The 57,149-nt window shown below is 64.6% G+C and carries 49 protein-coding genes (1 of these 49 running past the window's edge); 24 read left to right on the forward strand and 25 right to left on the reverse strand.

The genetic code is table 11. The features are described from left to right. Positions 1-911, forward strand: the 3' portion of a protein-coding gene (locus EAH73_RS18460; RefSeq protein ID WP_140468904.1) for a proline iminopeptidase-family hydrolase. 166 nt of this gene lie to the left of the window's left edge; the window shows 911 of its 1,077 coding nt (coding positions 167-1,077); its start codon lies beyond the left edge, outside the window; the stop codon is at positions 909-911. A gap of 115 nt (positions 912-1,026) precedes the next feature. Here the strand turns inward: EAH73_RS18460 and EAH73_RS18465 are convergent, their stop codons facing one another. Then, complete coding sequence (locus tag EAH73_RS18465; RefSeq protein ID WP_140468905.1) at positions 1,027-2,196, reverse strand: energy transducer TonB; 1,170 nt, start codon at positions 2,194-2,196, stop codon at positions 1,027-1,029. Then, positions 2,180-2,836 (reverse strand): RNA polymerase sigma factor, encoded by a 657-nt coding sequence (locus tag EAH73_RS18470; RefSeq protein WP_161599601.1) that lies wholly within the window; start codon positions 2,834-2,836, stop codon positions 2,180-2,182. The genes EAH73_RS18465 and EAH73_RS18470 overlap by 17 nt, the downstream gene beginning before the upstream one ends. A gap of 112 nt (positions 2,837-2,948) precedes the next feature. On the opposite strand from EAH73_RS18470, the gene EAH73_RS18475 reads away from it, so the two are divergent. Further along, positions 2,949-4,919 carry a YfbK domain-containing protein gene (locus EAH73_RS18475; protein ID WP_240047331.1) on the forward strand — a complete coding sequence of 657 codons (1,971 nt, stop codon included), beginning with the start codon at positions 2,949-2,951 and terminating at the stop codon, positions 4,917-4,919. Between the two features lie 292 nt (positions 4,920-5,211). Further along, positions 5,212-6,228, forward strand: a complete 1,017-nt coding sequence (locus tag EAH73_RS18480) for a hypothetical protein (protein WP_240047332.1) — start codon at positions 5,212-5,214, stop codon at positions 6,226-6,228. A 130-nt stretch (positions 6,229-6,358) separates the two neighbouring features. Here EAH73_RS18480 and EAH73_RS18485 read toward each other — a convergent pair whose 3' ends face one another. The 4 genes from EAH73_RS18485 to EAH73_RS18500 all read right to left on the reverse strand — a co-directional run bounded on the left by EAH73_RS18485 (position 6,359) and on the right by EAH73_RS18500 (position 11,111). Then, the gene (locus EAH73_RS18485; protein ID WP_140468907.1) at positions 6,359-7,933 is read right to left on the reverse strand and encodes a DHA2 family efflux MFS transporter permease subunit; all 1,575 of its coding nucleotides are present in this window, start codon (positions 7,931-7,933) and stop codon (positions 6,359-6,361) included. A 126-nt stretch (positions 7,934-8,059) separates the two neighbouring features. Beyond that, positions 8,060-9,160 (reverse strand): HlyD family secretion protein, encoded by a 1,101-nt coding sequence (locus tag EAH73_RS18490; RefSeq protein WP_140468908.1) that lies wholly within the window; start codon positions 9,158-9,160, stop codon positions 8,060-8,062. Positions 9,161-9,235: 75 nt separating this feature from the next. Beyond that, on the reverse strand, positions 9,236-9,634 hold the full coding sequence (locus tag EAH73_RS18495; RefSeq protein ID WP_140468909.1) for a universal stress protein: 399 nt from the start codon (positions 9,632-9,634) through the stop codon (positions 9,236-9,238). Positions 9,635-9,734: 100 nt separating this feature from the next. Beyond that, positions 9,735-11,111 (reverse strand): TolC family protein, encoded by a 1,377-nt coding sequence (locus EAH73_RS18500; RefSeq protein ID WP_140468910.1) that lies wholly within the window; start codon positions 11,109-11,111, stop codon positions 9,735-9,737. 218 nt (positions 11,112-11,329) lie between these two features. Here EAH73_RS18500 and EAH73_RS18505 point away from each other — a divergent pair, with 218 nt between their 5' ends. After that, positions 11,330-13,450 carry a sigma 54-interacting transcriptional regulator gene (locus tag EAH73_RS18505; protein ID WP_140468911.1) on the forward strand — a complete coding sequence of 707 codons (2,121 nt, stop codon included), beginning with the start codon at positions 11,330-11,332 and terminating at the stop codon, positions 13,448-13,450. Positions 13,451-13,455: 5 nt separating this feature from the next. Here the strand turns inward: EAH73_RS18505 and EAH73_RS18510 are convergent, their stop codons facing one another. Beyond that, the gene (locus tag EAH73_RS18510) at positions 13,456-14,862 is read right to left on the reverse strand and encodes a chloride channel protein (protein ID WP_140468912.1); all 1,407 of its coding nucleotides are present in this window, start codon (positions 14,860-14,862) and stop codon (positions 13,456-13,458) included. 124 nt (positions 14,863-14,986) lie between these two features. Here EAH73_RS18510 and EAH73_RS18515 point away from each other — a divergent pair, with 124 nt between their 5' ends. The 4 genes from EAH73_RS18515 to EAH73_RS18530 all read left to right on the forward strand — a co-directional run bounded on the left by EAH73_RS18515 (position 14,987) and on the right by EAH73_RS18530 (position 20,565). Then, positions 14,987-16,180, forward strand: a complete 1,194-nt coding sequence (locus tag EAH73_RS18515) for a PQQ-dependent sugar dehydrogenase (protein ID WP_205013022.1) — start codon at positions 14,987-14,989, stop codon at positions 16,178-16,180. Positions 16,181-16,239: 59 nt separating this feature from the next. Beyond that, a complete protein-coding gene (radA, locus tag EAH73_RS18520; protein WP_140468914.1) occupies positions 16,240-17,637 on the forward strand; it encodes a DNA repair protein RadA in 1,398 nt (465 codons plus the stop codon). Positions 17,638-17,859: 222 nt separating this feature from the next. Next, positions 17,860-19,425, forward strand: a complete 1,566-nt coding sequence (locus tag EAH73_RS18525) for a TlpA family protein disulfide reductase (protein ID WP_161599602.1) — start codon at positions 17,860-17,862, stop codon at positions 19,423-19,425. 117 nt (positions 19,426-19,542) lie between these two features. After that, positions 19,543-20,565 carry an SPASM domain-containing protein gene (locus EAH73_RS18530; RefSeq protein ID WP_140468916.1) on the forward strand — a complete coding sequence of 341 codons (1,023 nt, stop codon included), beginning with the start codon at positions 19,543-19,545 and terminating at the stop codon, positions 20,563-20,565. A 102-nt stretch (positions 20,566-20,667) separates the two neighbouring features. Here the strand turns inward: EAH73_RS18530 and floA are convergent, their stop codons facing one another. From floA to proS, 4 genes are all read right to left on the reverse strand, one after another. Further along, complete coding sequence (gene floA / locus EAH73_RS18535; protein ID WP_140468917.1) at positions 20,668-21,669, reverse strand: flotillin-like protein FloA; 1,002 nt, start codon at positions 21,667-21,669, stop codon at positions 20,668-20,670. A gap of 42 nt (positions 21,670-21,711) precedes the next feature. Continuing rightward, positions 21,712-22,170, reverse strand: coding sequence for an NfeD family protein (locus EAH73_RS18540; RefSeq protein WP_140468918.1), 459 nt, complete (start codon positions 22,168-22,170; stop codon positions 21,712-21,714). An 86-nt stretch (positions 22,171-22,256) separates the two neighbouring features. Continuing rightward, on the reverse strand, positions 22,257-22,739 hold the full coding sequence (locus EAH73_RS18545) for a DUF4844 domain-containing protein (RefSeq protein WP_140468919.1): 483 nt from the start codon (positions 22,737-22,739) through the stop codon (positions 22,257-22,259). A 170-nt stretch (positions 22,740-22,909) separates the two neighbouring features. Beyond that, on the reverse strand, positions 22,910-24,385 hold the full coding sequence (gene proS / locus EAH73_RS18550) for a proline--tRNA ligase (RefSeq protein ID WP_140468920.1): 1,476 nt from the start codon (positions 24,383-24,385) through the stop codon (positions 22,910-22,912). A 271-nt stretch (positions 24,386-24,656) separates the two neighbouring features. Here proS and EAH73_RS18555 point away from each other — a divergent pair, with 271 nt between their 5' ends. Together EAH73_RS18555 and EAH73_RS18560 are read left to right on the forward strand one after the other, a co-directional pair. Continuing rightward, positions 24,657-26,057, forward strand: coding sequence for a hypothetical protein (locus EAH73_RS18555; RefSeq protein WP_140468921.1), 1,401 nt, complete (start codon positions 24,657-24,659; stop codon positions 26,055-26,057). 85 nt (positions 26,058-26,142) lie between these two features. Continuing rightward, complete coding sequence (locus EAH73_RS18560) at positions 26,143-27,699, forward strand: OmpP1/FadL family transporter (protein ID WP_140468922.1); 1,557 nt, start codon at positions 26,143-26,145, stop codon at positions 27,697-27,699. An 83-nt stretch (positions 27,700-27,782) separates the two neighbouring features. On the opposite strand, the gene EAH73_RS18565 is transcribed toward EAH73_RS18560, so the two are convergent. Beyond that, entirely contained in the window at positions 27,783-28,811 is a 1,029-nt protein-coding gene (locus tag EAH73_RS18565; protein WP_140468923.1) for a hypothetical protein, read from the reverse strand. An 84-nt stretch (positions 28,812-28,895) separates the two neighbouring features. On the opposite strand from EAH73_RS18565, the gene EAH73_RS18570 reads away from it, so the two are divergent. Then, positions 28,896-29,609 carry a DUF3365 domain-containing protein gene (locus EAH73_RS18570; protein WP_140468924.1) on the forward strand — a complete coding sequence of 238 codons (714 nt, stop codon included), beginning with the start codon at positions 28,896-28,898 and terminating at the stop codon, positions 29,607-29,609. Between the two features lie 20 nt (positions 29,610-29,629). After that, on the forward strand, positions 29,630-30,190 hold the full coding sequence (locus EAH73_RS18575; RefSeq protein WP_140468925.1) for a hypothetical protein: 561 nt from the start codon (positions 29,630-29,632) through the stop codon (positions 30,188-30,190). 68 nt (positions 30,191-30,258) lie between these two features. Here the strand turns inward: EAH73_RS18575 and EAH73_RS18580 are convergent, their stop codons facing one another. Beyond that, positions 30,259-31,131: a DUF535 family protein gene (locus EAH73_RS18580; RefSeq protein WP_161599603.1), complete on the reverse strand. Its 873-nt coding sequence runs from the start codon at positions 31,129-31,131 to the stop codon at positions 30,259-30,261. Between the two features lie 286 nt (positions 31,132-31,417). On the opposite strand from EAH73_RS18580, the gene EAH73_RS18585 reads away from it, so the two are divergent. Continuing rightward, positions 31,418-32,680: a protoporphyrinogen/coproporphyrinogen oxidase gene (locus tag EAH73_RS18585; protein ID WP_140468927.1), complete on the forward strand. Its 1,263-nt coding sequence runs from the start codon at positions 31,418-31,420 to the stop codon at positions 32,678-32,680. Positions 32,681-32,743: 63 nt separating this feature from the next. Here EAH73_RS18585 and EAH73_RS18590 read toward each other — a convergent pair whose 3' ends face one another. The 3 genes from EAH73_RS18590 to EAH73_RS23920 form a co-directional block, all read right to left on the reverse strand. After that, on the reverse strand, positions 32,744-34,585 hold the full coding sequence (locus EAH73_RS18590) for an alpha-amylase family protein (protein WP_140468928.1): 1,842 nt from the start codon (positions 34,583-34,585) through the stop codon (positions 32,744-32,746). Positions 34,586-34,723: 138 nt separating this feature from the next. After that, positions 34,724-34,963: a hypothetical protein gene (locus tag EAH73_RS18595; RefSeq protein ID WP_140468929.1), complete on the reverse strand. Its 240-nt coding sequence runs from the start codon at positions 34,961-34,963 to the stop codon at positions 34,724-34,726. A gap of 99 nt (positions 34,964-35,062) precedes the next feature. Then, positions 35,063-35,191, reverse strand: a complete 129-nt coding sequence (locus tag EAH73_RS23920; RefSeq protein ID WP_262711094.1) for a hypothetical protein — start codon at positions 35,189-35,191, stop codon at positions 35,063-35,065. Positions 35,192-35,425: 234 nt separating this feature from the next. On the opposite strand from EAH73_RS23920, the gene EAH73_RS18600 reads away from it, so the two are divergent. Beyond that, entirely contained in the window at positions 35,426-36,109 is a 684-nt protein-coding gene (locus tag EAH73_RS18600; protein ID WP_140468930.1) for a hypothetical protein, read from the forward strand. A gap of 170 nt (positions 36,110-36,279) precedes the next feature. Beyond that, positions 36,280-37,479 carry a glutathionylspermidine synthase family protein gene (locus EAH73_RS18605; protein WP_140468931.1) on the forward strand — a complete coding sequence of 400 codons (1,200 nt, stop codon included), beginning with the start codon at positions 36,280-36,282 and terminating at the stop codon, positions 37,477-37,479. Between the two features lie 90 nt (positions 37,480-37,569). Here EAH73_RS18605 and EAH73_RS18610 read toward each other — a convergent pair whose 3' ends face one another. The 4 genes from EAH73_RS18610 to EAH73_RS18625 form a co-directional block, all read right to left on the reverse strand. Next, on the reverse strand, positions 37,570-38,232 hold the full coding sequence (locus EAH73_RS18610; RefSeq protein WP_140468932.1) for a phosphatidylserine decarboxylase family protein: 663 nt from the start codon (positions 38,230-38,232) through the stop codon (positions 37,570-37,572). A gap of 246 nt (positions 38,233-38,478) precedes the next feature. Then, positions 38,479-39,762, reverse strand: a complete 1,284-nt coding sequence (locus EAH73_RS18615) for a Glu/Leu/Phe/Val family dehydrogenase (RefSeq protein WP_140468933.1) — start codon at positions 39,760-39,762, stop codon at positions 38,479-38,481. Positions 39,763-39,888: 126 nt separating this feature from the next. Beyond that, positions 39,889-40,854 (reverse strand): phosphatidate cytidylyltransferase, encoded by a 966-nt coding sequence (locus EAH73_RS18620; RefSeq protein ID WP_140468934.1) that lies wholly within the window; start codon positions 40,852-40,854, stop codon positions 39,889-39,891. Between the two features lie 39 nt (positions 40,855-40,893). Further along, a complete protein-coding gene (locus tag EAH73_RS18625) occupies positions 40,894-41,886 on the reverse strand; it encodes a CPBP family intramembrane glutamic endopeptidase (protein ID WP_140468935.1) in 993 nt (330 codons plus the stop codon). 122 nt (positions 41,887-42,008) lie between these two features. Here EAH73_RS18625 and dusB point away from each other — a divergent pair, with 122 nt between their 5' ends. The 4 genes from dusB to EAH73_RS18645 all read left to right on the forward strand — a co-directional run bounded on the left by dusB (position 42,009) and on the right by EAH73_RS18645 (position 46,425). Further along, complete coding sequence (dusB, locus tag EAH73_RS18630; protein ID WP_140468936.1) at positions 42,009-43,004, forward strand: tRNA dihydrouridine synthase DusB; 996 nt, start codon at positions 42,009-42,011, stop codon at positions 43,002-43,004. 119 nt (positions 43,005-43,123) lie between these two features. Then, positions 43,124-44,332: an ATP-binding protein gene (locus tag EAH73_RS18635; RefSeq protein WP_140468937.1), complete on the forward strand. Its 1,209-nt coding sequence runs from the start codon at positions 43,124-43,126 to the stop codon at positions 44,330-44,332. A 306-nt stretch (positions 44,333-44,638) separates the two neighbouring features. Then, positions 44,639-45,634, forward strand: a complete 996-nt coding sequence (locus EAH73_RS18640; protein WP_140468938.1) for a hypothetical protein — start codon at positions 44,639-44,641, stop codon at positions 45,632-45,634. A 113-nt stretch (positions 45,635-45,747) separates the two neighbouring features. Continuing rightward, on the forward strand, positions 45,748-46,425 hold the full coding sequence (locus EAH73_RS18645) for an LEA type 2 family protein (RefSeq protein WP_140468939.1): 678 nt from the start codon (positions 45,748-45,750) through the stop codon (positions 46,423-46,425). 98 nt (positions 46,426-46,523) lie between these two features. Here EAH73_RS18645 and EAH73_RS18650 read toward each other — a convergent pair whose 3' ends face one another. The 3 genes from EAH73_RS18650 to EAH73_RS23190 all read right to left on the reverse strand — a co-directional run bounded on the left by EAH73_RS18650 (position 46,524) and on the right by EAH73_RS23190 (position 48,402). After that, positions 46,524-47,597, reverse strand: a complete 1,074-nt coding sequence (locus tag EAH73_RS18650) for a lipocalin family protein (protein ID WP_140468940.1) — start codon at positions 47,595-47,597, stop codon at positions 46,524-46,526. 155 nt (positions 47,598-47,752) lie between these two features. Then, entirely contained in the window at positions 47,753-48,016 is a 264-nt protein-coding gene (locus EAH73_RS23185; protein WP_161599604.1) for a carboxypeptidase-like regulatory domain-containing protein, read from the reverse strand. A 125-nt stretch (positions 48,017-48,141) separates the two neighbouring features. Further along, a complete protein-coding gene (locus tag EAH73_RS23190) occupies positions 48,142-48,402 on the reverse strand; it encodes a hypothetical protein (protein ID WP_161599605.1) in 261 nt (86 codons plus the stop codon). A gap of 160 nt (positions 48,403-48,562) precedes the next feature. Here EAH73_RS23190 and EAH73_RS23195 point away from each other — a divergent pair, with 160 nt between their 5' ends. The 4 genes from EAH73_RS23195 to EAH73_RS18670 all read left to right on the forward strand — a co-directional run bounded on the left by EAH73_RS23195 (position 48,563) and on the right by EAH73_RS18670 (position 54,051). Next, positions 48,563-49,084: a hypothetical protein gene (locus EAH73_RS23195; RefSeq protein ID WP_161599606.1), complete on the forward strand. Its 522-nt coding sequence runs from the start codon at positions 48,563-48,565 to the stop codon at positions 49,082-49,084. A gap of 81 nt (positions 49,085-49,165) precedes the next feature. Continuing rightward, positions 49,166-50,902 carry an amino acid permease gene (locus tag EAH73_RS18660; RefSeq protein WP_140468941.1) on the forward strand — a complete coding sequence of 579 codons (1,737 nt, stop codon included), beginning with the start codon at positions 49,166-49,168 and terminating at the stop codon, positions 50,900-50,902. An 82-nt stretch (positions 50,903-50,984) separates the two neighbouring features. Beyond that, entirely contained in the window at positions 50,985-53,402 is a 2,418-nt protein-coding gene (locus EAH73_RS18665) for a glycosyl hydrolase family 95 catalytic domain-containing protein (protein ID WP_140468942.1), read from the forward strand. Positions 53,403-53,502: 100 nt separating this feature from the next. Further along, on the forward strand, positions 53,503-54,051 hold the full coding sequence (locus EAH73_RS18670) for a hypothetical protein (RefSeq protein ID WP_140468943.1): 549 nt from the start codon (positions 53,503-53,505) through the stop codon (positions 54,049-54,051). Between the two features lie 59 nt (positions 54,052-54,110). Here EAH73_RS18670 and EAH73_RS18675 read toward each other — a convergent pair whose 3' ends face one another. Beyond that, a complete protein-coding gene (locus EAH73_RS18675) occupies positions 54,111-55,100 on the reverse strand; it encodes a DMT family transporter (protein ID WP_140468944.1) in 990 nt (329 codons plus the stop codon). A 155-nt stretch (positions 55,101-55,255) separates the two neighbouring features. On the opposite strand from EAH73_RS18675, the gene hemA reads away from it, so the two are divergent. Next, positions 55,256-56,533, forward strand: coding sequence for a glutamyl-tRNA reductase (gene hemA / locus EAH73_RS18680; RefSeq protein WP_140468945.1), 1,278 nt, complete (start codon positions 55,256-55,258; stop codon positions 56,531-56,533). 84 nt (positions 56,534-56,617) lie between these two features. Here hemA and EAH73_RS18685 read toward each other — a convergent pair whose 3' ends face one another. Continuing rightward, on the reverse strand, positions 56,618-56,938 hold the full coding sequence (locus tag EAH73_RS18685) for an ArsR/SmtB family transcription factor (RefSeq protein WP_068237743.1): 321 nt from the start codon (positions 56,936-56,938) through the stop codon (positions 56,618-56,620). Positions 56,939-57,149: the final 211 nt, after the last annotated feature.

The raw sequence follows: 57,149 nt of genomic DNA on the forward strand, positions 1-57,149 counted from the left end.
AGGTCATTCCCATCAAAACGCCCAAGGGCACGTTCAACGTGTGGACCAAGCGCTTTGGCAACAACCCGAAAATCAAGGTGTTGCTGCTGAACGGGGGCCCCGGCGCCACCCACGAGTACTTCGAGTGCATGGAAAGCTTCCTACCCAAGGAAGGCGTTGAGTTCATCTACTACGACCAGCTCGGCTGCGGCAACTCCGACAACCCGCGCGACACTTCGATGTGGAGCCTGCCGCGCTACGTGGAGGAAGTGGAGCAGGTGCGCCAGGCCCTGAAGCTCGACAGCAGCAACTTATACCTGCTGGGCCACTCTTGGGGCGGCATCCTGGCCGCCGAGTACGCCTTTAAGTACCAGAAAAACCTGAAAGGGCTCATCATCAGCAACATGATGATGAGCTGCCCGGCCTATGGCAAGTACGCCGACGAGGTGCTGGCCAAGCAGATGAAGCCCGAAGTGCTGGCCGAAATCCGCAAAATCGAGGCCGCCAAGGACTTCAGCAACCCGCGCTACATGGGCCTGCTGGAGCCCAATTTCTACGCCCAGCACCTGTGCCGCATCGTGCCCAACCCCGAGCCGGTGACGCGCGCCATGAGCAAAATCAACCAGTCGCTGTACGTTACCATGCAGGGCCCCAGCGAGTTCGGCATATCGGGCAAACTCACGCACTGGGACCGGGTACCCGACTTGCCCAAGCTGGCGGTGCCGTTCCTGTCCATCGGTGGGCAGTACGACACGATGGACCCCGAACACATGCGCATGATTGCCACCAAAGTGCAAAAAGGCGCCGCCCTCATCTGCCCCCAAGGCAGCCACATGAGCATGTACGACGACCAGGAAACGTACATGAAAGGCCTGCTCACCTTCCTCAAGTCGGTGGATAACAAGTCGTTCAAAGCCGGCATGGCCCTATAGCGCTATGTAGCGTGGACTTTGCGAGTTCGCGACGAGCGCAGCGAGTACAACGATTGAACGTGCTATTATCACACTCGCTGCGCTCGTCGCGGACTCGCAAAGTCCACACTACATCCTAAAACACCACGTCTAGCTCCACAGGCAGGGCGGCGCGGCGGCCGCCGGCTACGCCGGGCACCCAGTTGGGGCCCTCGCACACCAGGCGCAGGGCTTCGGCGTCGTAGTCGGCGCGCAGGCCGCGCACCACTTTCATGTTGCTGAATTTGCCGTCGTTGCCCACCGTGAAGCGGACCCGCACGTTGCCTTTCAGGGGCGCTTCGTCCGGCACAAACTCGGCGGCTTCGCGGCGCAGCTGGTCGCGCAGGGGCCCTATACCACCCACCGGCGCGGGCGCCAGTGCCGGCGCGGCGGGCATGGCGCTCTGTGCAGCGCTGTTGGCAGGCGCTACCAACGCCATGCGTTGCGCCACCGCGGTGCTTTCGGTGGGCATGGCGGGCACCACGGCCACACCCGCCACGCGGCCCATCAGGATCCTGGCGGCCGGCGCGGCTGGCCGGGCTTGGCTCATGGCTACTTCGCCAAGCCGCGCAGAATCGGCCGCGGCTTGGGGGGCGGTTGCCATCATTACCGCGGGCGCTGGGGCCCTAGCGGCGGCTACGCCATCGGTGGCTGAGTTGTTCATTACCACAACCTTGTCGCGTTCAGTGTTTGCCAACACCAATTTCTTGGCGGACCGGCGCCTGGGTTCGTAGGCTACCACGGCGTCGGGCCGCGGCTTGGCGGGGGCCGTGGCCACTGTAGGCGCCGAAGCGGCCGGGGCCGTGGCAGCAGGTGGTGGTGGGGCGGGGGGGCCATCCGGTAGTGCGGCCGAATATTCTGCGGCGGCAGATGGCGCGGCCACGGTGGCTACTTCGGCGGGCGCAGCGCGGTGCTGCCATTCCCACAGGCCGCCACCCGCTAGGCCGGCCACCACGACGGCGGCCGCGGCCAGGCGGGGCCAGTGCCAGGCGCCGGCGGCGGGGCGCGGGGCGGCTTCGGCGGCCACGCGGGCGTGCAGGCGGCGGCGCAGGGTGGCCAGGGCTTGGTCGGTGGTGGCGGCGTCGGTTTGGGCAAGGCCGGCGAGCACGTCGGCGCAGCGCGGGCAGTCGAGGGCGTGGGCTTCTACCTGGTGCTGCTGGGTGGGCGCGAGGGTGCCGGCCGCGTACTGGCGCAGGGTATCGGCGGCCGGGTGGGGGCCGAGGGGGGCCGCGAGGGCCGCGCGGAGCAGGTCAGCGGCGGGGGGCATGGGCGGGGGCGGCGGCCGGGGCCGGGTGGTCGGTGAGGAGGCGGCGCAGCGTGCGCTTGCCGTTTTGCAGGTTGCTTTTCACTTGGCCGAGGTCGAGGCTAAGGGCCTCGGCCACTTCTTGGTACGATTTATTTTCGAGAAAAAACAGCTCCAGGCAGCGGCGCTGGCCGTCGGGCAAGTGCGCGAGGGCCTGCTCCATTGCTTGTAGGGTGGTTTCGGTGGCGTCCGCGGCTTCGTCGGCGGCTGCGGCATCGGGGAGATGCCGGGCGGCGGCCAATTCCACATCGGCCGCGTCGGGAAAGCTCACGACCAGGGGCCCCGCGCTGGGGCCGGCGCGCTGGCGGGCGCGCAGCTGCATCAGGCAGTGGTTGCGGGCGGTGGCGTGCAGCCAGGCGGGGAAGTTGTCGGGCGCGTGCTTTTGCAGGGCCCCCACCAAGTACTCGAATAGCTGCATGCTGGCGTCCTGGGCGTCCTCGTCGGGCGGGGCTAGGTAGCGGCGGCAGGTGGCAAACACCATCGGCAGGTGCCGGTCGAACAACTCGCCGAGGTCGGCCACGTTGCCACGCAGGCGGTAGCGGGCCAGCAACTCCTGGTCGGAGAGGGGCGCGGCGGCGGCGGGCGGGGAGCGGCGGAAAAACATCGGCAGCGACAAGGTAGCCCAGGGGCCCCTAATTTTTTTGAGTAGCGCGTGTGCAATCCAGCCCGGCGCGGCATCTCCCCAGCAGCTTCCACCGCCTAACCCCTTCACCGCCATGAAAAACTTGCTGTTGCTGCTGCTGCTGGCCGCCGGGGCCCCCGCCCGGGCCCAAACCGCGCCCGCCCCCCTGCCCGCCCCCGTCATCCGCCCCCGCGGCATCGTGCTGATGGACACCACCACCGCCCGGGCCATTGCCATCAGCGGCACTGTGCGCGACGACCGAGGCCAGCCGCTGCCCGGCGCCACGGTGCTCATTAAGGGCACCCAGCGCGGCGCCAGTACCGATGCCCAGGGCCACTACCTGCTGCTGGTGCCCCGCGCCGCGCGGGCTACGTTGGTGTTCAGCTCCGTGGGCTACGCCACCCAGCAGCGCCGCGTGGGCAAGGACGTAGTGATCAACGTGGTAATAAAGCCGGATGCCCAAGCGCTCCAAGAAGTGGTGGTGGACTACGGGGCCCCCAGCCGCGGGTACGTGGCCGGCAGCGCAGCTCCAGCCCTGCAAGGCCGAGCCAGTGGCCTCATGATAACCCACGCCCCCGCGCCCTTGCCCTATTATCGCCCCGCCCGGCCCGAAGCCGGCGCCGGCGATACCTACGCCCACGTGGCCGAAAACGCGTTCCAAGCCGTTCAGAAAGAGCCGCTCAGCACCTTCGCCCTCGACGTGGACAATGCCAGCTACGCCAACGTGCGCCGCTTCCTCACCGAAGGCCAGCTGCCCCCGGCCGACGCCGTGCGAGTGGAAGAAATGCTGAACTACTTCCACTACGACTACCCCGCGCCGCCCCCCGCCAGCCCCGACCCCGTGCGCATCAGCACCGAGCTGGCCGTGTGCCCCTGGAACCCCGCGCACCAGCTGGCGCGCATCGGCATCCGGGCCCGCAGCGTGGAAACCAGCGCCTTACCACCCGCCAACCTGGTGTTTTTGGTGGACGTGTCGGGCTCGATGCAGGGCCCCGACCGCCTCGGCTTGGTGCAGGCCGGCCTGCGCCTGCTCGTGCGCCAGCTGCGGCCCCAAGACCGCGTGGCCTTGGTGGCCTACGCTGGGGCCGCCGGCCTGGTGCTGCCGCCCACGCCCGGCAACCAGCCCGAGGCCATCCTCGGGGCCATCGACCGACTGGAGGCGGGCGGCTCCACGGCCGGCGGCGCGGGCCTGCGCCTGGCCTACGCCACGGCCCGCCAGTACTTTCAGAAGGATGGTAACAACCGCGTGATTTTGGCCACCGACGGCGACTTCAACGTGGGCGAAAGCTCGGACGCGGCGATGGAGCAACTGATTGTGAACGAGCGCGAAAGTGGCGTGTTTCTCACCGTGCTGGGCTGCGGCCGCGGCAACCTGCGCGACGCCCGCATGGAAACCCTGGCCGACAAGGGCAATGGCAACTACGCCTACCTCGACAACCTCGCCGAGGCCCAGCGCGTGCTGGTGGCGCAGTTCGGCGGCACGCTCTTCACGGTGGCCAAGGATGTGAAGTTGCAGGTCGAATTCAACCCCGCCCGCGTGGCCCACTACCGCCTCGTGGGCTACGAAAACCGCCTGCTGGCCGCCGAAGACTTCAACAACGACCGCAAGGACGCCGGCGAGTTGGGCGCGGGCCACACCGTCACGGCCCTCTACGAGCTGGTGCCCACGGGGGCCCCGCAGCCCTTAGTGGACAAGCTCAAGTACCAGCCCGCCCCGGCGCCGCCCGTTACCATGCAGCAGTTCATTACCAACGACGTACTCACCGTGAAGCTGCGCTACAAGCAGCCCCAAGGCGCTAACAGCCAGCTGCTGGTGCAGGTGCTGAACGGCACCGCCGCTCCCGTGGCGCAGGCTTCGGCCGATTTCCGCTTCGCCGCCGCCGTGGCTCAGTTTGGGCTGCTGCTGCGCCAGAGCCCGCAGGCCGGCGCCGCCACTTGGGCCGCCACTGCCGCGCTGGCCGCCGGCGCCCGGGGCCCCGACGCCGATGGCTACCGCGCCGAGCTGGTGCGCCTCGTGGGCCTGGCCCAGGGCCTGGGCGGGGCCGGGGCCCTGGGCGTGCGCTAGGGCGGCCCCGGCCCCGGGGCCCCACCAAAAGGCCCCGCTGCGCTGGCAGCGGGGCCTTGGAGATAAGGCACCCGAATAAAACACGCGAATGGCCGGGCGGCTGGATTCCCGGCGGGTAATGATCGGTACTTATTTCAAAACCGTGCCAGGATGGAGAAAAGGGCCCTGGGGCCCCAGGAGGCGGTTTGGGCCCCCGGCGGTGGGGCCCCGCCGCCGGGGCGGGGCCCGCTGCACTACGCAAAACGCCCCTACCTTTGGCTGAACCCTTCCTGTACTAACTAATTTCCGTTCAGTGTTTTCATCGAAAGTTTTCGGCCCGCTGGCCGCCTGCGCTCTGCTGGCCGCCGCAGCCCTGCCCGCTTGCCAAAACCGCCCCATCGAGGGCGAGAAATCAGCAGTGGAAGCCAACAACGCCACCCCGCCGCCGGTCGTCGATAGCCTCAAAATCAAGCGCTTGACCATGCAGCGCGACTCGCTGAAGGCCGACAGCATTGCCCGCAAAACCGGGCAGCTGCCGGGGGCCATCCTGCCGGGCCACCGCATCGTGGCGTTTTACGGCAACATCCGCTCGAAGGGCATGGGCATTTTGGGCCGCGAGCCCAAGGAGCAGATGATGCGCAAATTCGATAAAGTGCTGGCCGAGTGGCAGGCCGCTGACCCCAGCCTGCCCGTGATGCCGGCGCTGCACAGCGTCACCATCACGGCCCAGGGTGCGGCCGGCTCCGACGGCAAGTACCGCCTGATGAACTCGAAAAGCACCATCGAGGAAACGCGCGCCTGGGCCAAGGAGAAAAACGCCCTCCTGTTCATGGACGTGCAGGTGGGCCTGAGCGACCTGCCCCACGAGCTGCCCAAACTGACGGAATACCTCAAGGACCCGATGGTGCACCTCGGCATCGACCCCGAGTTTGCCATGGCCACGAAGAATGCGCGGCCGGGCAAAAAAATCGGCACCTACGACGCCAAGGACGTGAACTACGCCATCAACTTCCTGGCCCGCATCGTGAGCGAAAACCACCTGCCGCCCAAAATCCTGATGGTGCACCGCTTCACGCAGGGCATGCTCACCAACTACAAAAACATCAAGCTCGACCCGCGCGTGCAGGTGGTGATGGACATGGACGGCTGGGGCAACCCCACCCTCAAGAAGGATTCGTACAAGGCCTACGTGGAGAAGCAGCCCGTGCAGTACGCCGGCTTCAAGCTCTTCTACGAGTACGACATCAAGCCCAAGGGCTCGCACCTGATGACGCCCAAGGAAGTGCTAACCGAGCTGAACCCGGTGCCGCTCTACATCCAGTACCAATAGGGCCCCCGGGGCCCTGCCGCACACACAAAGGGCTTCCCGCTAATTGCGGGAAGCCCTTTTCATATCTTAAGTGAATCGTCACCTAATTAAGCCACGTATAAACGGTGTTACAATTGGCGTGCCACAATTATTAATGGCCGGCGTTTAGGTCCATTTTTTCGCCGGCTTTGGCTCGTTTAATCAGCAGGATAAGCGGCAGGCAAGCAATGAAGAAGAAGCCCAACGTGGTGAATATCTGCGAGTAAGTGATGATGGACACCTGCTTCATCAGCACGCCTTCGAGGGCGGCGTAGGCCTGCTGGCGGGCCTGCTCGGCGGGGAAGCCGCGGTTGATGAAGTTCTGGGTGAAGGCCTGGATGCGCTGCACCGTTTCGGGGTTGTAGAGCGAGATGTTGGGCAGCAGGCCCACGCGGGTGCCGGCGATGCTGCGCTCGAGGTAGGTGCCCACGATGGCCACCCCAAACGAGCCGCCGAGCTGGCGAATCATGCCGGTGAGGCCCGCGGCCTGGCCCGCATCTTTGCCGGCCAGGCCGGCCAGGCTCATGGTGGTGATGGGCAGGAAGATGAGGCCCAGGCCCACGCCGCGCACAATCAGGGGCCAGAAGAAGTCGCTGGTGCCGGCGGTGGGCGAAATCTTGGCGCTCATCCAGAACGTGAAGCCGAAGAAGATGGTGAAGCCCATGGCCAGCAGTATCTTCTGGGGCACGCCGTTTTGCAGCGCCTTGCCGATGACCGGCATCATGAAGCCCGAAGCCAGGGCCCCCGGCAGCAGCAGCAAGCCGGTTTGGGCGGCCGAAAAGCCCAGGATGCGCTGCGTGAAAATGGGCAGCACGAACACCGAGGCAAACAGCCCGAACCCGAGCACGAACGAGAGGAAGGCCCCCACCGCCAGGTTGCGGCTTTTGGTGAGCACCCGCAAATCCACGATGGGCCGGGTGGCCGTGAGCTCGCGCCAGATGAAGCCGATGATGCCCACGGCGGACAGCACGGCGAACAGCACGATGACGCGGCTGTCGAACCAGTCTTCGGTTTCGCCCTGCTCCAGCACGTATTGCAGCGAGCCCACGCCCAAAATCAGCAGCCCGATGCCGGCCCAGTCAATTTTGCTCAGGGGCGTCGGAACGGCGTTGCGGATGCGCTCGGGGTCGCGGATGAATAGGAAGGTGAAGATGCTGGCCAGGATGCCCACCGGCACGTTCACGAAGAAAATCCAAGGCCAGCCGAGGCTGCTGTCCACGATGTAGCCGCCGAGGGTGGGCCCCACGGTGGGCCCGATGATGACGCCCATGCCAAACAGGGCCTGGCCCAGGGCCAGCTGCTTGGGCGGAAACGTATCGACCAAAATGGACTGCGAGGTGGCCATGAGGGCCCCGCCGCCCACGCCCTGGATGAAGCGGAAAGCCACCAGCTCCCAGATGTTGGTGCTCTGCCCGCAGGCCACCGAGGCCAGGGTGAAGATGATGACCGAGGTGAGGAAGTAGTTGCGCCGCCCGAACTGCTCGGCCAGAAAGCCGGTCATCGGAATCACAATTACGTTGGCAATGGCGTAGGAGGCCACTACCCAGCTCACTTCCTGCTGCGTGGCCGAGAGGTTGCCCATCATCTGGGTCAGGGCCACGTTCACGATGCTGGTGTCAATCAGCTCCAGCAACACGCAGAGGACCACCGTCACGACGATGATCCACTTGGTAAATCCGGTTTCCATTCTGTGCTAGGGTAGGAGGATAAGCGGGTAAACGGGAGTTGTCAGCTGTGGACGAGTAGCTTTTGTAAGCCTAATTCTCTCAGCCACGACTAACAACTCACTCATTCACACCTTCCTCGTTCACAATTATTTAACCGCCACGATGGCGTTTACGCTCATGCCGGCGCGCAGCGGGTGCTTGGGGTCTTCCTTGTCGAGCACGATTTTAACGGGCACGCGCTGGGTCACCTTCACGAAGTTGCCGCTGGCGTTGTCGGGGGGCAGCAGGGCGAAGCGGGCCCCCGTGGCGGCCGACAGCGACTCGATGTGGCCCTCAAACTCTTCGTTGGGGTAGGCATCCACTTCAATTTTAGCTTTCTGGCCCACCTGCATGTCTTCGAGCTGGGTTTCCTTGAAGTTGGCGATAACCCAGGTTTTGCCGCTCGATACCAAGCCGATGAGCTGCTGGCCGGGGCCCACCACCTGGCCGGGCTGCACGTTTTTCTTGCTCACGATGCCGTTGGCGGGCGCCACGAGCGTGGTGTAGCTCAGCTGCAGCTTGGCGTTGTCGAGGTCCGACTGGCGCTGCTTCACCACGGCCTGGGCCACGGCAATCTGCTGCTGGGCCGCCGCCACCTGCTGGCGGGCCACCGATACCTGGTCCTGGGCAGTGCTTTGCTGGGCGGCGGTCATTTTCAGGTTGGCCGCTACGGCGTCGTAGTCGCTCTGCGGGATGATGTCGTCTTTGCGAAGCTTCACGCTACGCGCCAAATCCTGCTGCAAGCGCGCCCGGCTGGCGGCGCTCACGCCGATGGTGGTTTGGGCGGTGCGCACGTTGGCCTGGGCCGTGCCCACCCCGGCGCGGGCGGCTACTACCTGGGCCTGGGCCGCCACGAGGGCCGCCTCCATGGCGTTCACGCGCTGCTGGTAGTCCGACTTATCGATGGTAACGAGCGTGTCGCCCTTCTTCACCACTTGGTTGTCATTGACATATACTTTGATGACCGGGCCCCCAACGCGGGGAATAACGGGGTACACGTCGCCTTCCACGGCGGCGTCGTCGGTGCTTTCGTGGGCCTGCGAAAACTGGTAGCGCGTCCAGCCAAAATAGGCACCGGCCAGCAGTACCACGGCCAGGATGACCATCACGAGGGGGTTGCGGCGCTTGGGGGCTTCGAGGGGCTCGGCGACGGCCTCGGGGGCCGCGTCGGGCGCAAAAGTGTCTTGGGGAGCGGTGGAGGTAGCCATTGGGAGATAAACGTTAAACGGTGCGGAAAAGCCTGGTTGAGAAAAGGTTGGGTGGGGCCCCTGGGGGCCCCGGGGCTACGCGGCGGGGGCCCGCACCAGCAGCGTGGGGCAGGGCGCGGTGCGCAGCACCACTTCGGCGGTGTTGCCCATCAAAAAGCGGGTGAGGCCGGTCTGGCCATGCGCCCCGATAACAATTAAGTCGGCGTGGCGGCGGCCGGCTTCGGCCACAATTTCGGGGGCCGCCTCGCCCTGCACCGTGCCTGTGCTCACGTGGGGGGCCCCGGCTTGCTCGGCGGCTAGGCGCAGGCCGGCCAGGCGGTCAGCCCCGGCGGGGGCAGCTGCGTCCTGCGGCTCGCGCACGTGCAGCAGGCGCAGCTCGGCCCCGGTGGCGGCGGCCAGGGCCGCGGCGTAGGCCACCAGCCCCGGCGTCGCGGCCGAAAAGTCAAGCGGGCAGAGGATGGAGGTGAGGATCATTTCTAGATTAAAAATTACGAATTAAAAAGCATGAATCAGGGGCCTGTTGCTGCGTGCGTGGTGCACTAGCAACACTCTCAATTCAGCGTTTTTAATTCCCCTATTGCCAGATTTGCTCGCCGGTGGCGCGGCGCAGCTGGTACTGGCCGAGGGTGTAGTTATACATGGCTTGGGCCCGGGCCAGGCGCGACTGCGCCAGCTGGGTTTCGGCGTCGAGCACGTCGAGGTTTTGGCCCACGCCGTAGCGGTAGCGGCCTTGGGCGCGGGTGAGGGCGTCGGTGGCCTGGGCCACTTGCTGCAGCGCGTTGTCGTAGCGGGCCTTGCTGAATTCCATGTTATTAGCGGCCTGGCGCACGTCGGCGCGGATTTGCTCCTGCGTATCCTGGGTGCGGGCCACGGCGCTGCGGTAGTTGGCGGTGGCCTCCACGCGCTGCTTTTTGTTCTTACCGCCGTCGTAAATGGGCACCGACAGCTGGGCCACCGCCACCGTGTTGAAGCGGATGTCGGTGATGGCCACGTTGGGCAGGATGTAGCCGTTTTTGCCGCCCACTTGGGCCCCCACGCCCAGGCTGGGCATGTTGCTGCGCTCGATGAGCTTGGCTTGCAATTCGGCGGTGGCTTCGGCGTCTTTCGAAAGCTTCACCTCGGGGCGGTTTTGGGCGGCCTTGGCCAGCTCGGCTTCCAGGTCCACGGACTGCGGCTGGTAGTCCAGGCGGCCCTTCACGGGGATATCGGCTTGCTGCGGCTTATGCAGCAGGCGGGCCAGCTGCACCTGTTGGTTACGCAACTGGTTCTGCAAATCGAGCTTGGTGTTTTGGGCCTGCGTGATGCGCACGTCGGTCGTCGTCACGTCAAACTTGGTGCTCACGCCGGCTTCCACCCGCTTCTGCATCTCGTTGCGGTGGGCCACCAGCGAGGCAATCTGCTCGTCCTGCACCAGAATGCTTTCGCGGGCAAACAGGATGTTGTAGTACACCTGCGCGGCGTTGAAGGCCAGGTCGCGCCGGGCCACCACGATGTTGTCTTGGGCGGTTTGCACCTGCGAGCGCGACAAATTGGTCGTCGCCCCGCGCTTGCCAAAGTCCAGCAGCTCGTATTGGGCCGTCAAGTGCGCGTCGAAGTTGTTGTTGGGCACGAACGAGAGTACGTCGTTGCCGAAAGCCACCTTCGACACCGGATCGAGGCGGGTGTAAGTGGCGGTGCCCGTGATCTGGGGCAGGAAGCCGGCCTGCGACTGGGCGAGGCGGCTGCTGGCGGCGTTGGCCAGCTCGGTTAGGTTCGTGATGCCGGGGTTGGCGTCCAGCACGGCCTGCACGGTGCCGCCCAGCGTCAGCGAGTCGCTGGCCAGGCCAATGGCTTGGGCCGAGGCGGGCACACCGGGCTGGTTTTGCGCCAGCACCGGGCTGGCTAACAGCAAAGCGGCCCCCAGCAGCAGCGGCGACCCGGCTAGCCCGGCAGATTTAGATCGTGGAAACATAGAGCAAAAGCGGTAAAGTGTTGCCGCCGCTTTAGCCAAGCCTATGCCACGTCAAAAATGAGTTGCTGCCACCGCCTCAGAGCGTAACAAAAAGTGCCTTGGGGCCCCAGAATCACCGTTTATTAATTAAAATCAGCCTAGCTTAAAACATCAGTCCCCCACAAACGTGTTCCTGTTATATCAGGAATTGCCCACATAACGGTCCTGCTATATCAGGAATGACCACTCCCGACGAAACCCTGTTGCTGCACCTCAACGAAACCATCGCTACCACCCGCGACAAGGAAACGTTGTTCAAAACGGTGACCACCAAGCTGCGGCTCATCTTCCCGTTCGACATCATCGGCATCAGCGTGTTCGACGAGGCCGTGCAAAACAAGCGGCTGTTTTGGCGCGACTACTCCTACGCCCAAGAGCAGGATCCTGCCCTGCCCGTGCCACCCGCTCACTTCACGCCCATCGCAGGCTCGCCTTTCGAAGATGCCCTAGCCAAGGCGCGGGTGCAACTCATCGAGCTGGCCAACCACCTGGACGAGTACCCTGATTTTGAACCGTTTCAACGCATGTACCGACAGGGCATTCGCTACCTCACGCTGGTGCCGCTGCGGTTGGGGGGGCGCCTCACGGGGGCCCTCACGCTGGCCGCCCGCCGCAAGCCGGCCCTGACGGCAGCCGACGAAAGCCTGCTGGAAAAAATTGGTTCGCTGATTGCCGTGGCCGTGGCCAACACGCTGGCCTATGAGGACGTGGCCCGCCGCGAGCGGGAGCGCAGCCTGCAGCTCAACATCAGCAACGCGCTGCTCAGCATCAAGCAGCGCGAGCCGCTGTTCCGGGCCGTGGCCGAGGAGCTGGGCCGGGTGGTGCCGTTCCGGTACTTCGGCATCCGGGTGCAGCGGGCGGGGCAGCCCGACGCCTCCGAGGCCTTCGCCGAGTTTCGGCGCGCCGGCCCCAACGCGCCGCTCGAAACCCTGACCCCCGACCGCCACCAAGACCTCGACGGGAACCACCCGGGGGCCCTGCGCGCCCAACTCGACCAGCTAATGCAGGGCGGCGGGCTGTACGCCGGCGACGAGTTTAGGGCCCTGGCCGTGCGCCACCCGTCCGTGCGCCAGATCTACGACGAGTACGGCATCCGGGCGCTGCTCGTCGTGCCGCTGTGGCAGCGGCCCGACGGCGCCGCCTTGCTCAACCTGGCCAGCACCGACCCCCACGCCTTTGGCCCCGACGACCTGGCCACGGTGCAGGGCCTAGCGCCCCAAATTGCCCTGGCGCTCGACAACCTCTTTGCCTTCGAGCAAATTGAGGCCCTCAAAGCCCAGGTGGAGCAGGAGCGCACCTACCTGATTGACGAAATCAACACCACGGCCACCTTTGACGAGCTAATTGGGCCCAGCGAGGCGCTGCACGCGGTGCAGGTGCGCATTGCCCAGGTGGCTCCCACCGACGCCACCGTGCTGGTGAGCGGCGAAACCGGCACCGGCAAGGAGCTGGTGGCCCGGGCCCTGCACAACGCCTCGCCGCGCCGCAGCCGGGCCCTCATCAAGCTCAACTGCGCCGCCCTGCCGGCCCAGCTCATTGAAAGTGAGCTGTTTGGTCACGAGAAAGGCGCCTTCACCGGGGCGGCCGAGCGGCGCATTGGCAAGTTTGAGCTGGCCGACGGCGGCACCATTTTCCTGGACGAGATTGGCGAATTGCCGCTCGACTTGCAGGCCAAGCTGCTGCGCGTGCTGCAGGAAAAGGAGTTTGAGCGCCTGGGCGGCAGCCGCGTGCTGACGACCGACGCCCGCGTGGTGGCCGCCACCAACCGCGTGCTGGCCGACGAGGTGGCCGCCGGCCGCTTCCGCGCCGACCTGTACTACCGCCTCAATGTGTTTCCCATCACGCTGCCGCCGCTGCGCACCCGGCCCGAAGACGTGGGGCCCCTGCTCCGCCACTCGGTGCAGCGCCTGAGCCAGCGCCTGGCCAAGCCCCTGCGCCCCATCCGCCCCGCCGACCTGGCCGCCCTGCAAGCCTACGCCTGGCCCGGCAACGTGCGCGAGCTGGAGCACTTGGTCGAGCGCGCCCTCATCGTTAGCCAGGGGCCCTATCTGGAATTTGCGGGCCTGCCCGTCCCCGCGGCTGGGGCCCCCGCCAGCGCGCCTGCCACCGAAGCGCCGGCCGACGGCCCCCTGAAAACCTTGCGCGAGCAGGAGCGCGACCACATCATGGCCGCGTTGGGCCGCACCAGCGGGCGCGTAAGTGGGCCCCAAGGCGCGGCGATTATGCTCGACATCAACCCCAAAACCCTGGAGGCCCGCATGAAAAAGCTGGGCATCCGGCGCACCGTGGCGGCGGAGTAGGGGCCCTAGGCCGGTGGCTCGTTGGGCGGGGCGGCGGCGGTACGGGCGGCGCGGTCCACGTCGCCGGTTTCGCGGATGAAGCCGGCCTTGAGGTGTTCGTAGAGCGAGTGCGGATCGACGAGGGCGGCCACGCCCTGGGCCAGCAAGCCGCTGAGCAGCAGCTGGAAAATGGCCGAGTGCCGGTCCGTCATTTCGAGCACCAGAATGGCGGCCGTGAACGGCGAGCGCACCACCCCGGTGAGGAAGCTCACCATGCTCACCAAAATCAGCAGGTTGCGGTCGGCCACGGCCACGTCGAAAATTTGGCAGATGCCGTCGCCCAAGATGGCCCCCGCGCTGAGCGAGGTGGCAAACACGCCGCCCGCCCCGCCGCTGCTGTAGCTGAGGGCCATGCCCGCGAAGCGCACCGGAAACAGGTACCACGGCGTCACGCCGTCGTTTTGGAACAGCAGCCGGTTAATGATGGGCTTGCCCGTGCCCACGCCCTCGCGGCCCACCAGGTAGGCCAGGCCCCCCAGCAGCAGGCCGCAGCCCAGCACCCAGGCCGCCTGCATGGCCAGCGTGGTGAAGCGCTGCCGGTAGCGCCCCAAAAACAGCAGCGCCTTGGCAAACGCCGCCCCCGCCAGCCCGCAGACCAGCGCCACCACCACTACCAGCACCTGCACGCGCACCGTGGCCGGCACCACCCGCGGGAAGCCCAGGTACAAATAGGGCCCCAGAAACGTTTGGGCCGTGAGGCCGGCAATGATAACGGCCGTGAACACCGCCATCCGGAACCGGGCCATGTGCATCTGCGTCAGCTCCTCCACCACAAACACGATGCCCCCCAGCGGCGTGTTAAAAGCCGCGGCCAGGCCCGCCGCGCCGCCCGTCACCAAGGCAATCTGGCGCGAGAGCTGCGGCCAGCCCGCGGGCTGCAACTTGTTGATGGCCCGGAAGATGGCCGCCGATACCTGAATCGTGGGGCCCTCACGGCCAATTACGCCGCCGCCCAGCAGCAGCACCACGCTGCTGAGCACTTTCACAATGGCCACGCGCAAACTCAGCAGGTAGGCCGTGCGGTGGTGCTGGCTGGCGTTGGAGAGCTCGATGCCGGCCATGACCTGCGGAATGCCGCTGCCCCGCGCCGCCGGGGCCCCCTGCCGCACCAGCAGCCACGATACGCCAAAGGCCAACGGCGTGAGCACAAACGCCAGCCACGGCGCCCGCTCCAACCAGGCAAAGCTCATCTGCTCGGCCCAGCCAAATACTTTTTCGTAGCCCACAGCCACCACGCCGGTCAGGATGGAAGCCACCCAAAAAGGGAAGCTTTGGAGGATGAGCCGCCGCACCCGGTCGGTGTAGAACGGGCGGATGATGTGCTGGTCGAGCCAGGCCAGCGCACGGGTGTAGCGGGAAGTGGAATCGGGCATACGAAGAAAAGTAGAGGGGCGCGGGCAAAGGTCGGGGCCCCGCGCTGGGCCAGCGCAGGATAAGTAACCCGCGGCTGGCATTTAGAGTTGAATGGGTAGCATTATTCTTGATTTTCGTCCCGTTATGTCCCTACTTCGCCCCGCTTTCGCCGCCGCGCTGCTCACTTCATTCGCCGCCGCGGCTCAAAACGTGCCGCCCGCCGCCACGCCTTTCCACATGACGGGCAACATTTACCTGCCCAACAAGCTGCCTGCCACCGACGCCCGCGTGGGGGCCCTGAAAGCGCCCGCCGGCTTCACCGTCACCAAGTACGCCGAGGGCCTCGACATGCCCCGGATGCTGGCCCAGGCCCCCAACGGCGACCTCTACGTGACCAACCGCGTGAAGGGCACCGTGACGCTGGTGCGCGACGCCAACCACGACGGCAAGGCCGAGGTGATGCGCCAAGTGGCCCAGAAGCCGCACCTGCACGGCCTGGCCCTGAAGGACAACAAGATGTACTTCACCGCCATCCGCGAAATTTACGTGGCCGACGTGCGGCCCGACGGCAGCCTAAGCGAGCTGAAGGAGCTGTACCACGACCTGCCCGACGCCGGCCAGCACGCCAACCGCGTGCTGCACTTCGGGCCCGACGGCAACCTCTACCTCTCAGTAGGCAGCACTTGCAACGCTTGCGACGAGGACAACCCCGAAAACGCCACCATCATGCGCATCAACACCAACGGCTCGGGCCGCGAGGTGGTGGCCCACGGCCTACGCAACACCATCGGCTTCGACTGGCACCCCGTCACGAAGGAGCTGTTCGGCATGGACCACGGCATCGACTGGCTCGGCGACGAGGACCAGCAGGAGGAGCTGAACCAGATAAAGCCCGGCGCCAACTACGGCTGGCCGTCCATTATCGCCGACGGCAAGCACTACCCCGCCAACAAGCCCAAGAGCGGCGAGAGCTTCGAGGCATTTGACGCCAAAACTGTGCGCCCCCTGCTGCTCTACAAGGCGCACTCAGCGCCGCTGGGCCTGGTGTTCAACCGGGGCCCCCAGTTCCCGAAGGAGTACAAGAACGACGCCTTCGTGACCATGCACGGCTCCTGGAACCGCGCCCAGCCCTCGGGCTACAAGATTGTACGCGTGCACTTTAATGCCCAGGGCCAGCCCGAGAAGTTCGAGGATTTTGTGACCGGTTTCCTGGTTGAAGGCGATAAGTCGGAGTTCGGCCGGCCCTGCGGGCTGGTGCAGGCCAACGACGGCTCGCTGCTGGTGAGCGACGACGACAACGGCGTGATTTACCGCGTGGCCTACGCCGGCAAGAAGTAGGGCCCCGGGCAACTTTTCCGGCCCTTTTCGCCTTATCCTTGCTGAAATAATTAGCAAGAATGGCCAAAGCAAGAACCGTATTTTTCTGCCAGAGCTGCGGCGCGCAGTCGGCCAAATGGATTGGCCGCTGCCCCGCCTGCGGCGAGTGGAATACCTACGTCGAAGAAGTCGTCCAGAAAGAAACCGTGGCCACCACCACGGGCCAGTGGAAGCCCGCCAGCACCGTGCCCGGCGGCAGCCTCACCAAAACTGCCAAGTCGGTGCCCCTCGGCGACATCATTGCCGAAGACGAGCCCCGCATCCTCACCCCTGACGGCGAGCTGAACCGCGTGCTCGGCGGGGGCCTGGTACCGGGCTCCATCGTGCTCATCGGCGGCGAGCCGGGTATCGGCAAGAGCACGCTTATGCTCCAGATTGCGCTGGGCCTACGGCAGTTGCGGGTGCTGTACGTGAGCGGCGAGGAAAGCGAAGCGCAGATAAAAATGCGCGCCGAGCGCCTGGCCGACGGCCAGCACCCGGGCTGCTATATCCTCACCGAAACCAACACCCAGAACATCTTCCGGCAGATCGATCAGGTGAAGCCCAACTTGGTCGTCATCGACTCCATCCAAACCATGCACTCCACGCTGGTGGAGAGCGGCGCGGGCAGCGTGAGCCAAGTGCGCGAGTGCACCGCCGAACTGCTGAAGTACGCCAAGGAAACCAGCGTGCCCGTGCTGCTCATCGGCCACATTACCAAGGACGGTAGCATTGCGGGGCCCAAAATCTTGGAGCACATGGTGGACACCGTGCTCCAGTTTGAGGGCGACCGGCACCTGAGCTACCGCATCCTGCGCACCACTAAAAACCGCTTCGGAAGTACTTCGGAACTAGGTATTTACGAGATGCAGGGCGACGGCCTGCGCCAGGTCAGCAACCCGTCAGAAATCCTGCTTTCGCAGCGCGGCGAAAGCCTGAGCGGCATGGCCATTGGGGCCACGCTGGAAGGCAACCGCCCACTGTTGGTGGAGGTGCAAGCCTTGGTGACGCCCGCCACCTACGGCACGCCGCAGCGCAGCAGCACCGGCTTCGACGCCAAGCGCCTGCAAATGCTGCTGGCCGTGCTCGAAAAGCGTAGCGGCCTGCGCCTGGGCCAGCACGACGTGTTCTTGAACATCGCCGGCGGCCTGCGCCTCGACGACCCGGCCCTCGACGTGGCCGTGTGCGCGGCCGTGGTGTCGTCGCTGCACGACGTGCCTATTGCCGGCGACATTTGCCTGGCCGCCGAGGTGGGCCTGAGCGGCGAAATCCGCGCCGTGAGCCGCCTTGACCAGCGCCTGGCCGAGGCCGAAAAGCTGGGCTTCCGCGAGATGTACGTCTCGCAGTTCAACGGCAAGAACCTGGGGGCCCAGCGCCCGGGCCTGCGGGTGCGCCCGGTGGGCCGGCTCGACGAAGTATTGGACGGTTTGTTCGGTTAGCCGGGGCCCCGGGCGGCCAGGGCATTCCGATTGGATTATAACGAAAAGGTGACCGGGCAAGTATAGAACCAAGAAAAATCGAGCGAGTACGGCAAATTGTATTTTATATGACAGGGCCCCGTATCTTCGATTTGTGAATTGGGTTTTCCCGGGAAATGCATACTTGGCCGTATGGGTTTGTTTCCAGCGAAAGCCCCATTAGAATTGCTCGTTATCTTGGCTATGTTCAATATTTTTACTTCCACGTTCTACCGGTTGCTGGCGCTGCCGCTGCTGCTGAGCCCACTGCTGGGGCAGGCCCAGCAAGCCGCCCCGGACGCCACTGCTTCGGGCCCCGGCACCGCCGTGCTGACGGGCCGCGTGAGCAGCCCCGACGACGACTCGGTGGCCGTGTCGCTGCGCGATAATCCGCTTGATCCTAAGCCCCGCATCGTGCGGGCGGCCCTCAGCGGCAAGGGCGAGTTCCGGCTCTCCATCCCGGTGGCTGGCGCCACCAAGGCCGACCTGGTGTACGGCGACGACGTGGCCGCCCTGTTTCTCGACGCGGGCACCGACCTGGACGTGCGCTTCAAGGGCGACGACATGGCCGGCTCGCTCAAGTTTAAGGCCAACATGCCCGCCGGCGCGGCCAAGGTGCGCGGCGGCGGCGGCACCGACGAGCAGCGCCACCGCCTGCAAGCCGCCAACGCCAACGCCTACCTGGCCGAAGTAGACCAGCAATTTGTGGAAAACGACGGCTTCCAGGTCCTGCCCGACAACGTGCAGCTCTACGAGGCCCCGTTCCTGTCGTTTCTGGAGTACCGCCGCAAGCACGAAAACGAGTTCCTCGAAGAGCGCGCCGATAAGCAGGCCTTCACCGCCGAATTTTATAAATATGCCAAGGCGGAAATTAATTACGCCTACGCCAACGACCGCCTCACCTTCCAGGATCTGCGCGAGCAAGTGGTAAGCACCGAGGGCCGCCTGAAGATGACGCCGACCTACTACGACTTTCTGAAAGACCCGGCCCTCATCAACAACGCCGACGCGGCCCAGAGTGAGCTCTACCACGAGTTTTTGGTGAACTACCTGCACTACGCAACCGCCGCCGCTGGCCACCAGCGCACCGATCCCGACTTCTACACTTCCGCGTTTGCGCTGGCCGGCAAGGAGCTCACGGGGCCCATCCGGGCCATCATCCAGGGGCGGGTGCTGGAGGAGTCGTTCCGCTTTGGCCACGTGAAGCGCTCGGCAACCATGCTGGCCGAGTACCACGCCGCCGACCCCCAGAGCCCGTTCTACCCGTTTCTGCTCGCCGATTTCAATCGGCACAAGGACTTCGCTATTGGGGCCCCCGCCCCCGATTTTCGGCTGCCTACCGTGGCCGGCGACTCGGTGAGCCTGCACAAATACGCGGGCAAGCTGGTGTACCTCAACTTCTGGAAATCGACCAATGGCCTGTGCCTGCGCGACTTGGTGTACGCCCAGGACTTGATTCACCGCTTCGAGAACAAGAACATCGTGTTTATCAACATTGCGCTCGATGAGAACGAAATGGCTTGGCGGCAGTTGGTGAAGTCCAAAAACCTGCCCGGCGTACAGGCACGCATCCCCGGCGGCGGCTTTCGCTCGCCCATTGCCAAAGCCTACGCCGTGCAGGAAGTGCCGGCCTACTTCCTCATTGGCGAAGACGGTACCTTCCTCAACACCAAGCCCAAGCGCCTGAGCAGCCGCGCTGCCATCGACGAAATCAACCAGGCGTTTGGCAAGGCCAGCACCTACACCAGCGCCCTCGAGCCGGCCAAATAGGGCCCCGGGCCCTGCCGCCGCACTGCCTAACTTTGCTTAGACGACGGAAGCCCCGCGCTTCCGTCGTTTTTTTTATCAGTAGGGCCCCGGGGGCCCTGTCGTTCACTTGTCCGGCCCATGCACCCACTCCTCGCCGACAGCCTCAACGTGCTGTCCAAAACCACTCCGCTGCGCCTCTGGAACGCGGCCCAGGTGGTGGGGTCTTACTTGCTGAGCAAGGCCACCGGCCGGGCCCGCCACCGCGGCCTGCCCCTGGCCCTCAGCTTCGAGCCCACCACCAGCTGCAACCTGCGCTGCCCCGAGTGCCCCAGTGGCCTGCGCTCCTTCACGCGGCCCACGGGCATGCTGGCCGATGACCTCTTCAAGAAGACCATTGACGAGGTGGCCAGCCGCCTATGGTACCTCATCTTCTATTTCCAGGGCGAGCCCTACCTGCACCCGCACTTCCTTGAGCTGGTGCAGTACGCGGCCCGCAAGGGCATCTACACCGCCACCAGCACCAACGCCCACTACCTCACCGACCAAAACGCCCGCCGCACCGTGGAAAGCGGCCTCGACCGGCTCATCATCTCGCTCGACGGCACCACCCAGGAGGTGTACCAGCAGTACCGCGTGGGCGGCAAACTGGAGAAGGTGCTCGAAGGCACTCGCAACATCGTGCGCTGGCGCAAAGAGTTGAAATCCAGCACGCCGCGCGTCATTTTCCAGTTCCTGGTGGTGGGCCCCAACGAGCACCAGATTGCCGACGCCCGGGCCCTGGCCGACGCCATGGGCGTGGACGATGTGTGGTTCAAAACCGCGCAGATTTACGACTACCAGCACGGCTCGCCCCTCATCCCCACCATCGACTATTACTCCCGCTACCAGAACAACCACAACGGTACCTGGAGCCTGAAAAACCGCCTCCTCAACCATTGCTGGAAGATGTGGCACTCCTGCGTCATCACCTGGGACGGCCTTGTGGTGCCCTGCTGCTTCGACAAAGACGCCGAGTACCGCCTCGGCGACCTCAAAAACCAGTCCTTCACCAGCCTCTGGCAGGGCAAAAAGTACCAGGGCTTCCGCCAAGCCCTGCTCAAAGGCCGCGACCAAGTAGAAATGTGCCGCAATTGCACCGAGGGCACCAAGGTGTGGGGCTAAAGGAGTTACAAATTAAAAGTGAGGAGCTAAAAAGCATTTGCCTCGATGGCTTGCTTTCTAATTCCTCACTTTTAACTTGTAACTCCCGCCTGAGGTGGGGCCCTACGATTGCCGGCCTTCCTCGCGGCCGGGCTTCACGCTGCCGCTGCCACCAGTGGGGTTGGCAATGGAGTCGCGCATCTCGGTGTCGGCCTGTACGTTGCGCATCTTGTAGTAGTCCATGATGCCGAGGTTGCCGCTGCGGAAGGCTTCGGCGATGGCGCGCGGAATCTCGGCTTCGGCCTCCACCACTTTAGCCTTGGCTTCCTGGGTTTTGGCGCGGTATTCCTGCTCCATGGCCACGGCCATGGCGCGGCGCTCCTCGGCGCGGGCCTCGGCCACGCGCAGGTCGGCGCTGGCCTGGTCGGTCTGGAGTTTGGCCCCGATGTTCTCGCCGATGTCGATGTCGGCAATGTCGATGCTGAGGATTTCGAAGGCCGTGCCGGCGTCCAGGCCCTTGTGCAGCACCAGCTTAGATATTTTATCGGGATTTTCCAGCACTTCCTTGTGCGACACCGAGGAGCCGATGCTGGTCACGATGCCCTCGCCCACACGGGCCAGAATGGTTTCCTCGCCGGCCCCGCCCACCAGTTGCGAGATGTTGGCCCGCACCGTGACGCGGGCAATGACGATGAGCTGGATGCCGTCCTGGGCCACGGCGGCCACGTTGGGCGTATTGATTACCTTGGGATTAACGCTCGTCGTGACGGCCTCGAACACGTTGCGGCCCGCCAAGTCGATGGCCGTGGCTTGCTTAAAATCGAGCGGAATATTGGCCTTATCGGCCGAAATCAGGGCCTTGATGACGCTGGGCACGTTGCCGCCGGCCAAGTAGTGGGTTTCCAGCTCGTCGGCCGTCAGCCGCAGCCCGGCTTTGGTGGAGGTAATCAGGGAGTTAACAATCAGCGAGGGTGGCACCTTGCGCACCCGCATGAAGGCCAGCTGGAGCAGGCTCACCCGCACGCCCGAAAACAGGGCGGTGATCCAGAGGCTGACCGGGAAAAAGTACAGCAGCATCAGCAGCGCCACGGCCGCGACGATGAGGGGCAGGAAAGGGTAATTCATGGCCGTAAGGTAGAACGGAATCCGGGGCCGCCGCCCGGGGCCCTACGCGCCCGCCACCACGATGCGGTTTTGCTCGATGCCGAGCACCCGCACCTCGCGGCCCGCGTCCACAAACTCGCCCCGCGTCACGGCCTCGCGCCGCTCCTCGCCAAAGAGCACCGTGCCCGCCGGCCGCAGCGCCGACAGCGTGCGGCCCAGCGTGCCGGTGGGTACGTCGGCGCGGCGCACGTCCAGTACCGAGGCGTCGTTCACCTCGTTCAGCGCAGCGCGGGCCAGGTTTTTGGGCCGCAGGCCGAGGTAGAGAATCATCCCCGCCAGGGCCCCAGCGCCGGCCAGGGCCACGTTGCCGCTGGGCGTGCCCAGGTCGCGGTAGCCCAGCCACACGCCCCAGGCCAGCAGCCCAAACCCCACAAACCCCACCACCGTGGTGCCGGGAATAAAAATGACTTCGGCGGCGAGAAACAGCAGGCCGAAGAGCAGGAGCAGGGCGATGGTGAGCATGGCGGGAAGGCGTTGGGCCAGCAAAAGGTACGCCCGGGCCGCCGGATGGCAGCCCGGGCGTGCGGGAGTGGGCGGCGCCGGGGGCCCTAGCGGACGGGCGCGGCCTTTGCTTTGGGGCGCGTCAGGAAGGCGTTGAGCCGCCCGCCCGAAGAGGTGACGCCCACAATGTCGAGCAGGTCTTCGAAGTATTCGGCCACGTCGGCCCGGTCGGTGGTGCCGGGCGTGAGGGGCGCGAGGGCAGCCAGGCTGCCGTCCAGCACTTGGAAGTAGGCTTCCTCGGTGGGCCGGCCGCTCATGATTTGCTGGAAGTCATCGGTCGATTCGGCCAGGATGCGCGCCACCTGCGGCCGGTTTTTGAAAGCCGCCAGCTCGCCCACGAGCGGCTGGATGGTTTCCTTCATCTTCACGAGCCGGCGGCTGGCGTCGGTGCGCGTGGGGAGCACGGTGGCGGCCGGCATCGGCGCGGCAATGGCGATGAGGGGCGCGGCGGTAAGGTCGGGTGCGGTGGTGGTTTGGGCGTAGGCTGCCAGGGGCCCCAGCAACAGAAAACAAAGTACAGGTTTGCGCATAACTTGGGAAGAAGGAGAACGAATGAAAAAGGTTAAGGGCCCCGAAATATAAATAATTGCAAGGATAATATAATTGACTTCGGCCAAAGAAAATGAAATGGTAAAGGGCCGGCCCCGAAACAGCGTTTCGGAACCGGCCCTTTATAGGTGCTTCAAAACCAATTAACTGGCTAGTAGGCCCGGGCAAAGTAGGCGCGGCGGGGGCTGGGGGCCCCCGTCACCATGCACGTGCCGTCCTCGTCGGGCTCGGCCAGGGCCAGGCAGCGCACGGTGGCCTTGGTCTCCTCCTTGATGCGCTCCTCGGTTTCGGAGGTGCCGTCGTAGTGGGCCAGCACGAAGCCGCCCTTCTCGTCGAGCACCTGCTTGAACTCGTCGTAGCTGTCCACACGGGTCAGGTGGTCGTCGCGGTAGGCGCGGGCCTTTTGGTAGATGTTGGCCTGGATGTCGTTCAGCAGCTGGTCCACGGCGGCCACGATGTCGGCCAGCGGCAGGGTCATTTTCTGCTTAGTATCGCGGCGGGCAACCTCCACGGTGCCGGCGTCGAGGTCGCGGGCCCCCACGGCCAGGCGCACGGGCACGCCCTTCAGCTCCCACTCGGCAAACTTGAAGCCGGGGCGCTCGGTGTCGCGCGCGTCCACCTTCACCGAAATGCCGCGGGCAATGAGCCCCTGCTGAATGGGCCGGATGCGCTCCATGAGCGCGTCGAGCTCGCCGGTTTTGTAGATGGGCACGATGACGACCTGAATCGGGGCCAGCTTGGGCGGCAGCACCAGGCCCTCGTCGTCGGAGTGGGCCATCACCAGGGCCCCCATCAGGCGGGTGCTCACGCCCCAGCTCGTGCCCCACACGTACTCGCGGGCGCCGTCTTTGGTGGCAAATTGCACGTCGAAGGCTTTAGCAAAGTTCTGGCCCAGGAAGTGGCTGGTGCCGGCTTGCAGGGCCTTGCCGTCCTGCATCAGTGCCTCGATGCAGTACGTGTCTTCGGCCCCGGCGAAGCGCTCGTTGGCAGTTTTCACGCCCTTCACCACCGGCAGGGCCATGTGCTCCTCGGCAAACTCGGCGTACACGTCGAGCATCTGGCGGGTTTCGGCCACGGCCTCCTCGGCGGTGGCGTGGGCGGTGTGCCCCTCCTGCCACAAAAACTCGGCGGTGCGCAGAAACAGGCGGGTGCGCATTTCCCAGCGCACCACGTTGGCCCACTGGTTGATGAGCAGCGGCAGGTCGCGGTAGCTCTGGATCCAGTTCTTGTAGGTGCTCCAGATGATGGCCTCCGAGGTGGGGCGCACCACGAGCTCTTCTTCAAGCTTGGCGGCGGGATCCACGCGCAGTTTGCCGGGGCGGTCGGGGTCGGTTTGGAGGCGGTAGTGCGTGACGACAGCGCACTCCTTGGCGAAACCTTCGGCGTTTTTCTCCTCAGCTTCGAACAAGCTTTTGGGTACGAAGAGCGGGAAGTAGGCATTTTCGTGGCCCGTGCGCTTGAACATATCGTCCAGTTGGCGCTGCATTTTCTCCCAAATGGCGTAGCCGTAGGGCTTGATGACCATGCAGCCGCGCACGGCCGAATTCTCAGCCAGGCCGGCGCGTTTCACTAAGTCATTGTACCAGAGCGAATAATCTTCGGCACGGGTGGGCAACTTTTTGCTCATAATCGGCATCTAAGAGGGTAACCGAAAGGGGCCCTGGAAGTGGTACAACATTTGACCTAACTACCGGGCACCGTTTCGGGGTCAAATTACGTTATTAAACCACAGACCCGAACGGCCCTCCAACCCCCAGGAAATGCACTGGCCGAATTCAGCCAACTCTTTTGGGGATTAGCCGTTGAGAATGAGTCCCGACCCGGGGCTCTTTCATTAGGATTTCGCCCCCGGGGCTGTTACTTTACGTCTAGTCTATTCCGTCTTTTTCTACTCGCTCATGAAAACCCCGCTCACCGCCTATCTGCCTGCTTTGGCGCTTCTTGCGCTGGGCGGGTGCGCCGGCACCACGGCCGTTACCTCGTCGGAGAACGACGGGGTGTATTATTCCTCCAAGGACCACACCACGGCCATTGCTGCGGCGCCCATGCAACGCTACACGCCCGTGCAGCAGGCCCCCTCGCCGGGCTACAGCAGCGCGCCCGTGGCCCCCGCCGCCAACCCCGACGAGGCCACCAACCCCGACTACAACGGCAGTACCGCCGCGGGTGCCACCACTGGCTCCGACGAGTATTACGACGCCAGCACGGCCAACAGCTACGACCCCAACACGTCGCTGTTCAACCAGCCCTACACGGGCCCTGGCATGGGCGGCTACACGCCCAACAGCCCCTACACGTCGCTCGGCTACGGTGGCGCTGACCCCTATTATGGCGGAGGCTACGGTGGCCTTGGCTATGGCGGTGGCCTCGGTTACGGTGGCTACGGTGGGCTGTCGCCCTACAGCTCGTTTTACAGCCCGTTTGGTTTTGGCTACGGCTCGGGGCTGAGCATTGGCTTCGGCTTTGGCCGTCCCTTCGGCTATGGCTACGGTGGTTACGGCTACGATCCTTTTTACAGCCCCTTCTATAGCCCCTTCGGCTACGGTGGGTACGGCCTCGGTTACGGTGGCTATGGCTTGGGCTACGGCCTGGGCGGTTACGGCGGCGGCTACTACGGCTACGGCAACGGTTACCGCCGCAACGTGATTTATACCGGCAATGCTGGCGGCCGCTCCGACTACTACGGTGGCAATGGCAACACCGTGCTGGTGGGGCCCCGGGGCGAGCGCTCGGCGGCAGCCTACGGCGCCCGCCGGCCAGCACCCAACGGCGGCATTGCACCTGCCAACAACCCGGCAGTGGGCGGTGGCCGGGGCACTATGAACAACCCTGGCATGACGCCGGGCGGCGTGACCACCAGCTCCCCGATGGGGGGCCGCTTCGACCGCTCGAACGGGGGCAACGCCGGCCAGTACGCCGCTCCTACCAACATGGACCGCGGGGCCCGCGGTGGCAGCTTCGAGCGGCCCGCTGGCCAGCCGCAGGTGAGCGGCCAACCCCAGCAGGCCCAGCGCCACGGCTTCTTCCGCGACATGTTTAACGCGCCCAGCAACAACGGCATGAACGGGGCCCAGGGCCAGGCCGCCAACGGCAACTACAACCAGCCGCGCCAGCGCTCGTTTGAGCAGCCGCAGCAGCGCTCGTACCAGCAGCCTCAGCAACAACAGCAGCGCTCGTTTGAGCGGCCCCAGTTTTCGCAGCCATCCAATAGCGCGGGTCCGCGCGGCGGGTTTGGCGGCGGTGGCGGCGGGTTTGGTGGCGGCGGCGGTGGCCGCAGCGGTGGCGGCCGCGGCCGGTAGGTAACGACTTGATTAGCTATTTTTTGATATGCTTCCTTTTGCGAGCCGGCCCAACGGCCGGCTCGCTTTTTATTCCCTCTTACCCATGAAAAAACGGATTTTATGGCTTTGCCTGGCCCTCGCAGTGGGGCAGGCCGGCCACGCCTATGCCCAGGGCCCCGACGATGCGCTGCGCTACTCGCGGCTCCAGTTTGGGGGCCCCGCCCGCACCCAGGGCATTGCGGGGGCCAACGTGGCGCTGGGGGCCGACTTCGGCAACCTCACCAGCAACCCCGCCGGCTTGGGTTTCTACCAGAAATCAGAGGTGCACGCCGGCTTGGGTGTGGGCATTGGCAACAGCAACACCTCCTTGAATGGCAGCGGCAAGCTGAGCGACAACGCCAACAGCGTGAACGTGCCCAGTATTGGGCTGGTGCTGGCCACCCGCCGCCCCGACAACGACCAGAGCTACTGGCGCGGCGGCGCGTTTGCCCTGGGCTTTACGCGGCTAGCCGATTACAACGTGGCCTCGAACTATTCGGGGAGTGTGACTGACAACCGCTCGTTTTTTCAGTACTTGCGCGAAGGCGACCCCACGCAGTTTGCCAACGTCAACAGCCAGTACAACAATAACCAGTACACTAACATCGACGGGCTGGCCTACGCGGGCTACCTCACCGATCAGTTGGTAACCAAGCGCAACCAAGGCAACGCCAACGCGCCGGCCGACTCCATCGGCACACGTAACCGCATCGGCAACATTGCCCAGGGCGAGCGAATTGTGTCGTCGGGCTCGATGTCGCAATTTGACCTGGGCTACGGCGGCAACTACCGCGATAAGCTCTACATCGGTGTGGGCGTGGGCGTTGTGAGCAGCAACTACCGGCAGTCGCGCGACTTTACGGAGGAGGAAAACGCACCCTCCACGCCGTTTGCCAACCTGCTTCTGCACGATGAGCTGCACACCACCGGCACCGGCATCAATGGCCGGCTGGGCCTGATTTACCGGGTGGCCAACGCCGTGCGCCTGGGGGCCTCGGTGCAGTCGCCCACCTTCATGCGCATGACGGACACGTACAGCACGTCGCTGAACACCAACTTTACGCCCCAGGGCCAGACGGGTAACAACATCATCAGCAACGTGTTTAACAGCACTGTGCCGGGGGCCTACGATTACACCATCACCACGCCGTTCCGGGCCAACGGGGGCGTGGCGGTCGTCATTGGCAAGTACGGCTTCCTCTCCGGCGACGTGGAGTACGTGGGTTACGGCCAGGCGCGCATCAACAACGACCCGAACGGAGCCAACGGCGACAACAGCTCGTTTGCCGCGCAAAACCAGCGCATCCAGGAGCTGTACCGCAACACGGTCAACTTCCGGGTGGGAGCCGAGGGCCGGTTCGACATCTTCCGGGCCCGCCTGGGCTTCGCCACCTACGGCGACCCCTACAAAACCGCCACTCCCGGCACCAATGGGGCCCAGAACTTCTACACCGCCGGCCTCGGCATTCGGCAAAAGAGCTTGTTCGTGGACCTGGCCGGGGTATACACCACCTTCAACCGCAACTACTCGCCCTACACCCTCAGTAGCGGCCAGGAGCCGGTGGCAATGGTCAACAACACCCGCTTCACGACCAGCATCACGGCGGGGCTGATTTTCTAGCCTATTCTGTATTGATTTTAACGCAAAACGGGGCCCCCGGCAAGTTGCCGGGGGCCCCGTTTGGCGTAGCGTGGGGCCCTCAACTATTTCTGCACCAGCACCTGGCAAGTGATGATGGTGGCCGGCGTGCGCACTAGGTCGGCGATGAGCAGGGCCCCGTACTTCTGGCCCGCCGTGGCCGTGGCGGCGGTGTGGAAGGCGATGACCGCGCCCTTTACCAGCGGCACGGTGCGCAGCGAGTCGCCGCCGGTGGCGGTGCCGCCAGCAAATGTCGAAGCTAGCAACGCATTGGTGGTGAGGGCAATAAAGTCGGTAGCCGTGAGGGCCGTGGCGCGGAGCGCGGTGGTGTGGCGGCTCGTCGTGCTCCAGCCGGTGGTCACGAGGCTATCGGAGCGGGTGGAAACCAGCCGCAGGGTGGGGCCCCGGCTGGTGCACACCAGGTCCACCAGGGCCCGGTTTTCTTGCTTGGTGGCGTTGGTGCCCGCCACCGCAAAGTGCGGCAGGGCCAGGCCCTGCCGCAGGTTCACGTAAGCCAGGGCCTGGCTTTGGGCAGCCGTGAGCGGCGCGCCCGCCCGGCCCACGGGCACGGCCCCAAAGTAGGCGCGGTAGCTGTGCACTACGGCCGTGAGCGAATCGGTGCGGCGCAGCGTCAGGCGGTAGGCGCGGCTGGCGGTGGCCCCCATGGCGTCGGTCACGCTGTACTCCCAGGTATCAACCCCCGAGGCGGTGCGGCGCGTCAGCAGGTTGGTGAAGGCAATGTCTTTGGTGCCCGGGGCCAGCACGGAGTCGAGGTACACCAGGGCAGGGTCGTCGGGGGTGCTGCCCGGCTGGTAGGAGCTGATGGGAAAGGGGTAGAGCACCGGCGTGCGAGTGGGCGACGACGCCAGCGTGATGCGCAGGCGCGCCAGGTCGGGGCCGTTGGCGAGGTCGGCGGTCTGGGCGTAGAGCTTGCTGGCCAGTGTGTCGGCCGTCACGGTGGCCGTGGTGAGCACCGCCGGCGAGCTGCTGACGAAGCGGGAGGCCCCCACGAAGTCGAGGCGCGGCGAAAACACGATTTTGGTGCAGGCCGCGGCCAGCACCAGCACAGGCAAAACGCGGAGAAGAAAGCGCATACGGCAAAGGTACGGGCCGGGGCAGGGCCCCCGGCCAAACAAGCCTGCCAACGGCGGGTTGCTGGGGTATATTGCCCGTTCATTATGGCCACGCTCGTTTCATTTACTTTTGGCCGGCCCGCCCGGCGCGGGGCCCTGCTGCTGGGCCTGCTGGCCGCCGCCGCCTGCCGCCCCGACCAGGTTGAGCACCTCAAAGACCACAAGCGCATCGGCATCGAGGCCGAGAACTGGGTGGTGAAGCGCATCATGCCCGCCGACCTGCTCCACGCCACCCGCTGGGCCGGCGACTCGCTCACGGCCACCGCCGACACGCTGCTGCGGCGCACCCTGGCCCGGGCGCTGGCCACCGGCGGCGTGGCGGGGGCCCTGCCGCTGTGCCGCCCCGAAACCTACCCCGCCATCGATTCGCTGGCCCGCACGCTGCACGCCACCGCCCGCCGCGTGAGCACCCGCCCCCGCGACCCCGCCCACCGCGCCATTCTGCTGGCCGCCGAAATGCAGACCGACACCACCCGCACCCTGCACCGCGAGTCGCCGGAAGTATTCTTCTACCAGCGCCCCATCGTGCTGAGCAATACCCTGTGCTTGCGCTGCCACGGCACCGTGGGCCGCGACATTGCCCCGGCCGACTACGCCCTCATCCAGCAAAAGTACCCGCAGGACCAGGCCACCGGCTACCGCCTGGGCCAGCAAATGGGGGCCTGGCAGCTCAGCCTGGAGCGCGGCGGCGTGGCCGAGTTCTGGACCATGAAGACCCGCAAGAAGTGGAAGGAGCACAAGATGCCCAAGCTGTTCTGAGCCCCGCCGGGGCCCGGCTGGTGCTAGCGCTCAACCGGGTTCATCCAGCAAAAGCCGGCTGGCTGCGCTGGGCGGGTTTCGCTGTTTTGCTGGTGTATTACCCATTGGTCGCGCTCGGCTTGGGGCCCCAGCTGGCGGCAGTGGGCGCGTTTTTATTGTGGGTGGCGGTAATGGCCAAAACAAGGAGTGCTTGGCCTACCGTTGTAAAGGCCGGGCAGTTGCTCTGCTTTGATGAAGCGTTAATGCTGTCAATCGACAAGCAGCAAATCCATTACCCATTGGACTCCGCAACCGTTGTTTTGCTGACGTACCAAGGATTCAAAGGGGAATACCTGGCGCGCACTCGGGCGAGTGGCACCGATAATTTCATTCAAATCGACGACGGGCAAGCCTACCAATTTGCCGTGCTCACGGAGCAAGCCCAACAGCAGTTGCGGACAGAATTGTACCGCTGGTACTTGCGTAAGGTGAAGGTGAAAGAGTACCGCCAGGATGGCCCCACCTTCTTGTTGCACCGCGACTTGAGTTACGAGGAGATACAAGGGTATAAGCGCGAGTTCGGTGTTGGCCTCTACGGATGATACGCGTAGCACCTTCTTCCAAAGTCTTGCTTATACCCTTTGCATCTAATCGCATCTGTAGCCAGGGCCTAGTTCAGCACTGCCTGCTGCTCCAGCAAGTGGCTGGTGAAGCCCTGGCGAACGGCTTCGCAGACGTCGTCTTTGTACTGGCGCTTGCGTAGGGTGCGCTCGCGGCGCTTGCCTTTGATGAGTTCGATGGGCGTTTTGACCAGTGGCAGCCCCAGAAAGAATAGATTTTCTGGCGTGCGCTCAGCCTGGAACGATTCCCAGAACGAATTGTAATCGAAAGTAATGGTGTCGTATAGGCGCTCTTCGGTGCTGATGCCGACTAAGGTGTTGATGTTGAGGGCGGCGGCTACGCCTTGCAGGGCGCTGATGAGCAGGGCCGCGGGGGTAATGTCGTGGCAGCTTTTGGTGCACTGCCGAATGAGCTCAAAGTTGCGCGTGCCTTGGATGCGGCTCACGAACAGCACCTGGGCCTTGGGGCTGCGCACGTACCGGCCCGGGGCCACCACAAACGAAATGTTGTAGAGCGGCACGCCGTTGTGGGCAAAGGTCAGGGCCAGGTCGCCTTCAAAGTCGATGCCACTGGGAAAAGTGAGCTGAATGCTCATCACGCCGTCCTCTGCCCGGCAATCCTGCCAAAGCGGGACGCCGGTGAGCAGCGACGCAAAGAAGCTGCCCTGCACCTGCCGGGCCAGGTAGTCGTAGTGGTTGTACAGGATGCCCAGGCGGGCGTTCCGCGATAGATTGTTAGCCAGGTAGTTGCCCAGGTACTTGTAGCCCAGCCGGGGCTGGTGCTTGACGAGCGCCTGCAGGCTGGGGCTGTTCATGAGCCGGTTGAGCTTGAAGTGCGCCGGCAAATGCAGCACGATGGGCGCGGCGCGCAATCCCGTTTTGAGCGCAAACAGCCCGCCGCGCTCAAGGGCTTCGTTAACCACGCGAACCGTGGTTTGAAAAATCGTCGGTAAGCGAAGAATAGTTGGATTCATTTTTTAAATAATTGAGAGGTAGAGAGGGGAGTTTGAAAGCAGTTGGATTTATCGTTTAGTAAACTAGATAAGCGGAACCGGAAGTGAAACTAATTATTTGATAAAAAATAGTTTAGCTATCCTTTTTTGCTTATATTCAAAACTAGTAGGTTTCTATTATTTAAACAAATGCCAACCCCTCCGGCCCGCGCCGCCCGCCCCAACCTTGGGGCCCGGTTTGGAGTTAATTCGGGCCATGACTGTTGACTCTTCTGCTCCCGTTGTTATCGTTGGGGCCGGCATGGCCGGCCTGGCTTGTGCCACCTGGCTGCACCGCGCCGGCCGCGCCGTGCGCGTGCTCGATGCGGCCGACGCCGTGGGCGGCCGCGTGCGCACCGACGCCACGCCCGATGGCTTCCTGCTCGACCGCGGCTTCCAGGTGCTGCTGACGGACTACCCCGAGGCCCGGCGCGTGTTCGACTACGGGGCCCTCGGCCTGCGGGCGTTTCGCTCGGGGGCCGTCATCCAGCTGCCCGATGGCACCGAAACCACGCTGCAAAACCCATTGCAGCGGCCGCTGGCGGCGTTTTCGGCGCTGGCCTCGCCCATCGGCAGCCTGGCCGATAAGCTGCGCATCCTCGGCCTGGTGCGCCGCGTGCAGCAGCACACGCCGGAGGAGCTGCTGGCCCGCCCGGGCACCGATACGCTGAGCTTCCTGCGCCGCTACGGCTGGAGCGAGGCCATGATCGATAACTTCTTCCGGCCGTTTTTCGGTGGCGTGTTTCTCGACCGCAGCCTGGGCACAGCCAGCAACTTTTTCGAGTTTGTGTTCCAGCAGTTTGTGCGCGGGGAAGCCGCAGTGCCGGCCCTGGGCATGCAGCAGCTGCCCGAGCAGCTGGCCGCCCGCCTGCCGGCCGGCACCGTTCAACTCAACACGGCCGTGGCGGCCCTGGAGGGCCCCTACGTGCGCCTGGCCTCGGGCGAAACGCTGGCCGCTACGGCCGTGGTGCTGGCCGTGGACGGCCCCGCCCTGGCGCGCCTGCTGCCCGCCGCTGGGGCCCCCAGCCCCGGTAGCCGCCTCACCACCAACACGTATTTTGTGGCCGAGGGCCCCGCGCCGGGCCGCGGCGATGGCCTGCTGCGCCTCAACGCCAAGCCGGGGGCTTTGGCTCACAACGTGAGTTTCCCCGCCGATGTGGCCCCGGCCTATGCCCCGGCCGGTAGGGCCCTGGTATCGGTAAGTACCCACGGCGACACCGGCCTCTCGGAGGCGGCGCTGGCCGGGCGCTTGCACGAAGAGCTTATTGCCTGGTTTGGGTCCCCGGCCCGGCAGTGGCGGCACCTGCGCTCCTACCGCATCGCGCACGCGCTGCCCGCCTACCCCGCCGGCCTGCCGGTGCAGCAGCCCCTGCGGCTGGCCGAGGGCCTCTACCGCTGCGGCGACTGGGCCGCCTACCCGTCGCTGAACGCGGCGTTGGCCACCGGCCGCCAGGTGGCAGAGGCCATTATCGCCGGTTGATTAAACTGAAAAAGGGAATGTGCTGCACAGCACATTCCCTTTATTCTGGGTAGCTCGGTTGGGCTACTTGCGCTTTATCTCGTAAATGTGGGCCGAAAGGGGCTCCAGCACTTCGTTGAGGACTTGCAAGGGCTCGCCGCCGTTCAGCAAATCGGTATAGGTATAAGTGGCTTGGGCCGTGTTGGAGATGCCCATGGCCTGGAAGGCGGCGGCCGGGATGGTGAGGCCTGGCTTGTAGGCTTTGTCGGGGCTGAAGTTGACGACCACCAGCAGCTGCTGCTGGTTGGTGTAGCGCAGGTAGGCGTAGAGGTGGCGCTGGTTGTACTGCTTGCCCAGGTTGTTGGCGTCCTGCAATTCGTAGAACCGGCCCCGGCGAATAGCGTCGCTGGTGCTGGATAGCGTGAGCAGGCGCTTGTAGAAGTCGCGCAGCTTGCGCTGCTCCGCGCTCAGCTTGCCGCCGTCGCACTTGCCCTGGTTCAGCCATTTCTGGTGTTCGGGCACGCCCCAGTAGTCGAAAATGGTGGTGCGGCCGTCTTCGCTGCTGAAGCCCTCGCTGCCCCGGCCAGGCTCGCCCACTTCCTGCCCAAAGTACAGCATTACGGGGCCTGAGGCCAGGGTGGCCGTCACGGTCATGGCCGGCACGGCGCGCAGCGGGTCGGTAGAAAAGTCCTTGCTGGCAATGCGTTGCTCGTCGTGGTTCTCCAAAAAGCGCAGCATGTGCGACGAGAACCCGCGGCTTTCCTGCTGCCACACGTGCGTGAGGTCGTCGGTGTTGCCCTCGTTGCGCATCAGCCGGCGCAGGCCATCGTAGAGGCCCACCTTGTCGTAGAGGTAGTCGAAGTGGCCTTTTTCGAGGTAGGTCTTGTACTCCTTGTTGTTGTAGGCTTCACCGATGAACACGAGGCCGGGCTTCACCTTTTTCAGCTCCGGGATGACGTAGGCCCAGAACTCAACGGGCACCATTTCCACCATGTCGCAGCGGAAGCCGTCCACATCTTTCTGGGCCCAGAACACGAGGATGTCGCGCATCTTCTTCCACGTATCGGGCACGGGGCTAAAGTGCATAGCGCGGCCGTGCTGGTAGTCCACACCGTAGTTCAGCTTTACGGTCTCGAACCAGTCGTCGACGCTGGGCGCGGCCGAAAACACGTCGTTGCCAGTGGCCTTGGCAGGGTTTTCGGCGTACTTGCCGTCTTCGCGCGGGCCTTTTAGGGGCCCCAGCGGGTTGTAGCCGGCGGGCACCACAAAGGCCTGGCCGGGCAGGTAGTAGAAGTTGTTCTGGGGCCCAAAAGCCTTGGTTTTATCGTCCGTGGCGCCCAGGTCCACCACGCCCGCGGGCTTGGCGTCCGACTTATAGGAGCGGGCCACGTGGTTGGGCACGAAGTCCATCAGCACCTTCAGGCCGTGGGCGTGGGTGCGCCGGATGAGGGCCTCGTACTCGGCCATGCGGTTGCCCGGCACCACGGCCAGGTCGGGGGCCACGTCGTAGTAGTCTTTGATGGCGTAGGGCGAGCCGGCGCGGCCCTTCACCACGTCGGCATCGTCGGCCGGAATGCCGTGGGCCGAAAAGTCCGTCATGGTGGCGTGCTCAATCACGCCAGTGTACCACACATGGCTAGCGCCCAAGGCTTTAATCTCGTCCAAGGCCTTGTCGGTGATGTCGTTGAACTTGCCGCAGCCGTTCTCGGCCAGGGTGCCGTAGGGCTTGTTCAGGGCCACCTTGTTGCCAAACAGCCGCGTCATCATTTGGTAAATGATGAGCTTGTGGTCCTGGGGCACCTCGTCGGTGGTGTTGGGGTCGGCGGCCAAGGCGGGCGCGGTTAAGTGGGTCGTCGGCACGGAGAAAAGGGGCAAGGAAGGCGCAGCCAGGGTCAGTAAGCCGGCGGCCAGCAACAAATTTTTCATAAGGCAGCAAGTTAAGCAAACGGTCGGTGTGCCGGATTCGCTGCCCACATGGGGCCCCCACTTGCCTCGGTGGGGCCCCACAAAAAAGCGCGGGCCCCGTTGGGGGCCCGCGCCTGTGCAATAGCGGTGCGCTATTGCTTAGTCGTCGTTGCGGCTGATGAGCACCACGGCCACGGCGGCCACGGCGGCAATGCCTAAAATCAGCTGCGTGGAGGTGAACTTTCGGGCGGCTTTGCGGAGCAGGATGCCGCCGTTTTGCAGCAGGTCGTCCATGTGCTCGGTTTTGCCCTGGAACACGTGGTAGGCACTTTCGAAGGTGCGCACGAGGTCTTCAGGCATAATTTTTTCGAGTTGGATGTCGATGTCGTCGGAGGCCATGGGGTTAGGGCAAAACGGGTAGAAGGATCGGGTGAGGCGGCCCGGCGGGGCCCACAATTTCCTTCTACGGGCCCGCCGAACCGGGGTTGTGGCCCTGCTTTATTCCACCACCAGAATGCGCGAGCTGGCCTTGCTGCCCTCGCGCACCTGGCAGTAGTAGGCCCCCGCGGCGAGGCCGGCCAGGTCGAGCGGCAGCTGCTGGGGCCCCGGGGCGTGGAAAAAAAGCACGGCGGTTCATAAGCGCGTGGGAGAGTAGGCGCGGAGTTTTCCTTAAAGATGCTGCAAACGGGTGAAGGTTTAATGATGAAGAAGTTATGAGGAAAACAGAGGCTTTATAAGAGCTAATACTACGGCATGCCGCTGGGTGCTGCTGGCCCTGCCGGGGCCCCTGGCGCGGCTGGCGCGGCGGTTTTTGGGCCCGATGCAATACCTTCGGTGCCGGTCTTTTCCCTTTCCGCCGCCATGAAAAAACACTTCCACTCCCTCGGCGACTGGCGCCGCAACGTGCTGCTGGTGGCCGCCGCCAGCAGCCTCGGCCTCAGCCTGCCCGCCTGCTCGGGCGACGATGGCCGCCGCGCCGACAACAACGGCGCCGATGGCAGCTGGAGCGGCCAAACCTACAGCCAGGGCGTCGTCACGGAAATGACCGAGGTGAAGCCTGGTGAGTGGAAAATCACCGCCGAGCGCCCCGCTGGCAAGGAAGAGGTGGCCGCCGTGCTGCACCACTTCGATGGCAAGGTGGACACGCTCCAGGGCCAGGCCCTGCAACGCCAGATGCAGGACTACAGCCGCCAAAACCCCGAGAACCGTGCCCAAAATTCCGGCCTGATGAACGTGCTTATGTGGAGCGGCATCGGCTACATGGCCGGCCGCTACATGACGCCCAACCCCGGCTATTACGCCAACCCCGGCCTGCTTCAGCAAAACCAAAACTGGCGCGCCAACGTGGCCCGCGAGCGCCAAGACCAGGGCCGCGGCTTTTTCGGCCGGGGCTTCAGCGGGGGCCGCACCTCGGCCAACGCCGGCATCCAGGAAAGCGGCTCCACGGTGCGCTCCTCGCCGCGGCCCAGCTTCCGTAGCAGCGCCCCGGCCGGCCGCAGCAGTGGCTTCGGCAGCCGCGGCGGCTTCCGCGGGTTTGGGGGGTAATGCCGCTGGGGGCCCCGGCTTCGACGTAGTTAGTTAGATGAACGTTACGCCGAGCGCAGCGGACCTCCCGCGTAACTAATTCATTGACTATTGCTGCGGGAGAAATGCTGCGCTCGGCATGGCGTTTCGTTAGAGCATTACAATAAGCCCAATTCTAGGCTCAACTGAAAATGATAAACCTGCTTTCCCTCACCGGCGACGTATCGCCCGCCGTGCGCGCCTTGGGCTGGGATTGGGCCCTGGAAGACGCCTGCCAAAACTACGTGGCCCGCGAAGCCGTGCAGCTCGCCGAGGCCGATGCCGAAACGCTGCTCCAGGCCGCCGACACGCTCTACGACATGCTGGTGGCCGCCATTCCCGACCCCATCCCCGATGCGTTTTTGCAGCAGCTGGCCATCGCGCCCAACCTGTGGGAAGCCGTGCGCCACTCCTGGAACGACGAGCGCCACTGGCACCTCTACGGCCGCTTCGACCTGGCCCTCACCGCCGAGGGCCCCAAGCTGCTAGAATTCAACGCCGACACCGCCACCGGTTTGCCCGAGGCCGCCGTGGTGCAGTGGGCTAGCCTGGTGGCCGCCGGCCAGTCGGGCGACGACCGCCAGGCCAACGGCCTTTTCGAGTGCCTTGAAGACCAGTTTCGCCATTGGCGCGGTCTCAACCACGACCGCCAGGCCACCTTGCTGCTGGTGCACCTGCCCGGCAGCGCTGAGGACGAAGCCAATTGCGGCGTGCTGGCCGAGGCCGTCCGCACCGCCGGCTTCGCCGATACCTACGTGTGCTCGGTGGATGATATGAAGGTGTCGGTGGACGGGGCCGACCGCGGCGTGTGGGCCGAAACCGTGCCCGGGCAGTGGCAGCGGTTCGATTTCCTATTCAAGCTGGTGCCCTGGGAAATCCTGGCCGATGAGGAGCCCGCCCTCACCGCCGACCTTACCCACCTGCTGCTCACCCGCGACGTGGTCATTGCCAACCCGGCCTACGCCCTGCTGTTCCAGAGCAAGGCGCTGCTGGCCCGCCTTTGGGAGGTGTTTCCGCACCACCCGCTGCTACTCGAAGCCAGCCTGGGGCCCCTGCCCGGCCACCACGTGCGCAAGCCGCTGCTGGGCCGTGAGGGCCAAAACGTAATTGAAGTGGGCCCCGACGGCCGCCCCACCGCCGAAGTGCCCGGCGAGTTTGGCGACCAACCCACGCTATACCAGCGGTGGGCCGAGCTGCCCACCGATGCCCAGGGCCGCCGCTACCAGGCCGGCGTATTCTGGGCCGGTGAGGCCTGCGCCATCGGCTTCCGCCGCGAGGCTGGGCTCATCACCAATCTGTCGGAATTCGTACCGCACCTGCTGGTCGAAGGCGCTAATCCTCTGCCTGAATAACGGATTGAACGTGTAACACATGTGCATAAAAAAAGGCCACTCATTGAGTGGCCTTTCTTATGATATATGTTAATTGCTGGGGGCCCCGAATCAGACCTTTAATTGGCAGATTACGGTTTCGCCGCCTTTTACTTTCTGGCCCAACTCCACCTTCACGTCGGCGTCGATGGGCACGAACAAATCGACCCGTGAACCGAACTTGATGAAGCCGAACTCTTCGCCCTGGTTCACTTCATCTCCCTCATTCACGTACCACACAATGCGGCGGGCCATGGCTCCAGCAATCTGCCGGAAGAGTACCAGGGGCCCTGCGTCGCTGGCCACTACCACGGTAGTACGTTCGTTTTGGGTGCTGCTCTTGGGGTGCCAGGCCACCAAGTAGTTGCCGGGGTGGTACTTGAAGTACTTCACCATGCCCGAAATTGGGTTGCGCGTCACGTGCACGTTGATGGGTGACATAAACACGCTGATCTGCTTGCGCATGTCTTCGAAATACTCGGGCTCGTACACGTCCTCAATTACCACCACCTTGCCATCGGCCGGGGCTAGCAGCAGGTCTTCGTGGGTGAAGAGGTGGCGGAACGGGCTGCGGAAAAACTGGAGCAGCGCCAAAAATGCCACCACCGAAACCCCAGCGAAGATGCGGTTGAAGAGCACCGCCCCCCGGTTGAACTGATAAAGGGCCAAATTCAGGGCCAGCAGCACCAAAATGGTTACGAACAGGATGCGGCGGCCTTCTTTGTGTACTTTCATAAATCACTGATTTTGACTGATCGGCCGTGATTCCGCTGCTTCCAACGAGGCTAACCAAGGCAAAAAATAGGGCGGCTGGAAATGGCAGCCAGGACAAATTACGGTCAGAAACAGAAAAAGCACGGACCAAACGGCCCGTGCCTCTTGCTACAACGAAAAACAAGCAATAATGGCTTGCGGAATGGCAACTAATAAAATTGACCGATAAATCAGTGAAATCACGGTTAATCGGTCAAAATCAATGGTTTAGTAGCCGCCGCGGAACTTGTAGGTCTGGGCTACCTTGTCGATGGCCACCACGTAAGCCGCGATGCGCAGCGAGATGTTGTATTTCTGGCTCACGGCGTACACCTTCTCAAAAGCATCGGTCATGATGCGGTCGGCGCGCTCGGTCACCATCTGCTCGGTCCACTTGAAGCCCTGCTTGTTCTGCACCCACTCGAAGTAGCTCACCGTCACGCCGCCCGAGTTGGCCAGAATGTCGGGCACCACCGAAATGCCTTTTTCGTAAATGATGGGGTCGGCCGAGGCAGCCGTGGGGCCGTTGGCGCCTTCCACAATCAGCTTGGCCTTGATGTAGGGAGCGTTGTGCTCGGTGATAACGTCTTCCACCGCGGCGGGCACCAGCACGTCCACATCCGACACGAGCAGCTCGTCGGCGTCCATCGGCACGGCCCCGGCGAAGCCTTCGAGGCGGCCGCCGTGGGCGTTCTTGTAGGCAATGGCCTCGTCGATGTTGATGCCGTTGTCGTTCCAGTAAGCCCCCGAAATATCGCTGATGGCTTTGATTTTCAGGCCCTTGTCAAATAATAGCTTCGAGGCCCACGAGCCCACGTTGCCGAAGCCCTGCACGGCGGCCGAAACTTCCGTGGGCTCCATGCCCAGCTTTTCGAGGGCGGCCAGGGTGGCCACCATCACGCCGCGGCCGGTGGCCTCGGTGCGGCCCAGCGAGCCGCCCATCACCAGGGGCTTGCCCGTGACGACAGCCGACGACGTCATGCCCACGGTCTTCGAAAACTCGTCCATCAGCCAGGCCATCTCGCGGGGGCCCGTGCCCATGTCGGGGGCCGGAATGTCGCGGTCGGGGCCAAACACGTCTTTCAGGGCCAGCGTGTAAGCGCGGGTCATGCGCTCAATCTCGCCGGCGCTCATCGTGGTCGGGTCGCAGATGATGCCACCCTTGGCGCCGCCGTAAGGAATGTCCACCACGGCGCACTTCCAAGTCATCCAGGCCGCCAGGGCCTTCACCTCGTCGAGGTACACGTTCTTATCGTAACGGATGCCGCCCTTCGAGGGCCCCAGAATCGTGTTGTGAATGACGCGGTAGCCCTCGAACACGCGCACCTTGCCGTTGTCCATCGTCACGGGGATGTGCACGATTACCTGCTTGTCCGGGGTTTTGAGGACGTTGTAGGTTTCTTCGTCGAGGCCGAGGATTTCGGCGGCCACATTGAAGCGGGACATCATCGACTCCAGCGGGTTTTCGCGGTCGAGGAGCGGGGCGGGTTCTTTATAAACGGTAGCGGCCATGGTTGATAGGGGGGTTAATAGTAGGAGTGATTGGGTGGGAGGGAACGTTTTGCGGCGCGAAGGTACTGACTCCGGCCCATATACGAACAATTGTTAGTTTCGTGTTGCCCCGGCGGCGCTCCGCAATTACCCCGCCAATAATTGCAGTAGAACTAGCACCGGCAGCACCAGCAGAAAGGCGTCGAAGCGGTCGAGCAGCCCGCCGTGGCCGGGCAGAAACGTGCCCGAATCCTTCACTCCCGCGCTGCGCTTGAGCATCGACTCGGCCAAATCGCCCAGGGGCCCAAACACGGCCACCACGCCCGCCGCCACCAGCCGGTGCGTGAGCGGAATGTCGGGCACGAACTGCCCGAACGCCCAGCCCACCACCAGCGCCAGCAGGGCCCCGCCGGCCCAGCCCTCCCAGGTTTTGCCCGGCGAGATGGTGGGGGCGAGCTTGTGCTTGCCAAAGTTTTTGCCGGCGAAGTAGGCCCCCGTGTCGGCCGCCCACACCAGCAGGATGAGGCAGAACACGTGGCGCGGGTCGTAGCGGCCGCCGTCGAGCGCAATCAGGCTCAAAAAACTCATCGGCAAGCTGATGTAGAGCAGCCCGCCGAGGGTAACGGCGATGTTTTGGAAAGGCTTTTGGTTGCCGGGCCACATCCAGATTTCGCGCAGCCACAGCGCCACCGGCAGCCCTAGGAACAGCAGCAGGAAGTGGAAGGCGCTGCTGCCCACGCCAAAGGCGAGGCCCGCGCTGCCGGCCAAGGAGCCGGCACCGGCCGGCGGCCCGCCAAACGTGCCGAACAAGCTGGGCGCCAGGGCCCGGCCCAGCAGCAGCGAAGCAGTGGTGATGCCGAACAGCCACGTGCCCGCCACGATGCCAATCCACTTGGCCGGTGCGTAGCCCCCGGCCCGCATGATGCGGTAGAACTCCTTGAGCATCACGGCCTGCACCCCGGCAAAAAACAGCCCGAACGAAATAGGGCCCCCGTAGGTGCAGCCGATAAGCAACACTGCCGCAATGCTGCCCCAGACGACGCGCTGGCGCAAATTGCTGCGCACGCGCTTGGTGGGGGGCAGGGCGTCGGCGGGGGGCAGGTCGGGGTTCAAAAGCGGGAGGGAAAGGAGGGCAAGGGAATGAACGCCAAATTACGGCATGGGTTGGCCAGGGCCCACGGCCACGCCCTGGCGGCTGACGGTGCGCATGAGGCGCGGGCTGTCCGGGGCCCCCATGCGCTGGCGCAGGCCCCAGAGCAGCGCGCCGGCCAGCACCGCCGAGGCCACCGCCATTGGCCAGGGCAGCGCCTCGGTGCTGTCGGGGTCGAAGGCCGTGTTCCAGCCGAAGGCGCCGCGCTGCACCAAGTACAGCAGTACCAATTGGAAGGCGTTGTTGGTGAAGTGTGCGGCCATGGGCACCAGGATGTTGCCGCTCCACTCGTATAAGTAGCCCAACACGAGCCCCAGCACGAAGCGCGGCACGAACCCAAAAAACTGGAAGTGGATGGCGCTGAAAATGGCCGCCGCCGCCCACACGCCCGCGTGCCGCGACCCAAACCAGCGCACTAGGTTCTGCTGGATGACGCCCCGGAACACCAGCTCCTCGGCCACGGCCGGCACCACGGCAATGACGAGCACGCCCACCAGCAGCCGGCCCGCGGTGCCGAACTGCGTCAGGAACTTGGTGAGGGCCCCGGCCTGGTCCTCCTTGGCGCGGGCCCACAGCTCAAAATCGTGCAGAAACGCGGGGAAGTGCACATCCGCGTTCCACGCCACCAGCACCGACATGAGTGGCACAATAACCAGGATGAGGGCCCCCGCGGCCAGCGGCCAGCCCGCGCTGCCCAGGCGGCGCGGGGCGAAGTAGCCGGCCCACGGGGCCCCCACCACGGCGGGCATCAGGGCCGCGCCGGCCCCCAGCCCGGCCAGCGACAGGCCCTGCAGCAGCATGAGGGCGGCCCAGCCGTGGGGGCTGCCGGCGGGGTTGGCGCTAATTTGGGCGAAGCCGGCCAGCGAGTAGCCGTACACCTGCGTGGCGAGCACCAGGCCCACAAAGCTGCCCAGGCACAGGCCGGCGAAGGCCAGGCCCACCAGCACCAATATCTGCAAAAGCGGGTGCATGGGGCGGGCGGGGAAACCTTTCATGGCGGCGGGCAAGTTCGGGAGGTCGTAAATTTACCCCAGATTTAATTTAGGCTTGAGCGAGCGTCGTGCTGAGCTGGTCGAAGCAGCTCAGCACGACGTTCAAATCTAATCCCGCTATTCCCGTGGTCAACATAGGTCCCAACATCCAGCTTCCCGATTTTCCGCTTTTGCTCGCGCCCATGGAGGACGTGAGCGACCCGCCCTTCCGCGCCGTGTGCAAGGCCAACGGGGCCGACCTGATGTACACCGAGTTCATTTCGAGCGAGGGCCTCATCCGGGCCGCGGCCAAGAGCCGCAAGAAGCTGGACGTGTTTGATTACGAGCGGCCCATCGGCATCCAGCTCTTCGGCTCCGACGTGGAGACGATGGGCGAGTGCGCCGCCATCAGCACCGAGGCGGGCCCCGACCTCATCGACATCAACTACGGCTGCCCGGTGAAGCAAGTGGCCTGCCGCGGTGCGGGCGCGGCCCTGCTCCAGGACATTCCCAAGATGGTGGCCATGACCGCCGCCGTGGTGCGCCACACCCACCTGCCCGTGACCGTAAAAACTCGCCTGGGCTGGGACGAGGGTACCAAAAACGTAGAAGAAGTGGCTGAACGCCTGCAAGATGTGGGCATTGCCGCCCTCACCGTGCACGGCCGCACCCGCGCCCAGCTCTACAAGGGCGATGCGGACTGGCGCCTCATTGCCAGCATCAAAAACAACCCGCGCATCCACATCCCCATCTTCGGCAACGGCGACATCACGACGCCCGAAAAGGCGCTGGAGTACAAAAACCGCTACGGCGTGGACGGCGTGATGGTGGGCCGCGCCAGCATCGGCTACCCCTGGATTTTCCGCGAAATCAAGCACTACGTGGCCACCGGTACCCTGCTGGCCCCGCCTACCCTGGAGGAGCGCGTGGCCATGTGCCAGATGCACTTCGACCGCAGCGTGGAGTGGAAGGGGCCCCGGGTGGGCATTTTCGAGATGCGCCGCCACTACGCCCACTACTTCCGCGGCCTGGAGGGCGCCAAGGCCTGGCGCACCCGCCTCGTGGAAGCCGAAACGCCCGAGGCGGTGTACGAAATCATGGCCGAAATTGCCCGCAGCGAAGCCGTGCTGGTGGGGGCTTAGTTGTCAGTTAGTTGTTGTCAGTTGTTAGGTGCAGGGGCAAGCATGAGTTATTTGCCATGAATTACGTTCGCAACGGCCGCTGACAACTGACAACGAGCAACGAACAACTAAACGCCTGAATGATTACGATTTACGACCAGAAATCCCGCGTGAAGATCTTGGTGGCCGTGGGGGCCCTGCTCATCGGGGCGGCCACGGTGGTGTACACCAACATCTTGGTGCGGCAGGTGGCGCGGCGCGAGCAGGAGCAGATTCAGCTCTACGCCAAGGCCCAGCGCTACATCGTGAACACGGAGGAGGAGGGCGGCCTCATTTTCGTGCAGGAGCAGATCATCAACGTCAACAAGACGATTCCCATCATCTTCACCAACGAGGCGGGCCTCATCGGCGGGGCCCGCAACGTGGACCTGCCCCCCCACCTGGCCCCGGCCGACTCGGTGGCCCGCCTGCGCCACGAGTTGGCGCTGATGAAGGAGCGCCACCAGCCCATTGTGGTGGAGTACGCCGCCGGGGCCCGCGACTACATCTACTACAACGACTCGCACCTGCTGGCCCAGCTGCGCACCTACCCGCTGGTGCAGCTCGGCGTCATCACCTCGCTGGCCGTGATGGCCTACTTCGCCTTCAGCTACTCCAAGCGCTCCGAGCAAAACCGCGTGTGGGTGGGCCTGGCCAAAGAAACGGCCCACCAGCTGGGCACGCCGCTCAGCAGCCTGGTGGGCTGGCAAAGCTACCTGCGCGAGTCGGAGCGCTTTGCCAACGAGCCCATCATCGAGGAGCTCGGCAAGGACATTCGGCGGCTGGAAATCATCACCGAGCGGTTTTCCAACATCGGCTCGGTGCCGGTGCTCAATGACGAGAACCTGCTGCAAGTGACGCGCAACGCCATCGACTACCTCCAGAGCCGGGTGTCGAAAAAGGTGAAGTTCACCATCGAAACCGACTTGCCGCTCGATACCCCCGCCCGCGTGAACGTGCCGCTGTTTGACTGGGTGGTGGAAAACATTTGCAAAAACGCCGTGGACGCCATGGAGGGCCGCGGCTCCATCACGCTGCACCTGCGCCGCGTGCGGGTGCGCCGCAGCTGGTACCGCCGCGCCGCCCCCGGCCGCCAGGTGGCCGTCGACATCACCGACACGGGCAAGGGCATTCCCAAAAACAAGCTCGAAAGCGTGTTTTTGCCCGGCTTCACCACCAAGCGCCGCGGCTGGGGCCTGGGCCTGGCCCTGGCCAAGCGCATCATCGAAAACTACCACGAGGGCCGGCTCTTCGTGAAGTGGAGCGAGATGGGCCGCGGCACCACGTTCCGCATCGTGCTGAACCAGTGAGCGATAGCCCACGATAAACGATAAAACGGGAAAGATGTGACCGGCGGTTTCGGCGGCCTGGGGCCCATGCGCCTGTGGGGCCCCGGGGCGGGGCGCAGCGCGTGCTCAGGCGTGGGGCCCTGCGTAAAGGTGAGCCAGCAACAACGCAGTTTGGCACAGACTATTGTGGCATTCGGAGAGATTACCAAGATAAAAATTAACTATCCCGGGATGCCGGCGTAAGCTGGCCCATTCCATCAAACCTCGCCACTAAGGCGAGGTATTTTTCCATAAGCAAGCAGTTACTGCCTGCGCATACCGTTCGTTATGAACCCTGATTATCCCACCCAACTGGCACCGGCCTACGCCGCGCCGCACAAACGCATTTCCTGGGGCGCCGTATTTGCCGGGGCCCTGCTGGCCCTGGTTACCCAGCTCGGCCTGGGCCTGCTCGGCGCCGGCATCGGCCTGAGCACCATCGACCCCATGCAGGAGCAAAACCCGGTGAGCGGCCTCGGCACGGGCGCCATCATTTGGTACGGCATCAGCACCCTGGTGGCCCTGTACGTGGGCGGCATGGTGGCCGGCCGCTTAGCCGGGGCCCCGCGCCGCGTGGACGGCCTGCTGCACGGCCTGCTGAGCTGGGGCCTGGTGACGCTCTTCACCTTCTACCTGCTCACCACGGCCGTGGGCGGCATCATTAGCGGCGTGGGCGGCGTGGCCGGCCGGGCCCTCACCGCCGCCGGCAGCGGCATTGCCGCCGTGGCCCCCAGGGCCGGCGAAGCCATCAAAGGCGAGCTGAAAGAGCAGGGCATCGACCTGAACGACGTGAAGCGCGAAGCCCGCGAGCTGCTGAACCAGACCGGCAAAGCTGAGCTCCAGCCCGGGGCCCTCGAAGGCCAGGCCCGTTCCGCCGGCCGCACCGCCAAGGCCGAAGCCGAGCAAAGCGCCTCCAACCCCGAGGGTGCCGGCGATAACTTCGACCAGCTCATCGACAACCTGACCTCGAAAGCCGAAAACATTGGCAACGCCGCCGACCGCGACGCCGCCGTGAACGTGGTGATGAAGCGCACGGGCAAGACCCGCGCCGAATCGGAGCAGATCGTGGATAATTGGATTTCGACCGCTAAGCAGGCCCAGGCCAAGCTGAAGGAAGCCAAGGACGCCGCCGCCCTCAAGGCCCGCGAAGCCGGCGATGCCGCCGCTTCGGGCTTGTCGAAGGCCGCCATTTTCGCCTTCATCGGCATGGTGCTGGGTGCCGCTGCCGCCGGTTTCGGTGGCCGCCAGGCCACGCCCGATGAGCGCTTGGTCGTCCGGGCCTAACGATTTGTAGTTGAACGGCCTCTCCGGCTCGGAGAGGCCGTTTTTTTACGCCCTTTTGGTTCGCTTTCAATTGCTTTCCCTTTTTATTTCATCCTCTTCCCACCCATTTTCTCATGGCTACTTTTTCGTTTTCGCGGCTCTCGGGGCCCTATTTGTCCGCCGCCTTGCTTGGGGCCGCGCTATTTGCCAGCAGCTGCGCCAGCCTCAACCAACAGAAGGAGGAAGGCAAAAACTTTAAGGAGTGCGAGTTCAAGCTGCAATCCATCGAGCAGGCCACGCTTGGTGGCGTGGACGTAACCAACGTGCGCTCGGCGGCCGACCTGAGCGGCGGCGACCGCGCCCGCATCGTGGCCGCCTACGCCACCGGCTCGCTGCCCCTGAACATGCGCGTGAACCTGCAAGTAACCAACCCCAACAATGAGGTGGCAGCCCTCAACGCCTTGGATTACAAGATTATGCTTGACGGCAACGAGGTAGCCACCGGCGCCACCACCCAGCGCATCGAAGTGGGCCCCAACAGCACGGCCATCGCCACGGTGCCCGTGAACGCCGACGTGCGCAAGGCCATTGCCGACGGCGGCCTGGAGTCGGTGGGCAACTTTGCCCTGGGCCTGGCCGACCGCAACCGCCAGCCCACCCGCGTGACGATTGCCATCCGCCCCACCGTGAAGATCTTCGGTACTACCATCAAGCGCCCCGGCTACATCACCGTCGAGAAAGACGTGACGGCCCGCCAGCTCATCAACGAGCGCGCCACCCGCCCCGACTCGCTGCGTGCCCCGCGCCCGTAGGGGCCCCAGCCATACTTGGTAAAAGCAACAGCCGTTCCACTGGCCCAATTGGCTAGCGGAACGGCTGTTGCTTTTTACTGAAAACGGCTAGATAAAAACTAGCGGTTCGTGATTTCTACGTAGGCTTTGCCCGTCACGGGCTGGCCGTTGTGGGTGCCGGTTACGCGGCACATGCCCTCCCAGTAGTACATGGTGAAGGCGTGAAAGAAGCGCAGGGCCAGCTCCTGGTTGGGCACCAGGGGCTCCACGGTGAGGTCGTAGCCCTGGCCGGGTACCTGCACGCGCCACTTGGCGGGGTACTTTTTCTTCGATTTTGGGCTGGTCCAGTACGTGAGGGGCGTGAGCTGGAAATCGGGCCCCGAGAGGTGCAGGTTGCGGCCGCCGTCAGCGCTGAAGGTGCCGTTGTTGAGGTTTTCGCCGGTAGCGTTATTGCGCAGCGTGTTCAGCATCAGCTCCTCGCGGGGCTGGTCGAGCTGGATGCTGAGCCAGTCCCAGCCAATGTCTTTGCTCACGATGGCCGTGCAGTTCCACTGCCGGTCGTACCACAGCTCGCCGGTTACCTGGTGGGTTTTGCCGCCCACCGTGAGGGTGCCGGTGGTGGCCAGGCGCGGGTACGAGTAGTAGCCAGCCACAATGCCCTTGCCGTAGTTCTCGTAGCCCGTGCCGCCGCCGTGCAGCACCGCGGGCCGGGTGGGCACGGTGCTCAGGTTGATGGCGTAGCCCGCGTTTTGCTTGCCCGTGAAGGCCGCTTGCAGCTGGTACTTGCCCTCCTGGCCGTCAAATTTCCAGACCTCATTTCCCTTGTGCTCGCGCAAGCGCACGGGCAGCGAGTCGGTGAGCAGGCGCGGCAGCTTGCCCAGCTTATAGTCGTAACGGAACTGCTGGCCTTTAGGGTCGGTCAGGGCCACGTTCACCATCTGGTAGTCGTCCTTGCCGTCCTTCAGGTTGAAGTGGAAAAACACGTACTCCACGCCAAACTGCTCGCCGGTGGCTTGGTCGGTGAGGTGGCCGGTGAGGTACCACCACTCCAGCGAGTTTTTGGGGTGCACGGCCTCCTCCTGGGGCAGCACGGCGCGGGTGGCGGTGGAGTTGAAGCGGGTAGTCGGGACGGGCTTAAAAGTGGAACACGCGGAAACCAGCAGTAAACCCAGGGCAAAAGTCAGAAATTTCATACCCTGCCAGAAGGCTTTTGGGCCCCGAAAAGTTTGGTCGAAACGGCTGTTTAGCTCCGGCGAAACGGCTGGGTGAGCCAGTATTTGCTCCAGTTGTAAAAGCGGCGCGGGTGCCAAGGCCACGAAGGCGGCGAGGTGAGCGTGGTTTCGCCTAGCTACACTGTATTGAGGGCAAGCGCGACCTCAACAACCGGTACTCCAGTTTTGGCAATAACCGCCATTTGTTTAGTTTCGAAACCAACAAAAGAAGCGGTTATAGTGAAGGAGGACTCTGCCTGTTCCTTCGGCACGGCCAATTGAAAGGTGCCGTCTGCTTTGGTTGAACACCAAATTTTTGTGTCTTTCAGCGAAACGGTAACGCTTGGTAGCCCCTCGTGGGTCGAGCCATCGGTTACCGTGCCTTCAACCAACACCTTCATTTGCAACTGACTGTTGTCCAGCTGAGCTGCTAATGGCGCCCCCGGTGGCCGTAGCTCCGTGGGCACTTGTGCCTGGGCCGCTGCGCCCACGCCTTCCCGCAGTCCCCACACCGCCACGGCTACCGCTAGCCAGGTGCGCCACCGGCTGGGGGCCCCACGGCCAGCGGCACAAGCGGCCGACTGAGCTGGTCGGCATAGAAGCGCCCGCAGGTGCGGCCCGTGGCCTGCTTTAGCATGGCCAGTATCTCGCCGTCGGTTTTCTGGGTGAAGTCCACCACCGTTTTCTGGCAGGCGGCGCAGTGGCGGCCGGGGCCCCGGGGCGTCATGGCGGCCCAGCTTTCGGCGCAGGGCGTGGGGATGTGAACGGTGGTGGGGCGGGGGGCCATATATAATGGAGTAGAAAGTGGTTGCTACCCTGATGCCGGACCCTGCCCGATTGCACACGGGGCCCCAGCAATTACCTGGCAACCCGCCCGGCCAGCCGCCCAAAACCTTGTACCTTAGGCAGCGTTGAATCGGTGTTGCCCGCCCTTGTCCCTGCTCGCTATGGCTCCTTCTTTCCGCATCGCGGCGCTTGCGCTGCTGCTCACGCCTTTCGCGGGCCATGCCCAATCGAGCGGACTCGGGCTGGAAGTGCCGGCTCCGGCGGCGCCCAGCAAGGGGCATTTTCTGGCGGGAGCCTACGCGGCGGGCGGCTACCTGCCGCTGAATACGCCCGCGACCTACGGCTATGGGGTGCAGCCCTACCTGCGCTACCAACTGGGCACGAGTGCCACCGGCCGGCCGCGCCCTTTTGTGCAATACACCTTCGCCCCGTACCAGCTGCAAGCCTACGGCGCGGGGGCCCCCTACGGCCCCGAGGGTGGCGCCCTGCCGGCCAATGCCGGGTTTGCGCCGCTGGCCCTGCGCAACGGGCCGTATAACAATAGTTATAACGGATATAACGGCTACGGGGGCGGCACGGGCACCGTGTCGGTGGGCGTGCCGGTGCGGATTGGCAACGGCTCGGCGGTGCTGAGCGTGGGTGGCAGCGTAGGCCGCAGCGTGCTCAACAGCTTCCTGCGCTGAGGCGGCGGCGGGGCCCCAGCAAACCATAAGCCGCCCGGCGGCCCTATCTTTTGCCCCTCAAACCCGCTCCGCTTGCCCTTCATGCCGTCCGATAACTCCCTTTTTCGCCGCAAAACCATCGCGGCCATCCTCCAAAACCCGCCCGCCGACCACGACGGGCCCGGCGGTGGCCTGGAGCGCCACCTCACCGTGCGCGACCTCACCGGGCTGGGCATTGCGGCCATCATCGGGGCCGGTATTTTCAGCACCATCGGCAAGGCCAGCCTCGACGGGGGCCCCGCCGTGTCGATGCTGTTCGTGTTCACGGCGGTGGCCTGCGCGTTTTCGGCGCTGTGCTACGCCCAGTTCGCGGCCACCATTCCCGTCAGCGGCTCGGCCTACACCTACGCCTACGCCTCGTTCGGCGAGCTGGCTGCCTGGATCATCGGCTGGGCCCTCATCATGGAGTACGCGGTGGGCAACATCGTGGTGGCCATTTCGTGGAGCGACTACTTCACGGGCCTGATGGACGGCATCGGCTGGCACATTCCGGCCTACCTCAGCACCGGGGCCCAGGGGGCCTACCAGGGCTACACCGCCGTAGTAAATATTATAGAAGCCCACCAGCCGCTGGCCCAGGCCACGGCGGCCCAGCTCGAAGGCTACAAAATCTGGAATTCGGCGCCGGTGCTGTTTGGCGACTGGCACTTGGTGGCCGACGTGCCGGCGTTCGGCATCACGGTGCTCATCACGGGGCTCGTCTACGTTGGTATTAAGGAGAGCAAGTACGCTTCCAACCTACTGGTGGTGTTGAAGTTGGTGGTGGTGGCGGTGGTTATTGCCGTGGGCGCCTTTTATATCAAGCCGGCCAACTGGCACCCGTTTGCGCCCCACGGGGTGGGCGGCGTGCTCAAGGGCGTGTCGGCGGTGTTTTTCGCCTACATCGGCTTCGACGCCATTTCCACCACGGCCGAGGAGTGCAAAAACCCCCAGCGCGACCTGCCCCGGGCCATGATGTACGCCCTCATCATTTGCACGGTGCTCTATGTGGTCATCACGCTGGTGCTCACCGGCATGGTGCCCTACACCGAACTGGGCGTGGGCGACCCGCTCTCGTTCGTGTTTGCCCGGGTGGGGCTGCCGCGCCTCTCGGGCCTGGTGGCCGTGAGCGCCGTGTTTGCTATGGCCTCGGTGTTGCTGGTGTTTCAGCTGGGGCAGCCGCGCATCTGGCTCACCATGGCCCGCGACGGCCTGCTGCCCACCGTGTTCACCCGCATCCACCCACGCTTCCACACGCCCTCGTTTGCCACCATCGTCACGGGCATCTTCGTGGGCGTGCCGGCCCTGATTTTGAACATGGACCTAGTGGTGGACCTCACCAGCATCGGCACCCTGTTCGCGTTTGCGCTGGTGTGCGGCGGCATCCTCATCATCGACCCCTACGGCCGCTCCGAGGCCCGCTTCACCGTGCCGTATATCAATGGCAAGTGGCTGGTATTCATTATTCTGCTTATTGGTGGGGCCCTGCTCTGGCGATACAACCAGGCCGAGGTGCGCACCTTCGCCCACATGGCTAGCTTCGGCGAAGGCTACGAGGGCTTCCGCCACCAGATTCCGATGCTCGTGTTCCTGCTGTTTTGCGGGGGTCTGGCGGTAGTATCGTTCCAGAAAAACCTCTCGCTGCTGCCCACCCTGGGCCTGCTCATCAACCTGTATTTGATGACGCAGCTTGGCATCAGCAACTGGGTGCTGTTCTTCGCCTGGCTGCTCATCGGGCTGGTGGTGTACTTCGGCTATGGCCACAAACACTCGCGGCTGAACCAAGCCGCTAACATTTAGGGACCCCGGCGAGGTGGGGGAGGCCGGTACTTTCTGCTACATTGCGGGCCCGGCCCGCTACTGCTCAGCTGCTTTTCCCTTTATGCGCTTCGTTCCGCTTTTCCTCTTGGCCGCCGGCTTCTTGCTGGGGCCCCCGCCCGCCCGCGCCCAGCAGCCCCAGAAACTGTGGTACCGGGCCCCCGCCGCCACCTGGACGGAGGCCCTGCCGGTGGGCAACGGCCGGCTCGGGGCCATGGTGTTTGGGCGGCCGGGCGAAGAGCTGCTCTCGCTCAACGAGAGCAGCCTGTGGTCGGGTGGGCCGGCCAATCTCAACCCCAACCCCACGGCAGCCAGCTACTTGCCCCAGGTGCGGGCGGCGCTTGCGCGCGAAGACTACCAGCAGGCCGAGGCCCTGTGCCGTCAGATGCAGGGCCTCTACACGGAGGCCTACATGCCACTGGGCGACGTGGCCATCAAGCAGTCCTTCGCCGGGGCCCCCACTGATTACTACCGCGACCTGGACCTGGCCGACGCCACGGCCCACACCCAGTTTACGGCGGGCGGCGTGCAGTACAGCCGCGAGGTGCTGGCCTCGGCCCCCGACCAAGTGATTGCGGTGCGGTTCCGAAGCAGCCGCAAGGGCGGGCTCACTTTCGACGTGTCGGCTAATAGCCAGCTGCGCTTTGCCGTGGCCCCGGCCGGGGCCGACGAGCTGGTGCTGCGCGGCCGGGCGCCCGCCCACGCCGACCCCAACTACGTGGATTACAACGCCCAGCCCGTGGTGTACGAGGCACCCGGCGGGTGCCGCGGCATGCGCTTCGAACTGCGCCTGAAGGCCAAGAGCCGGGGCGGCACCGTGGCCACCGACGCCGCCGGCCTGCACGTGCGCGGGGCCACCGAGGCGGTGCTCTACCTCTCGGCCGCCACCAGCTTCAACGGGTACGACAAGTGCCCCGACCGCGACGGCCAAGACGAGGACCGCCGGGCGGCTGGCTACCTGGCCCCGGCGTTTGCCCAGTCGTTTGAGGACCTGCGCCAGCGCCACGTGCGTGACTACCAGCAGTACTTCCGCCGCGTGCGCCTCGACCTGGGCCCCGACCCGGCGGGGGCCCCGCTCGCCACCCTCGAGCGCCTCAAGCGCTACGCCGACGGGGCCCCCGACCCCGCCCTTGAAGCCCTCTACTACCAGTACGGGCGCTATTTGCTGATTGCCTGCTCGCGGCCGGGCGGGCAGGCGGCCAACCTGCAGGGTATTTGGAACAACAGCGTGCGGCCCCCGTGGAGCAGCAACTACACCACCAACATCAACACGGAGATGAATTACTGGCCGGCCGAAACCGCCAACCTCTCCGAGCTGCACGAGCCCCTGCTAGCCCTCGTGCAGACGCTGGCTGTGACCGGGCGCGCCACGGCCCAGAACTTCTACGGAGCCAAGGGCTGGGCCGTGCACCACAACTCCGACATCTGGGCCACGAGCAACCCGGTGGGCGACCTGGGTAAGGGGCAGCCCATGTGGGCCAACTGGAACATGGGCAGCCCCTGGCTGAGCCAGCACCTGTGGGAGCACTACCGCTTTACCAACGACTCTAACTACCTGCGCACCGCGGCCTACCCGATGATGAAGGACGCCGCCCTGTTCTGCCTCGACTACCTGGTGGCCGACAAAAATGGTCTGCTGGTGACCATGCCCTCAACGTCGCCCGAGAACATCTTCATCACCGAAAAAGGCGAAAAGGGCAGTATCTCGGTGGCCTCCACGATGGACATGTCCATCATCCGCGACCTGTTCCGCAACACCATCGAGGCGTCGGAAGCGCTGGGCGTGGACGCCGATTTCCGCCAGCTGCTGGTGGCGCGGCAGGCCCAGCTGTTCCCGTTCCACATCGGCCGCAAGGGCAACCTCCAGGAGTGGTATAAAGACTGGGACGACGCCGAGCCCCACCACCGGCACGTGTCGCACCTGTTTGGGCTGTACCCGGGCCGGCAGATTTCGCCGCTCGGCACGCCCGACCTGGCCGCCGCCGCCCGCCGCACCCTGGAGCTGCGTGGCGACGAAGGCACCGGCTGGAGTTTGGCCTGGAAAATTAACTTCTGGGCCCGCCTGCACGACGGCGACCACGCCCACCTGTTGCTGCGCAACCTGCTGCACCTCACCGGCTTGGCAAACACCCAGTACAACACCGGCGGTGGCAGCTACCCCAACTTGTTCTGCGCCCACCCGCCGTTCCAGATCGACGGCAACTTCGGGGGCACCGCGGGCATCGGCGAAATGCTGCTCCAAAGCCAGGACGGGGCCCTCGACCTGCTGCCCGCCTTGCCTGCTGCCTGGCCCACTGGCCGCGTAACCGGCCTGCGCGCCCGCGGCGGCTTCGAGGTGGACCTGGCCTGGCAAAACGGCAAGCTGCTGGCCGCCACCGTGCGCAGCACCACCGGCACGGCCACCCGCGTGCGCTACGGCAGCAAAGAGGTAGCTGTGCAGCTCCGCCCGGGCCAGTCCCGTAAGCTGGGGTCCTCTTTGTAACCAGCTGTCCGCTAGACAATAACTTTACTGGGTTCGCGCTGGCCCCACGCTGCACTGCTGGGCCCCCAGAGCCTGCGCCTGCACTAAACCCGCCCGCCCTGTGGTTCAGACTAGCTTGCTCACCTTCCGCCTGCACGGCACCATCCCGGCCGCTGCCGCGCGCGAACTGCAAGCTGCCCGGGCCCAGCCCCTGCCCGCCGGCACCAGCCACCACCGGGCCCAAAAGCAGTTCTTCGCCCGCTTCGACGCCGTGCTCGACCGGGGCCCCAGCGGCCCGCGCTTCTTCGAAGACGAGAAAGTCGCCGAAGTGCTGGCCGGTGAAATCCTGATGCTGGCCGAAACTGGCTTCGTCGTGCACGGCTTCGCCATTTTGCCCAACCACGCCCACCTCGTGCTGCACCTGCCGGCCAGCAGCGGCCTATCCTTCGCCAAAGCCCTCGACCTACTCCACCTGCGCACCGGCACCGCCTGCCGCCACCTGCTGCGCCCCAAGCTGCCACCTGAGGCCGAGTTCTGGCAAACCGGCTGGCTCGAAGTGCCGCTGCTCGACGCCGCTGAGCTGGCCGGGGCCCTGGCCTACGTGCACAGCAACGCCCGGGCCGCGGGCCAGCCCGCCCGGTTCCAAGCCTGGCCTTACTTGAATGAGTGAGGAGGAAAACGGGTGCGTAAAAAACCCATAATTAATTTTTTACGCACCCGTTTTCCACCTCACCGCGCCCGGTGGATGATGAACACACCGGCTAAAATAATGGCCATGCCCGCCGCGTGCCACAGGTTGAACGCCTCGCCGTCGAGGGCCCCCAGGCCCAGCGCCACGATGGGGATAAGGTAGGTGCTGGACGAAGCAAACAGGGCCGTAGATTGCTGAAGAAGCTTGTTGAACAGCACCATAGCCACGGCCGTGCTCATGGTAGCCAGCAGGGCTATGTAGCCAAACGCCGCCCAGGCCCCCGGCACCACCGCCAGCTTTTGCACAAAAGCAGTGCCCAGCAGCAGGTAGGCCAGCGCCGGCCCCCCGATGAGCAGCAGCAGCACCGCCGTAACGGTAAGCGGCGGTAACCCGCTTAATTTATATTTTATCACGTTAACGCTCAAGCCATAGCCGGCCGTGGCCACCACAATATAAAGGCCGTACCAGGCATTGCTGGCCCCGGCCGGGGCCGTGGCCGCGCCGGCTCCGCCCAGGCCCATCAGCACCACCGTGCCCAGCAGGCCCAGTCCCACGCCCAGCGTACGGGCCCCCGTGAGACGCTGCCCAAATAGTAGGGCCCCCACCAGCAGCGCAAACACCGCCGTGAGGGCGTTGAGCACGCCCGCCAGCCCCGAGGCCAACCGCGTTTCGGCGTAGGCAAATAGAAAAGCCGGCAGCAGGGTGCCCACTACGCCGCTTAATGCCAGCCACTTGAAGCGGCTGCGCTCCACCCGCCCCACCTGGCGCACGGCAAACGGCAGCAGCAGCAGCGCCGCCACGCTCACGCGGCAGGCCCCCAGTTCCAGGGCCGAAAATACCACCAGCCCCTTCTTCATCAGGATGAACGACGTGCCCCAGATGGTGGCCAGCAGCAGCAGCAGGCCCCAGGCCGCGGCGGGTGCGGCCGGGGGCCCTGGGGCCGGGGGCGTCAGGGGTACTTCGGGGGCCGCGGCCACGGCGGGCGGTACGGAAACGGGGGCGGCCGCCAGCGGCGATGATATGGGCATAGTACAAATGTTCGGTTACCGTTCAACCAGAATATCCGGCGGTTCGCCCGGTAAATAAAGGCGTTGCCGGAGCCGAACCCAACGGGTAATTAAGCTGTTTTAATCTTCGTCAATCCAGCCGTAATTTTGTGGCCCGGTTCCCTCCCGGTTTCCCTATGTCCCACCCGTTTAAGGCCGTCAGCCTCTCGTTCAAAAAAGCCCCCCTCGCCATCCGCGAGCTGCTGGCCTTGGACGAGGCCGCCTGTCGCCGCTTCCTGAATACGCTGCGCCACGAGTTGGGCCTGTCCGACCTGCTTGTGCTCAGCACTTGCAACCGCACCGAAGTGTACTACGCCGCCGACGACGACCGCAGCCGCGACGTCATCCTCGCGCTGGGGGCCCTCAAGGGCCGGCCCGACGTTGGCAACTTCCTGCCGTACTTCGACTTGCTCACCTCGGCCGATGATGCCGTGCAGCATCTGTTCGACGTGGCCATGGGCCTCGACGCCCAGGTGGTGGGCGACTTGCAAATCAGCAACCAGGTAAAGATGGCCTACCAGTGGTCGGCCGACGGCGACGCCGCGGGGCCCTTCCTGCACCGCCTGCTGCACACCATCTTCTTCACCAACAAGCGTGTGCAAACCGAAACGCGCTTCCGCGACGGGGCCGCCTCGATGAGCTACGCCACCGTGGAGCTGGCCGAAGAGCTGACCGCCGACGTGGCCAACCCCCGCGTGCTGGTGGTGGGCCTGGGCGAAATTGGGGCCGATGTGTGCCGCCACTTGGCCGGCAGCAAGTCCTTCGCCAGCGTCACGCTCTGCAACCGCACCCGCAGCAAGGCCGATGCCCTGGCTGAGGAGTGTGGCGGCCTGAAGGTGGTCAACTTCGAGGACCTGACCGGGGCCCTGCGCGACGCCGACGTCATCGTTTCGTCCATCAACCGCAGCGAGCCCTTCTTCACCCCCGAACTGGTGCAGCACCTCGACGTGCTAAGCTTCAAGTTCTTCATCGACCTGAGCGTGCCCCGCAGCATTGCCCCCGACGTGGAACTGGTGCCCGGCGTGCTGGTCTACAACGTCGACACCATCCAGAGCAAGGCTTCCGCGGCCCTCGAAATGCGCCTGGCGTCTGTGCCCCAGGTGCGCGCCATCATCGCCGAGAGCATCGCAGGTATGCAGAGCTGGGCCAAGGAAATGCTGGTGTCGCCCATCATCCAGAAGGTAAAGGCCAGCCTGGAGCAGCTGCGCCTTGAAGAGCTGGACCGCTACCAGAAAAAGGCCACCCCCGCCGAAAGCAAGCTGCTCGACGAGGTGACCCGCTCGCTGATGCAGAAGGTGCTCAAGCAGCAGGTGCTGCACCTCAAAGCCGCCTGCCAGCGCGACGAAGCCGAGGCCGGCCAGCTCATGGAACTGCTCAGCAATTTCTTTGACCTCGAGCGCCAGCCAGTGGCCTAACCAGCCGTCCAAAAAATAATTTATAAAACGCAAAAAGGCCGCCCTAAAGGCGGCCTTTTTGCGTGGAAAAGTAGCGTGGTAGCGCTAAACCTTGCCCGAGTAATCCTCCAGCGTATCGATAACTTTCAGCAGCTGGGGCACGGCCAGCGAGTAGTAAATCTTGGTGCCCACCTTGGTCGATTTTAGCACGCCCCGGTCTTTAAGGGTGATGAGGTGCTGCGAAGCAATGGCCTGCGGCAGGTCCAGGGCTTGATAGATGTCGGTGACGGACAGCTGGTTGTCTTTGCCTTTGCCTTTGCCAAGCAGGTCGACGATGGCTAGGCGCTTGGGATGAGAAAGTACTTTTAGCATGGCCGCGGCGCGGTCCAGTTGCTGCGCTTCAACGCGCGAAAGAAGAGGTTTCATGCAGTAATTTAAAGAGCCTAGTTATTCCACAAATCTAGAATAAGCTTAATACAATATCTTCCGCCAGATGGTTCGGCCGTGGGCGGGTATAACATTTGGGCCCGGGGCCGCTGGGGGCCCCGGCCGGGCGGGCGGGCCTCGGCTCAAGACCAACAGGTCAGCGTTTAGGCCGTACTAGAACTGAGCAGTAACTTATTATTTTATCTTAAAA

Source organism: Hymenobacter nivis (assembly GCF_006439025.1).
GTDB classification, from domain to species: domain Bacteria; phylum Bacteroidota; class Bacteroidia; order Cytophagales; family Hymenobacteraceae; genus Hymenobacter; species Hymenobacter nivis_A.

Bases quoted from the DNA above. Each gene is read 5' to 3' on its own strand.
- EAH73_RS18465 (WP_140468905.1), bottom strand. From the start codon at position 2,196: ATGCCCCCCGCCGCTGACCTGCTCCGCGCGGCCCTCGCGGCCCCCCTC.
- EAH73_RS18470 (WP_161599601.1), bottom strand. From the start codon at position 2,836: ATGTTTTTCCGCCGCTCCCCGCCCGCCGCCGCCGCGCCCCTCTCCGAC.
- EAH73_RS18475 (WP_240047331.1), top strand. From the start codon at position 2,949: ATGAAAAACTTGCTGTTGCTGCTGCTGCTGGCCGCCGGGGCCCCCGCC.
- EAH73_RS18485 (WP_140468907.1), bottom strand. From the start codon at position 7,933: ATGGAAACCGGATTTACCAAGTGGATCATCGTCGTGACGGTGGTCCTC.
- EAH73_RS18490 (WP_140468908.1), bottom strand. From the start codon at position 9,160: ATGGCTACCTCCACCGCTCCCCAAGACACTTTTGCGCCCGACGCGGCC.
- EAH73_RS18495 (WP_140468909.1), bottom strand. From the start codon at position 9,634: ATGATCCTCACCTCCATCCTCTGCCCGCTTGACTTTTCGGCCGCGACG.
- EAH73_RS18500 (WP_140468910.1), bottom strand. From the start codon at position 11,111: ATGTTTCCACGATCTAAATCTGCCGGGCTAGCCGGGTCGCCGCTGCTG.
- EAH73_RS18505 (WP_140468911.1), top strand. From the start codon at position 11,330: ATGACCACTCCCGACGAAACCCTGTTGCTGCACCTCAACGAAACCATC.
- EAH73_RS18510 (WP_140468912.1), bottom strand. From the start codon at position 14,862: ATGCCCGATTCCACTTCCCGCTACACCCGTGCGCTGGCCTGGCTCGAC.
- EAH73_RS18515 (WP_205013022.1), top strand. From the start codon at position 14,987: ATGTCCCTACTTCGCCCCGCTTTCGCCGCCGCGCTGCTCACTTCATTC.
- radA (WP_140468914.1), top strand. From the start codon at position 16,240: ATGGCCAAAGCAAGAACCGTATTTTTCTGCCAGAGCTGCGGCGCGCAG.
- EAH73_RS18525 (WP_161599602.1), top strand. From the start codon at position 17,860: ATGTTCAATATTTTTACTTCCACGTTCTACCGGTTGCTGGCGCTGCCG.
- EAH73_RS18530 (WP_140468916.1), top strand. From the start codon at position 19,543: ATGCACCCACTCCTCGCCGACAGCCTCAACGTGCTGTCCAAAACCACT.
- floA (WP_140468917.1), bottom strand. From the start codon at position 21,669: ATGAATTACCCTTTCCTGCCCCTCATCGTCGCGGCCGTGGCGCTGCTG.
- EAH73_RS18540 (WP_140468918.1), bottom strand. From the start codon at position 22,170: ATGCTCACCATCGCCCTGCTCCTGCTCTTCGGCCTGCTGTTTCTCGCC.
- EAH73_RS18545 (WP_140468919.1), bottom strand. From the start codon at position 22,739: ATGCGCAAACCTGTACTTTGTTTTCTGTTGCTGGGGCCCCTGGCAGCC.
- proS (WP_140468920.1), bottom strand. From the start codon at position 24,385: ATGAGCAAAAAGTTGCCCACCCGTGCCGAAGATTATTCGCTCTGGTAC.
- EAH73_RS18555 (WP_140468921.1), top strand. From the start codon at position 24,657: ATGAAAACCCCGCTCACCGCCTATCTGCCTGCTTTGGCGCTTCTTGCG.
- EAH73_RS18560 (WP_140468922.1), top strand. From the start codon at position 26,143: ATGAAAAAACGGATTTTATGGCTTTGCCTGGCCCTCGCAGTGGGGCAG.
- EAH73_RS18565 (WP_140468923.1), bottom strand. From the start codon at position 28,811: ATGCGCTTTCTTCTCCGCGTTTTGCCTGTGCTGGTGCTGGCCGCGGCC.
- EAH73_RS18570 (WP_140468924.1), top strand. From the start codon at position 28,896: ATGGCCACGCTCGTTTCATTTACTTTTGGCCGGCCCGCCCGGCGCGGG.
- EAH73_RS18585 (WP_140468927.1), top strand. From the start codon at position 31,418: ATGACTGTTGACTCTTCTGCTCCCGTTGTTATCGTTGGGGCCGGCATG.
- EAH73_RS18590 (WP_140468928.1), bottom strand. From the start codon at position 34,585: ATGAAAAATTTGTTGCTGGCCGCCGGCTTACTGACCCTGGCTGCGCCT.
- EAH73_RS18595 (WP_140468929.1), bottom strand. From the start codon at position 34,963: ATGGCCTCCGACGACATCGACATCCAACTCGAAAAAATTATGCCTGAA.
- EAH73_RS18600 (WP_140468930.1), top strand. From the start codon at position 35,426: ATGAAAAAACACTTCCACTCCCTCGGCGACTGGCGCCGCAACGTGCTG.
- EAH73_RS18605 (WP_140468931.1), top strand. From the start codon at position 36,280: ATGATAAACCTGCTTTCCCTCACCGGCGACGTATCGCCCGCCGTGCGC.
- EAH73_RS18610 (WP_140468932.1), bottom strand. From the start codon at position 38,232: ATGAAAGTACACAAAGAAGGCCGCCGCATCCTGTTCGTAACCATTTTG.
- EAH73_RS18615 (WP_140468933.1), bottom strand. From the start codon at position 39,762: ATGGCCGCTACCGTTTATAAAGAACCCGCCCCGCTCCTCGACCGCGAA.
- EAH73_RS18625 (WP_140468935.1), bottom strand. From the start codon at position 41,886: ATGAAAGGTTTCCCCGCCCGCCCCATGCACCCGCTTTTGCAGATATTG.
- EAH73_RS18635 (WP_140468937.1), top strand. From the start codon at position 43,124: ATGATTACGATTTACGACCAGAAATCCCGCGTGAAGATCTTGGTGGCC.
- EAH73_RS18640 (WP_140468938.1), top strand. From the start codon at position 44,639: ATGAACCCTGATTATCCCACCCAACTGGCACCGGCCTACGCCGCGCCG.
- EAH73_RS18645 (WP_140468939.1), top strand. From the start codon at position 45,748: ATGGCTACTTTTTCGTTTTCGCGGCTCTCGGGGCCCTATTTGTCCGCC.
- EAH73_RS18650 (WP_140468940.1), bottom strand. From the start codon at position 47,597: ATGAAATTTCTGACTTTTGCCCTGGGTTTACTGCTGGTTTCCGCGTGT.
- EAH73_RS23185 (WP_161599604.1), bottom strand. From the start codon at position 48,016: ATGAAGGTGTTGGTTGAAGGCACGGTAACCGATGGCTCGACCCACGAG.
- EAH73_RS23190 (WP_161599605.1), bottom strand. From the start codon at position 48,402: ATGGCCCCCCGCCCCACCACCGTTCACATCCCCACGCCCTGCGCCGAA.
- EAH73_RS23195 (WP_161599606.1), top strand. From the start codon at position 48,563: ATGGCTCCTTCTTTCCGCATCGCGGCGCTTGCGCTGCTGCTCACGCCT.
- EAH73_RS18660 (WP_140468941.1), top strand. From the start codon at position 49,166: ATGCCGTCCGATAACTCCCTTTTTCGCCGCAAAACCATCGCGGCCATC.
- EAH73_RS18665 (WP_140468942.1), top strand. From the start codon at position 50,985: ATGCGCTTCGTTCCGCTTTTCCTCTTGGCCGCCGGCTTCTTGCTGGGG.
- EAH73_RS18675 (WP_140468944.1), bottom strand. From the start codon at position 55,100: ATGCCCATATCATCGCCGCTGGCGGCCGCCCCCGTTTCCGTACCGCCC.
- hemA (WP_140468945.1), top strand. From the start codon at position 55,256: ATGTCCCACCCGTTTAAGGCCGTCAGCCTCTCGTTCAAAAAAGCCCCC.
- EAH73_RS18685 (WP_068237743.1), bottom strand. From the start codon at position 56,938: ATGAAACCTCTTCTTTCGCGCGTTGAAGCGCAGCAACTGGACCGCGCC.